This is a genomic window from Haloferax namakaokahaiae, assembly GCF_042663225.1.
In the GTDB taxonomy this organism is placed as follows: domain Archaea; phylum Halobacteriota; class Halobacteria; order Halobacteriales; family Haloferacaceae; genus Haloferax; species Haloferax namakaokahaiae.
In genome coordinates, this window is record NZ_JBHTAA010000001.1 from 885180 (window position 1) to 933517 (window position 48338).

Sequence of the window (48338 nt, forward strand, 5' to 3'; positions counted from 1 at the left end):
CCCCATCGGGTGATCGGAGATGACGGACGGACCACCGGCGCTCTCGGCGCGACACGTCTCACACGGATTCGGCAACGGTGCCATTCTCGAAGACGTGTCGCTGTCGGTCGAACCGGGTGAAATCCTGGCCGTCGTCGGTCCCTCGGGGACCGGAAAGACGACGCTCTTTCGACTCCTGGCGCTGTTCGAACGGCCAGACAGTGGCACAATCGAACTCGCCGGGGACGACGTGTGGTCGATGCCGGACGACCGACGACTCGCCGTCCGCCGGAAAATCGGGATGGGGTTCCAGAATCGGAGTCTGTTTTCGACCACCGTCGCCGACAACGTCGCGTACGGCCTTCACGTCCGCGAGACGTGGCAGACGCGACTTCGCGGTGCCGTCTCGAAACTCGTCGGCGACGGAGAACTGCCAGCGCCGGTCAGCGAGGCGCTCGAAACCGTCGGGATGGCGGACAAGGCGTTCCGCGACGCGCGCTCGCTCTCGGCGGGTGAAGCCCAGCGCGTGGCAATCGCGCGAGCGCTCGCCCCCGAACCCGACATCCTCCTTCTCGACGAACCGACCTCGAATCTCGACCCGCGCAACACCGCGGTCATCGAGGCGACGATGCGCGCGGCACGAGACCGAGGTATCGCCGTCGCGCTGGCGACACACGACATGCAACAGGCCCAGCGCGTCTCCGACCGGACGGCGGTGCTCTTAGAGGGGACGTGCATCGAATCTGGTCGCACGGAGCGGGTGTTCGAATCGCCCGCCGACGAGCGGGTCAGACAGTTCGTCAACGGCGAACTCGTCTACTGACCAGTTCGGTTCACTGGCAGTCTGTTTCGAAGGAAGTACAAGAGTGTTCGTTGGTGAACAGACCCACCTCAATCGGCCCGTGACGTGTTGCAGATAGCAGACAATCGTCTGACACAGATTTATGATTCAGTATGTGCATCCGTCGCTTGGGCGCGTACTCTCGGCCTCAGTTCCCATCTCCACTCGCGCGCCCGGCACACCACCACAACCGTTCTGGTTTCCCCCGGCACGGCAACTCGACGATTGGGCGCCTCCCCCGGCGCCACTCACGTCCCCGTTTTTCTCAGCCGAGGAGTTGCTCGTGAACGCGTTCGAGAGCGTTGCGCTCGGTGAGCAACGCGAGTCGGTCGCCGGGTTCGACGATCGTTCCGGGAAGCGGAATCGTCATCGGTTCGCGGCGGCGGCCGTGCGCGTAGATTCGCCCGTCGCCGTCGAGGTCGATTGCGGCGACGTGCTTGCCGACGATAGGGGCGTTCTCGGGCACGCTCACCGTCGCCAGTCGAAGGTGGTCGGTCAGGTCGCCGATGGCGTTGAAGTTGCCGCCGAGGAGCGCCGTCTTCGCACCGGCGGCACCGAGGCGTTCGGGGTAGATAATCTCGTCAACGTCGTCGGCGTAGCGCTCGTAAATCTCCTGTCTGTAGTCCTCGCTGATGCGCATGACCGTCCGACAGCCGTACTCTTTGCCGAGCATACACGCCGCGAAGTTCGTGTTCGGGTCGCCAGTCAGGCCGCCGACCGCCGACGCGTGCTCGACGCCGGCCTGTCTGAGGACGCTCTCGGTCCCGCCGTCGCCGAGGTACGCTTCGAACCCCTCTTCGGAGGCGCGTTCGACCTTCTTCTCGTCGTTATCGACCACGGTCACCGTATGACCCTCTTCTCGAAGCACCCGCGCGGTCCGTGCACCGACTCGTCCGTACCCAACGATAACGAAGTCCATGGTACTACCATACACACCGGGTAGCTAAAAGGTGGCCCTCGATTCAAGGGCGGGCCTGTTCGAGTCGTTCGGTCAGCGACTCGATGGTCTCGGAGAGCGTCGGCGTGCCGAAGAGGGCGACGAGCATCGCACCGACGGTGTCGAACACGAGGTCCACGATAGTGTCGCCGAGTCCGTACTGGACGAGCACCTCCTCGACGCCGAGTGCTTCGGCAGCGAGGCGGGCACTGAATTCGAGCACCTCCCAGAAGACGCCCGCCGCGAGCGTGAACAGCAGGATGAAGACGAACAAGAATCGCGGCGGGAAGTGGACCGCATCGGAGTACTCGTCGAAGACGCGCGCCGAGACGTAGCCGACGGCCGCGACGACGGACGCAGAGAGCGTGTGGGTGACGTGGTCCCACCAATTGATGTAGTTGTACGGCCCGAGCATCCCAATCGCATGAAGCAAGACGGCCGCGGTGAGCCACAAGCCGAGTAAGGGGTTGAGTCGAATCTCCCAGTCACGCTGGAGAATCGCCGGGAGGAACGTCACGCCGATTGCGAGCAGGGAGTTGACGACGACGCTCAGGTTTCGCGTGTACGCCCCCGCGAGAAAGACGAGACAGATGGCTCCTTGCATCACCTGACTCGCCCGGTACTCGATGCCTCGCGGATACATACCTCCCGATAGGACCCCCACCGGCTAAATGTAGGTTGTTAATTGGTAACACATGTACCGACACCGTTTTTCTCTCCGATTACATACGACCACCGATGATGGCCACCACGCACGCCCTGGCCGGTGTCTTTATCGGCACCATCGTCTGGGCGTTGTTCCCCGAGGCCGGGACGCTCCCGGTTCTCGCGGCCGCAATCGGCGGTCTGTTCCCCGATTTTGACCTCTATGCAGGACACAGAAAGACGCTTCACTTCCCCGTGTACTTCAGCGTACTCGCGGTGCCCGCGCTCGCGGTTGCCGTCTGGAACCCGACGCCAATCACGCTCTCGGTGGCACTGTTCCTCGCCGCCGCAGGGTTGCACTCGGCCTCGGACGTCCTCGGCGGCGGACTCGAACTCAAGCCGTGGCTCGCAACGTCCGAGCGCGCGGTCTACGACCACTGGAACGGCCGATGGCTCGCACCGAAGCGCCTGATTCGCTACGACGGCGCGCCCGAAGACCTCATCTTGGCGACGTCGCTGGCGGTGCCGCCAGTCATCGTCTTCGACGGGACGATTCAACTGCTCGTCATCGGTGCTGTCGCCATTTCGGCCGTCTACGTGCTCCTTCGCAAGCCCATGGTGGCCGCAGCGGAGTACGTCGTCGCGGCGGTGCCCGACCACATCATCGACTACGTCCCCGAACGGTTCGTCCGCGACCTGCAGTAGGAACAACGCACTGCGCACGCTTACGACGGGTTTTTCCCTGCGCCGCTCACATCCGCGAGTGAAGCGAGAGGTTTGCGACGTAGGATACCGGGAATCTCTCTCTTCATTTGCTGTATGTACTCGCCGAGCGAAGCGGAAACCCCGTCACCCCCTCTTAGTCTGTCGTCTCGGCAGTCGCCGTCGAAGCCGCATCGAGTGCCGATTCACGCCGATGGAGGGCGTAGGCACAGGCCACGGCGACGATACCAGACACCGTCGCAATGGCGAACGCCACGCGATAACCTGCGGCCGTGTAGACGCGCGCTCCGGCGAGCGTCTCGCCCGTCCAGTAGGTGTCGAGCGCGTAGCCCATCACCGCCGGCAGGATGGCCGCACCGAAGTAGCCGACGCTGTTTATCGCACCCGTCGCAGTCGCACTGGCCTCGGCGTCGTGACGCTCCTTGATGACGGTGAACGCGATAATCGTCCCACCCATGACGAAGAGCGCGACGAAGAGCAAGCCAGCGGCGACGAACAGCGGCGGCGTCACGGTGACGAGCAACAGGCCGTAGGCGAGCGTGAAGAGCGTACACGAGACGACGATGAGTTCCGTCCGGTAGCCCAGACGGTCCGAGAGCGTCCCCATGAGGGGCGACCCGAGGAGGAAGCCGACGTTGCCGGCGAAGACGACCAGCGACGCCGTCTGGACGGAGACCTCGTAGAGGTTGGCGATGTACGGGACACCCCACAGGCCGAGGAAGCTGAAGTTCACGCCCAAGACGAGAAACAGCATCGTCCCGAGTAACCACGTCTCGCGCTCGCGGAGGACGAGTTTCGTGTTCTCGATGACCGCCGAAAGCTCGACGCTCGACGTCGGCGATTCGACGCCCGAGAGCGGCGTGAATCCGGCGTCTTGGGGGCGGTCACGAATCAACAGGAACGTCAGGACGGCGAGTCCGACACCGGCGACGCCGATAGCGAGAAGGACCGACCGCCAGTCGGCGGCGTCGATAGCGAGTGCCAGCGGCGTGCTTGCGAGCACGCCACCCATGCCGGCGGCCGCGACGGTCCAGCCGGTCATCGTCGCAAACTCGTCCGGACGGTACCAGTTGGCGAGGAAGCGAAGCGTCGCCGTGTAGAGGACGCTCCCGCCGAGACCCAACAGCGCCCGCGACGCGAACGAAATCGCGTAGGTCGGCGCGAGCGCGAAGCCGAAGACCCCGAGTGCCATGACGAGGAGTCCGCCGGCCGCGACGCGGCGTGACCCCGCTCGGTCAACCAAGATACCCGCCGGTAACTGCAGTCCGGCATAGATGTAGAAGAACGACGCGTGAAGCAGTCCGAGTTCCGCACCCGTCGTCTCGAACGCCCGCGAGAGGTCCTCGGCGAGGACCGCGGTCGTCACTCGGTGAAAACTAACGAGGAGAAATCCGACGGCGAGCAGCGCCCACAACACCCATCGCCAGCGCGTTGGACTCGCCCGAATCGAGAACCGTGCCATGGTCACGAGTCAAAGCCTGCGTGTAAATGTCTGTCGTGGAGTGCCGAATTCCGGACGTTCACACTCGCGCGTCAGTACGAGTGAAAGTATAACTCCAGAATCACGTCGAGACTGACCTTGCGAGATAATAACACATTACACGCGAGCGTTGTGATTTCCTCAGTGATGGCCGTCTCAAACACCGGAACGGTGGCACGCAGATGCCGTCGTCCACCAGTATCGTGCGTCTCGTTAGCGTCTGAGAGATTCGAGGGAGACTGCAAGTGAGGATTGGTAATAGTCTCGTATTCAGCGGGTTAAGCGATTGTTCAGGCTGATTAGGAAGTCCATTGCTAATTCACTTTCAGACAAATACCGCACTATGTCGGTGCGAAAAGTATTGGAGGACGAAGCAGGCAGCGACGACGCCTACGAGATTCGGTGGTACCAGCCCCGAGATAGAGCGGCGTTCATGGACCTGTACGAACTCGCCTTCAATCAACGCAGCGAAGCGTGGTTCTCGTGGAAGTACGAACAGAACCCCTACGCGGAACGAGTTCCGATTATCCTCGCCGACAAAGACGGTGAAATCGCCGGACTCAGGCCCTTCATTCCACTCCCCCTACGCGTCGGAGACCAGACGTACACCGCCCACCAACTCGTCGATCTCGTCGTCCACCCCGACCACCGCCGACAGGGGTTGATGACGCGGATGTCTCGATGGATGAACGCCGCCATCTGGGACGATTCGGCGGCGACGTTCACCTACGCCAATCCCCCCGCCCACCGCGGCTTGATGAAGATGACGAGCGACCACTGGACGAACCACGACCTCGGCACGTTCGTCCGCTACGAGCGACTCAACGACATCTCGGCGTTTCTGACCGCCGACCACCCGCTGTCAGTTCGCCTCGGCGCGGCAGCGATAGAGCCGTACTATAAAGTCAAACACCGCGTCCAAGACCGCCTCGCCGACGACGGGGCCGAACTCACGGTCACACGCACCGAGACGGTTCCAATTTCGACGCTGACGCAACTCTACGAACGCGCACCGCCGACGGCGGCGCACATCCTCCGCGACGAGACGTTCTACCAGTGGCGCTTTTCGGAACCGGACCGCCAGTTCGTCACCTACGTCGCAGAACGCGATTCGACCCCCGTGGCCGCCATCGTCGTCGGGACGAGCGAACACGGCGGGTCGCCATCGACGGCTGAACTCGTCGAAGTCCTCCCACTGAACGGCGGCGACGACGCTGCTGGTGCCTTCTCGGCGCTCCTCTCGGAGATTACCGACGACTTCGCCTCGAACGACCACATCTGTGCGTCGTGTCTCAGCATCCCCCACGAGGTGTTCGCCGCCCACGGGTTCACCAGAACCGACGAGTTCCCCCTCTCGAAGTTCGTCGATGAGACGACGTTCATCGTCTGTCCGCTCGGTGGGCTGTCGGACGAGGCGACGAAAGCGCAGTTGACAGAGGACGGGTCGTGGACGATGTCGTACTGCGTGCGATTGTTAGGCTGAGACTGCGTGCGGTTGCTTGGGTGTGACCACGAGCAGTTGATGGAGTACGGAGCGAGTGATTATCCGAACGTAGTGACTCTATACAGAGACCATGACGACCAGACGGTGTCCAGACTGCGGTGTGACGATGGAGGAGATGGAGCTACGGACCGAAGACGGATTCACGCTCAATCTCGTGACGAACGAGCCGAAACCGGGCGTGCTCGGCGGGCTTGGACTGAAAGAGAAGCTCAAGCCGGTGACCGTGGTGTGTCCGGAGTGTGGGTTGATTCGGCAGTACGCGGAGGAGTAGCGATGGTACAGGGTTTCTTCTAGGGTTCGACACTCACGTCTCAGGTCGAGTGAAACTGAACCACGTGAGTCGGGCTAGTTGTTAAATATCCTGAATTTCAAGAAATGTGTATGCCGGATGCAACCAGGCGGAGGTTTCTGCAGAGAGCAGGTATCGCGTCAGCAGTTACTGGTGCCGGCTTGCTCAGCACCGTTGGAAACGCAACGGCGACCTGGGGTGGTGACGTGAAAATTCGGGGGTTCGACGTGAGTGACACGCAGGTCTATCCGGACCGAGGGGAAGAACTCGAACTTTCGATTAAACTGAGAAACACCTACGACGAGGAGAAAGTCGCCTTCGTGATTCCGTACATGGATGGCGAGACGAACTACTCCTACTACGAGCGGATGTACCTGAATCCGGAGACGATGGGTGGAAACGCCGTCGTCCTCTCGCCGCACGAAGAGACGTGGGAGGACTTTCGTTGGGTCCCGCCGCTCAAGCTCAAACCGGGGATTTACAACATCAAATTGAACGTGTGTGAAGACAACCACGTGGGGTTCTGGAACACGTACGATTCGTGGATGATTTCGAACGCCATCGCCGCGGGCCTCGACGTTGACCCCGGTTGTTACGGTGCGGTCAAAGACTACCAGAGCGAAATTCGGTCGTCCGGTGGACCGGGACAACCCCCCGTCGCGGGACCGATGGCCATCCCGGGGCTCATCTCGCTGATTTACAGCCAGAGCCAGGTCGCCAGCCAGTGTTCTGACTAGACTGCGGTGCCCGGTCTACAGCAGTGACTTTCTTCGGCCGGGATTAGAACTCACTCGCAACGCTGAGCGTTGCTCGCTGTACACACCCATGGCTGATGGCTTTTTGCTCAGAACTCGTCACGCCGAGACGAAATGCACCGCTCAGGAGTCTAATTTCGTAAGAAGCCTAGGCCGGGAAGAACCGCGGGCACTCGTCCGCCGGGCGTTTTCACGCCCACGTACCCGGTGTGCCGTTTAGGGGTGTACCCGGAGAACACCAATGGCACTCAAAGCCACACCGCCACACGAAGCGAAGAACCGATTTCTGAAGGACAAGGAGCCGGGCGTGACCCGGAAGACTCTGAAGAACTACCGAACCAGTCTGCGGCAGTTCTGCAACTGGCTGGACGAACAGGGAGTCCAGACCCTCAACAACCTCGACAGCGAACTCATCCAGCGGTACAAGGAGTACCGCCTGTCCAACGTGAAGGTCATCACAGCCCGGCAGGATATGATGACCATCAAGCAGTTCATCGAGTTCTGCGAACACATTGCGGCAGTCCCACGCGGGATGGCCGATATGGTTCGGATTCCCCAAGTCAGCGAGAACGACGAGATTTGTGACGACCTCCTCACTCGGGAGGAGGCCGTGGGGGTACTCGACTTCCTCAGCAAGTACCAGTACGCCAGCAACCGGCACGTCACGCTCTTGATTCTGTGGAAGACTGGGATGCGAATCAGCGGTCTTCGGGCGCTCGACCTCGGCGACTTCGATGATGGTCGTCCGGCGTTCCAACTCCGTCACCGACCCCAGACAGGAACGCCACTCAAGAACAAGGAGAAGGCCGAACGGGACGTTCTCATCACGCCCGATATGGCCGAGGTCATCACGGACTACATCGACCAGAACCGCCCCGACGTGAAGGACGAACACGGCAGGAAGCCGCTCCTCGCATCGAAGAACGGTCGGGTTGTGGAGACCACCATCCAGCGGTACGTCTACACGGCGACCCGTCCGTGCATCTACAACGGCGGGAACTGCCCGTTCGACCGGGAACTCGACACCTGCGAGGCCCTATCGTGGAACGCTTCGTCCAAGTGCCCCGGCTCGGTCAGCCCGCACGCGCTCCGCCGTGGGTACGTGACTGCGGCTCGGAACGCGGGCCAGCCGAAGGACGTGACTGGCGAGCGAGTCAATATGAGCGGGAAGGTGCTGGATAAGCACTACGACAAGGGGACGAGTGCAGAGAAGGCCGAGAGGCGGAGGGACTACATAAGAGATATTTAATCCGTTTAGCCCATCTCAAACGCTTCCCGGATTACTCTTTCACGATACGCCCGGTTACGAACGGCCTCGAAAACGACTGGTTCGTGATAGCGTCGATACGGTGATTTCTCTGCTCGTTGCAACTCGTTGCTCACGGCGCTAAGCCAAGCGTCTCTGAACTCCGTTCCTGCCACTTGGCTCGGTATCCCATCGAACCCAACGAACCACGGTGTCTCATTTCTTTCTTCTCCGTATAGGGGGTCAAACCGCCCTGTGTAATCTGCCTGTTTGAAGTATGAGTCCGACTGGTCGGTATCGGCTGGTAGGATGAACTCGGCTCTGGAACGGTTGTCTCGAAATGCCACCACTGCATACCGATTGTTCACACTTACTGGAAGTGTCCCATTTTGTGGGAGGGACATCACTAAACGTGGGTCATCGTTTGTGAGTCCGGTTCTGGAGAGCAATTCACCGACCAATTTGAAATACGAATACGCCCACTCAGGACTGGGTGCCTTACCGACTCTTGTTACGAGTCTTTGGTGCGCGTCCTCATCCTCTACAACCGAACCATCACTTGTTGGCTCAGAGAGAGATGCGGTGCCCGGCGATTCGCTTGATGAAAACGCAACGCTGGACTGCTCGTATTTTGGACTCGGGGACGACGCTTCTATGTACGACTCAACACGGTCGATTTCAGGGGAGTCGTATATCGCCCACAGCGTCTCGAACCATTCTCTTAGTTCGCTAACGGTCTCGTCTCCATCAAGCAGGACAGACATTTCCGTCCGCCCTGTGAGTCCTTTCTTCGTGAAGTTCGCAGACCCGACCAACGCTCGGCCATCTCCCACCACGACCTTTGCGTGTATGTCTGGAACGTGCCGAACGTGGTCGTGATGATTGACGATGAAATCTCGAACTGCCTCGCGGTCTGTTTGTCCGTGTATCCTCAACCACTCGCCCACATCCGTCAACAGGAACCATTCTTCGGTCTTCTCGATAACCGTGGAAAGGTAGTCTGGAGAGATATAGGGGCAGACCAGTAACACCTCTTCACCATCGGTGATGTCGCGTATCGCTCTGTCAAACGGCGATAGCCCCGTTCGGTCTGTCGGGTCGTGGTAAATCAATTCGGGCACATTACAGATGTTGGTTCTGGTTGACAAAATGGTGCGGGTCAACCTAATCGAGCGACTGGCCATATCCGAGAAGGTACTCTCGTACTATCCCGGTAGAAACAATCCTTTTCGTGAACCGCAATACGGCAGGAACGCCCTGCGCTCACGGGTGTCCTTCTCGCCGCATTTAGCCAGCGAAACTTGCCAGTAAACGGGTGGGACTGTTGGCAGAAAGTCGGCCTAAGATTAATTAGAACGCCGCGCCGTTGGCGCATTACACCTCAGGGCCGAATTAGAAGCCTAGGCCGGGATTCTAGCCTGAACCTTACAAGCCCAACGTTCGTGGACGTAGTATGGCCGACGATCCCGCCGGAGACATCGAGACGCTCCGCGAGCGAATCCAGAACGGCGAGCGCGACGTCCACTGCGACGACTGTCGAGAGAAACTCATCCAGTACTCGGACAACGTTTATCTCATCCCGAGCAAGGTCGGCGACTACCGCCACCGAACTGTCCTCCGGAAGTGCACGCGACTGAGCGAGCACGCTGGTTGCCTCGCTGCCGCCCTCGATGACGAGCAAGAGGCACGGAAGATCGTCCGCTGGATTCACCAGAACTACGAGAAGGAATACACCAACCAGACCTACCGGTCGGTCTTCCGAAGCTTCGGCAAGCACGTCACTCCCGGAAGCGACGAACCCGAGACCATGGCGTGGATCAGCTACTCGACGAGTAACGACCACGACCCGACGCCCTCCGAACGCGACCTCCTCAAATGGGAATCCGACGTCCAGCCCATGCTCGAAGCCTGCCAGAACCCCCGTGACCGGGCGCTCATTGCAGTCCAGTTCGAAGCGGGGTGTCGCCCCTACGAACTCGAAGCGCTCACTGTCGGCGATATCTTCGACGGCGAGCACGCCACAGGCATCCACGTTGACGGGAAGACTGGCGAGCGCGCCGTCCATCTCATCATCTCGGTCCCGTACCTCCAGGCGTGGCTCAACGAACACCCCGCCCCGACCGACGCCGATGCGCCGTTGTGGTCGAAGCTTGACGTCGCCGAGTCGCCGAGTTACAACACTTTCCTCGACTACTTCAAGAGCGTCGCCAAGCGCGCCGGCGTCTCGAAACCCGTCACGCCCCGGAACTTCCGGAAGTCGAACACGCGATGGCTTGTCATCCGTGGGATGAAGCAATCGCGCATCGAGGAACGACAGGGGCGAAAGCAGGGAAGCGAACACACGCGAAACTACCTCGCCCGATTCGGCGACGAATCCAACGAGAAGGCGTACGCCCGGCTCCACGGCGTCGATGTCGGCGAGACCGAGGAAGACGTCGAGGTCGGTCCCGTCGAGTGCCACCGATGCCACCGGGAGACGCCCCGTGAGCGGGACTTCTGTATGTGGTGTCACGCGGCGCTCTCGTACGACGCGGACAAGAAGCTCGCCGACGTTGACGACGACGCTGCTCACTCGATTGCAGATTCGGCGAGTCCCGACACCGATCTCACCCCCGAGGAGGCGCTCGAACTCCGAGACGCTATCGAGGAAAACCCCGTGTTGAAGCGTCTCTTCGCGTCGCTGCAGTAGGCTATTCATCGTCGATCTCACCTCCGTTGTCGGCATAGTCGAGCGCACGCTGGACGCGATCCGAGATGGTCACGTCCGCAGCGGCGACGCGCTCGAACAACTCCCGGTTCTCTTCGATAATCTCGACCGGGTCGTCGGGCGACGGTGCTTCGTCGTTCGGGTTGATTGAGGGTGCTTTGCTCATGATTGCATCTCTCTGGCTTCTTTTCGAATCTGTGCTTGCTCGTGATCGGGGCGCTCCCAGAGTGGAATAACCGTCTGGAGGCAACCGTAGTGCGCAATCAGCAGGAGGTCGGACTCTTCGTGATATCGGTAGATTCGACCGTGGTCTTCCTTCGACCGAATCGGGACACCCTCGCGCCACAATGCGCGGATGTTCGCATCCGACCATCCCCGACCACGCTGGCGCAGTCGAAACTCTGGGTGCGAAAGGCTCTTCGGCCTCGTCCGCCAGAGGACGACGCCGTCCTGGTGGCGGAACTGTCCGCCTTGCTGTCGGGCAGCCATCATCCCATCACCACCGTGTAAGCGAACACGACACCCGCGAACACGCCCACCGATGCGAGGAACATCAGCGCTTGACGCGCCGATCTATTCATCGACATCACGGGCGACTGCCCGGAGGATGGGGATTCGCGAGTGGAGTTCGGTGTCATCGCGCAGGTCTCGGTCACCAGTGGTGGTCACCCCAAGCTCGGAGAGCAGCTCTTTCGTCACCGAGAAGGAGCCACTCGCAAGGCGCTGGTGGACCTGCATGATGTTGTCTTTGCGCTCGATGGCATCGATGACCTCGCTCGTCGAGCGCGTGATGCTGGAGTCTTCGACGATGTCAGTCGGGTTGCGTTCGAGCCACTCGGGGAGTTCTGGCTCTTCGTCCGGTTCGCTCGCTTCGACTTCGTCGCCGGCGTCGGCCTCCTGGTCATCATCGCCGACGTCTTCATCGGCGTCTTGCTGTTCAGGCTCGCCGACAAGTTCGTCCTCGGTGGGTTCGTGGTCGAGCGTCACCGGTTCGAGGCCCTTGTGACTCCGGGCGTGGTGAATCCCAATCTTGGTGAACGGACCAGCGCCGCAGCGGCCGCACCATTCGTCGTCTTCGGAGCCGTCCTCGTCGTCGTCTTCGTCAGCGTCGGCTTCGACGCCTTCGTCGTCGCCGTCCGGAGCGTCGTCCTCGACCAGCTGGCTGAGTGCGCCGACGTCCACGTCGAATCCTCGGGTGCGGAGTTCGTCGATACTGGCGGCGACCGCTTCGAACGACTCGCGCGGGAGCGTAGTCCCTTCGAGGTGGTTGACGGTCTCGATGGTCGCAACGTCTTCGGTGACGGTCGCGGTGACCGAGACTTCAACGTCATCGACGGCGACACGGACCTGGAGTTCACGGCCGTCCTCAACGAGGTCCTCGTGGTAGCGAGTCAGGGTGCTCATGGTCGCACCTCCCGACGCTCGCCCAGCGGAGACAACCCGGCGTCTTCGGGTACCGACATCATGAGTTGCTTCTGGTGCGAGGCTCGCCCGATGTGTTCGAGCTTGGTAATCCGACCCAACAGGTCGGCATCCGATTCGTGGAGCCGTGCGAGCGTCACATCACCGTCGTCGGTCGCATCGAGGCGGCACGTCGTTTCGCCGCTTTCGACGATGACCGAGTCGCCCTCGTCGAATGTACGGGCGACGAACATCGGCCCGAGCCACGATTCGTCGAGGGTGTCGAACCGAACCTTGTCGAAGCGTTCGAGCGAGCGGAGAGTTTCGAGAGGCGTCACCGGCGGTCACCTCGCGGGTCGGCGTTGAGTATCTCACCGAGCGTCTCGTACAACGCCTCCGCGCCTTCGCGGTCGAGCGTCACGAGCTGTGCGCAGTCATACCCTGCATACTCGAAGCGGGCATCGATTTCAATGCCAAAACGACCGCCAGGGACTTGCTTAATCCGGTAAGTCACCTTGTCGTCATCGAACAGCTCCATATCGACTTTCGCCGTGCCGATCTGCGTGAACAGGAAGTCTGGAACTGGGAGTTCGGTTTCGATGAGGTCGCTCATTGGTCCTTACACCCCATGACGACGTTGTCGATGAACGGGAGCGCTTCGACGTACGCCCGTTCGCGGTCGCCAGCTTGCGGGAGGCCGATGACACGGTGTGGTTCGTACACCGCGGTCGCCCCTTCGACGCGGAACTCCCCACGTCGGGTTTGGTTCTGCGCGAGTCGAATCAGGCGCGGTTCGCCATTATGGTCGCGGTCCACACGGGCGTACAGTTCGCCGTCTTTCTTGTACTGTGGTGCGTTCTCTGACCAAATCTCTTCGTCGCTCATCGCACGTCCTCCAGTCGCGTCTGTGGTGATTCGTCCACACTACAGAACGGGAGAATCTCCTCGCCGAGCCACCGGGCGAATACCTCCGGCGTGTCGATGTTGAATTCAGCGACGTAGCCGCTTTGGGCGACCGTTCCGCGCATGAAGACGCCGTCCCACAGGTAGGAATAGCCGAACTGGTTGTACTGGCCACTCCCAGTCCCGAAGTGGGCGTCTCGGTGGAACACTGTGCCGGCCTTCGACTGCCCATCTTCATCGTCGTCGTCGAGGTCGTCTTTGTAGCCGACCTGCCAGCACTTGCCCTCGCGTTGGTTGGTGACGTGGTCGGCGAACGCCGTCACGTCGATATTACACCGGTGGATGGAGGTGCCCCAGACGCCCATGAGCGTGTGGTAGAACCAATCGCCATTCGAGGAATCCACGCCCACCCATCCGTTCGAGGGATCGGCGATGAACTCCGTGAGCTGTGGTTCGCGCTCTTCGAGGCGCTCGGTGACGATGCCCTTCTCGGTGACCGAGACGTCTTCGATGACGGTGTCGATGTGCGAGTAGGCCTTGCCGTGGTAGAGTGACGCGCCGTCGAGGTACGTCACTTCGCTGCACTCGATAGCCGGGCGCTTCGCAGGGTCGAGTTGCTCGGGGACGTGCTGGCGGTCGTCGGCGACGTCGTCGTTTGCGAGACCGAGGATGACGCGCTGCATCACCGCACCTCCGAGAGCGAGACGACGACATCGGCGTCGGCGGCCATGAACTCACGCGTCTCCATGTAGCCGTCTTCGTGGTACCCCTCCGCGGTCTCTTGAGAGACAACGAGGAGGTTCCCGAGTGGCGTCTCGACAGCGCCGAGATACGGATCGTCTTCCGGCCCTTCGAACGCGTGGTCTACACGAACGTCCAGGGGGCTTCGGAGGACGCTGGGGAGTCGATCGCGGAGGCTCATTGGCGAACCTCCACTGGGCGGCCACAGCTGACCCACTCGCCGTCTGGACCTTCGAGGAGCACGCCGCCCGACGGGGTTGGGAGCATCACATCTTCGTCGGTGTACTCCGTCCAGTCGATCTCTTCGCGGGCGCTCATTCCTCGTCCTCCTCCTGTTCGTCCAGGTCAGCGTCGATGTCGGCCATGAGCGTCTCGTGGTCGTCGTCGAACCGGTCCATGAGTTCGCAGTCGCGGCACTTTCGGCCCTTGCAGGGCGACCCGCATGAGGCGCAGCTCATGTCAGTGCCTCCCATTTCTGGGCGGCCGATTCGAGTTCCGACGAGAGTGCGCGGAGGTCCTCAGCGTCGAGCGTCATTGTGCACCTCGCCGTTCGAGTTCGCTGTAGAGTGCGTCCTTGAGGTCTTCGAGCGCCTGATCTGAGAGCATCGACAGCGCGTCCGTTCGCGCCGTTCGCGTGCGCTCGATACACTCGATGTCATGATAGCGAAGGATGCGCGAGTGAATCGCATCGACGCCGAGACAGTGACCGATGAACGTCTCAGAATCGACATCCTCGACGAATCGCCAGCGAGATTTCCCGCGGGGGTAGTCCACGTTCATCTGGATGTCATCGCCGGGTTCGAGGATGGCCCGCAGGTGTCGCGGACGGATGCCTCGCACCTTTTGGGATTCGTCGAACGCGATGGACGTGTTCGCGGTTGACGACGAGTCGGAAACGAGAGGTGGGGCTTCGCCATCGACGTCGAAGTTCTCGCCCGACATCACTCCTCGCCTCCATCGGTGACCGCGCGTTGCGCGGGCGCGTGCTCATCGACGAGCTTCGAGACGCTCGTGGCGCGCTCACGGTCGGTGACGAACTTTGCGACCATCCACTCGAAGTGGCCGAGAACGACCTGCAGGCCAGCGGTGGTCAGTTCGTATTGGTTGGTGCGCTTGTCGAGTTCGCTCTTTTCGACGAAGCCGTACTCGACGAGGTCGTCAAGGTTGGGGTACAGTCGCCCGTGGTTGACCTCGGTCCCGTAGTAGGCTTCGAGTCGGCGTTTGATAGCGAGGCCGTACATCGGCTCCTCGGCGAGGATGACGAGGATGTTCTGTTGGAACGCGGTAAGGTCCGCGGCGTCAACGCCGCCGTCGGTGACGAGTTCGGGGTCGTATTCACGGATGTAGGCGTTGCGAGGAATTCCGATGCAGTCGCACGGGAGGTATTCCTCACAGTCGGGACAGTAGAGAACTTCTTCGCCCGGCTCGAACTCGTCCTCGCCACCGTCGGTGACGATCTTGCGATCCGAGAACTTACTCTGCAGTCCCGCCGTCTCGATGTGCGCCTCAGGGATGACCTGGCCGCCGCACTGGCAGCCGGTGTGCGCGTTCTCGACTTCGTGGCGAGCGCCGCAGTCGGCGCACCAGCCGAAAAAGGTGCCCTCGATGAGCGTGTAGGTCGTCGCTTCGATGCGATCGTCGTCGTTGAGAGGACCGGTCACCGCGAGCGCGTCGCCAAGGGCGATTTCGTGGTCCGACTGGATTCCAACGACGACTGTGCCGGGAACGACCGATTGGGTGTTCTCGCCGTCGTCGAGGATGATGAGGTCGTCGCCGCCGCCCGTCTGGACGACCGTCCCGACGAAGGTCTCGTACTGGTTGGTCTCGTCGGCGGGCTGTCCACCGTCGCAAATGAGCTGTGCTGGCCGATTCGTGACCAACGAATTAAGTTGGTCCTGTGATTCTCTTAGCATGGCTTTCGTTCGGTTCCGCTGGCGATCACCAGCGGACTGGATGTAGACGGAAGCCACGTGGGGGGTGTTCCAGCACCCGTCACACTTCGCAGAGCGTGTCCTGTGGCTTCCAACCTACCGTTACGTTCCCCTTTACTTAGGTGTTACTGTGGTCTTCACAGTTATGAGTACGATAACCTAATCAGATTTATAGCGAACCGTTCCGTATATCGCATTACCGACAATACTATGAGTTCCACAGTAGCACCGTCGGACGTGAGACAACGCGCCGAGTGGATGCGGCCTATCGATGAGCAAATCCTTGAGGTCATGGAGAAGGAGGGAAACATGACTCCCGACGCTCTCGACAAACTCGACGTGACGGTCGCAAACTACGCGAGCAACCGACTTTCGCTCATGGCGAAGTACGGGTTGGTCGAGCGGATCGTCAAGGGCCTTTACCGCATCACTGATGACGGGATCGGCTTTCTCGACGGCCGCGTAGATGCATCGAAACTTGAGCGCGTTGACAAAGACGCCGACAACTGATTTCATTCTCGCACCTCTGAGACGTGCAGTCCGACGAACTCCAAGACACCCGTGAGCCACTGCGGTGGCTCTTCGACGACCTCACGAGCGCCACCAGAGAGGGGCGACCGCGTGAGCTGTCCATTGCGAACAGCCCAGCGGTGGGTGGCGTCACGCACATCGACGCCGTCGCGGTGGCGATCGACGGCGACGACTCGCTGTCGAATCGGCACGTCGTAGCCCAGCTCGTAGCGATTCACGCGGAAGGTACGCGAACCTCGACGGGGCTGGCCACCGGGACTTTCGGGAATGGTCGTGGACTGCACACCTAACACGATAGCCGACAGTCACGATAAGGCGAGTGGGGTCGTTTCCGACGCTTCCGGCGAGAATTCGATACTACTGATTTCGGCCGTCTCGACACCGTGAACGTCCTGTAACTGGCGTATTTCCGACGGTTCCGATTGCGTTTCCGGCTGAGTCGTCGTCGAGTACGCGTGGGTCTCAAACCATGGTACTCGAACTTCGCCACCGAGGAAAATCACTGGACAATATACCCCATAGATACATGAACAATCTGGGTCACCTGACACTATGCAATTCAAAGCTCGCACCCATCGCTTACTCGAAGTGGGTGGCGACACCCGGGAGGAGTTGATTTTCGATTGGGGAATTATGGCGCTCATCGCTGCAAACGTCGTTGCAGTGATTCTGAGCACCGTCGATGCACTGTATCTCCAGTACCAAGCGCTTTTCCAACTATTCGAACTCGTGTCTGTTTCCATATTCACTCTGGAATATCTCGGCCGAATTTGGGCAGTCACCGTAAACGAGGGATACAGCGGACCAGTGACGGGGCGAATTCGTTATGCCCTCAAGCCGATGCTTATCATCGACCTATTGGCCATCCTCCCGTTCTACGTGGGATTCTTCTTCGTAGACCTGCGGTTCCTTCGGGCACTCCGCCTCTTTCGGTTTTTCCGACTCCTCAAACTGGCGCGTTACTCACAATCGATTCGGTCGTTCAAACGGGTGCTCCAGGACAAACGCGAGGACCTCGTCGTCTCGATTTCTGCGACACTCATTTTACTCGTCCTCGCAGCGAGCATGATGTACTTCTTCGAGCGGACTGCACAACCCGACGTCTTTTCGAGCATTCCGGCAGCGTTCTGGTGGGCGGTCGTGACGTTGACGACGGTCGGCTACGGCGACGTCTATCCCGTCACGTTCGGTGGAAGGCTTTTCGCGGCAATCGTCGCGTTCCTCGGGATCGGTCTGTTCGCGCTCCCTGCAAGTATTCTCTCCTCGGGATTCGTCGAACAATCGAGTACGGCCGACTCACCAACCTACTGTCCGCACTGTGGCGAATCGCTTCGGGAGGAACACTAATCACACTGTGAAATAATCCTCAGTCAACATGTACCGAACTGGTCATCAAGGTGCAGCGTTTCTTTTCGCAGCACCGCTCGCATTGGTAATTGGACTCTTTGGCGACCCTGTCGCGCTCGGACTCGGGGCAGTCGTTGTCTCAGGCCTTGCATCCGCTCCCGACCTCGACCTTCGGATGCCGTTCATCAAACACCGTGGGATTACACACACCGTTTGGGCAGCGCTCGCAGTCGGGATCGTCGGTGCAGTGGGTGGGGCGATTCTCGGCCTCTATCTCGGAAGTATCGTGGTGGCGCTTGTGTACTCGGTGCTGTTTGGACTTCTCGCGGCCGTCACGGTTCTTTCCCACATCGCTGCCGATGCGCTCACACCGATGGGTGTCAAGCCGTTCGAGCCAGTCAGCTCGAAAAAGTACACGTGGTCATTCGTCCGAGCTGCGAACCCGATTGCGAACTATGCGCTTGCAGGAATCGGAGCAGTTGTATGCGGGGGTGCTGCTTTCGCGGGGTTGTGGCTCCACGCCACCGTCTCGAATCTACTCTAACGAAAAGAAGACGCCGTCAGTCGCTGAGGAAGTTGCGCTGCCACCACCGGCTCTCGACGAATCGTTGGTCGCACCACGGCTTATGCGGGAGTTCGTCGATGCCGGGCGACGGCTCGGGCGTCAGCATCACACTCGCCCCGCAACAATCGCATTCGAGCTTCATCGGCTCGCCCTTTCGGTAGCCGTCGTTCGAGACCGACGTCTCCGAGGCGATGATGCGGAAGTGCGTATCGGGCGCAGAGAAAGACTTGGGCATCAGTCGTCACCCCACGGCGTCCACGTGTTCGTCTTGAGCTTCTCATCGACCAGGAGCAACGCTACGGAGATGAGACCGAGCACTGCGGCAACATCGAGCGACCCGGTGAAGCCCGCGAGCATGGCCAGTCCACCAGCGCCGAGGGCGACACGGAGGAGGTGGCGTCGAGCGCGGTCAAACATGCTCGGACCCCCCGAGTTCGAGTGCAACATCGTGAACGTTCTCGGAACCGGTTGGTCTCCAAGCACACCCAGTCCACTCTTTTTCGACGAGCGTCCACCCACCACGACCGCGGTCGAGGTCGAGCCGCCGGCCACTCCCACGAGACTGCCGCATCGTGAGCGTCAGCCCGCGTGGATTCTCTAAGGACTCACGAACGACGCGAGCGGCCTGTCGGTAGGCCCACATCCGCGCATCGAGCACTTCGAGGCGGACGAGCGGAACTGGACCGGCGGCGTCGCGGTAGGCGTTCGCAAGCGATTCGGCCTCGCGTGCTCGGCGTTCGAGAAGTGCGACAGAGTTAGTCATCGTCCGCACGCTCCTCGATAGTTCGAAGCAGCAGCGGGTCGATACGCGAGCGGTCGGCCCACTCGGGGATCGGCCGCCCCTCACGGAACAGCACCCGGTAGACGTGCTTGCAGTGCATCTCGCGGTGCTGCGAGCATCGGTACTGGTGGTCTCGGCAGGTGCACGAACGCGTCCGCAGGTCAACGATGTGGTACTGGCCCTCCTCGTTGTAGACCGCGTAGAGGTCATCCGCACCGTCAACCTCGGGCGTGTTATCCGACGCGAAGAGACACTCGGTGAGTGCTCGGGCCTCGCGTGCGGACATGCTGGTCATGGTCTGTTGAGTTCGAGAAACCGCCATCACGAATCAGCCTCCAGCGCGTCGATGTCGGGAGTGCTGTCGCCCCACAGGCGCTCGCAGACGTCGGGGTGTTCGAGCAACCAGTTTGAGGCTTCCCGCTTGGCCTCGGCGACCGCGTCGGCCTCTTCGTATCCTTCCTCGACCCACTCGTCGCCGTCGAGGAGCACGATGCGACAGCGCTCGGCGCATATCTCCTGCACCCGGTGACTGACGATGTCGTGCAGAGTCACAACTGAACTTGCGACTTCCGCTCCCTGGCTCGCGTCGTACTCGTCGTCACCACCGAGTTCTCGCCGGCGTTCATCGCGGACGTCTTCGAGCGTCGCAATCGCGTCTTCGAGCTGGGCGAGTTGGCCGTCCTCGACGATGTCGTCGTGGACGCCATCGCGGAGGATTCGGTGCTCGAACTCGTCGGTTGCGGTCGTCCGATGGTCGTTGCGGATTCGCTTCGAGGCACGCGAGTGGATTCGATTCCCTCGCATCACGCACGCACCTCCGCGAACACGGGGTGCAACGACGTCCATCCACGGCGATTCTCGACGTGGTCGAGGTACAACACGACGTCCAGCCTCGGTTCGTCGTCGAAGTCGAAGACGTACTCGAGAGCACCGGCGGCGTTGACGACGTAGACGACGTTGTCCCAGACGTTCCAGATGTGCGTTGCGCCCTCGGCATCGACGCCGAGTTCGAGCCACGCTTCGTCGAAGACGTGCGGCGCACCGGAGACCCACAGGGCTTCGACGGTCCCGCGGTCCGATGCGACCAGGTGGCGCTCCTCGGCCGGTCCAAGGAGAAGTTCTGGGTGCGAGATCGTGACGACTTGCAGCGTCTCTCCGTCGGCGCGGTAGAGCGCCCGGACGGGGAGGTCGTCTTCGTCAAAATCGCGCCTGTTCAGCGCCGAGTCCGTGTCAGTACCGTTTTCAACGGTTGGGATTGTAGTTGACATTGCTGGTTTCTCCAGCACGGTCAGGGCGTTCCAGCGCCCGGCCGACCATTCATTCTGTGGCCGACCTCCCGTGCTCAACTGTACATACGGAGTGGTCTATCTTATAGCTTTGCATTGCAAAGTGGGTAACAAAATGCGTCACAAAGTATAATGCAAATGGTTGCGTACTTGCGTATGCAGATGAGTGTACTGAACAGCAACATGGTAAACGAGAACTACGAGCCGTCGGCGAACGACGAAAAGGTTCTTGATGCGCTGAAAAACGGTCGCGATGAGGGCAACCCATGGGGGCGAGCAAACCCACGGTATCTTGTCGATAAGACCTCGCTCGACAAAGGAAACGTCGAGTTTTCACTCCGTAGTCTCCGAAACGCGGGGTGGATTCAGCGTGTAGCACGCGGCCTTTACGAGTTCGTTGACGACCCGAGAGAAGGAGACCCCGATGAGTCTTAACTGGCCACCGAACTTCCCGCGAACGCCCGACCGAGACCGCACTCGAAACAACAACCTCGACGTGACGATGTCGCGGGCGTTCTCGGACCTGGAGAAGACGCTCGACCGCCTCGGTGCAGACGATTACGACTACGAGTTCGACGCTCAACAGCGCAAGAAAGACAAGCGACCGTACGCGAACGCTCGGCCCGACGACCCGTCGTTCGTGGTCCGCTGGTCGATGGATGGCGAACAGTTCGCCGTCGCGTGCGACCGCTACTCTCGACTGCGAGACAACGTCCGCACGGTCGGGATGTACCTCGAAGAAAAGCGCAAGATGGAGAGCCGCCCCGTCGCCACGGGCGAGAGCGAGTTCTCGAACGCTCGCTTGCCTCCGGCCGACGAAGAAGCGGTCGTCGCAGCGCCGGCGTCACAAGAGCCGCACGAAGTACTCGATGTAGAACCGGACGCCCACCGTGAAGAAGTGAAAACTGCCTACTACGCACTCGTCCAGGGGCGTCACTCAGACAAAGGCGGGAGTCGCCGCGAGTTCGACGAACTGCAGGAGGCGAAGGAGGCGATGCTCGAATGAACGACGACGTTCTCACCGTCGCGAGAGTGCTCGAACGCCTTCGGGCGATCGAGGAGCTGGAATCCAAGATGTACGGCCCGATCACGGAGGTTGACGATGAGTAACGACACGTCCGTCGTCCACCGAAAGGGCTTCACGAAGATTCGGGGCACGCGATACGAGTCGGTCTCGGGCGAGCGCGTCCGCATCGAGCGCCAAGAACGGATGCACAAATTCGGGTCGGGGTATCAAAACACCGGCCCGGCGGTCCCGATCTTCACGGGGACCGTTGAGGATGCGCGCCACGTCTACGAGGTTCTCCAGGAGTGGTTCGACGAATGAGCCGGGCCATCGGCATGCACGACCCCGCCCGCGAGTGGACGAGCGTCGACGACCTCGACGGCATCAACCTTCGCGATGGAAAGGGCTGTCCGCATTGCGGTGGCCCGGCGTCGAAACTCCGCGAAGGTCCACCAGCGGGCTACTTCGAGTGCGAGACATGCTTCGCGGTCTGGTCGGGCGATATCGAGAACGCGTCGCTTTACAAGAAACCAATCTACGGACCCGTGGGGACGAAAGATGAGTGACGCTGGCTCTGAGCCCGCGAGTTATCGATTCCCACACATCCATTTTGAAGACCGAGTTTACCTTCAACATCTTGAAGACACGCATGGTCGTGACAGGGTACTCGGCTGGCTTCGTGGAAAGGTCGCGGTGCCCCTTCGACATCAGTTCGAAGATGGTTTTGACGAAAATGCCTACTATGAGGCGATGCGTCGGGAACTCGTCGAAACACGAGGTGAGCAAAGTGACTAACGCTGAAACATGCGAGACACCCATCCAGTCCGTCGACGACGTCCCCATCTGTCCCGGCTGCGGTCTCATGGCCCACATCACTCACGGCGACGTCTGCGTCGAGTGCTTCGACCGTCGAGAAGGGTGGCTCGGTGGTGGCGGAATTCGCGTGGTTGCCCACGATGGCGACGTCCACGAGACGCCACTGTGCCCGGTGTTCGGGGGCGGGACGTGGTATCTCTGGCGTGACGAAGACGCACTGTACGATACACTCTCGCCGACAACAGAGCGAGAATACTGCGAGGTGTGTCGACATCATCGACTCCGGGGCTTCGAGACGGAGACTGCAGATGTCTGAGAAAGACGAGTGCTGGCGCTGCGACGCGAAGACGACACGCACCCGCCTCGACGGGCGTCACGAGTGCGCCAAGTGCGGTCGCGCTGTCTCGAAACAACGGAAGAATGAGACACGGTCGGCAGACCAGCACGGTCTGGAGGCGTTCGACGAATGAGTGACTGGGGACTTCGAATGTCGAACTCGCCGCCTCAGGACTCACGGGAGATTGTCCTGTTCGTCGGGATTCTGGTCGGTATGTGCCTCGCGTCTGCCCTCTTCGCGATGATTCTGTATTTGCACTGAAAAACTTCGTTTCTCGGAATCTATATTCCCAAAATAGAGAGTCATCCCTCGCCAGCGAGAGCGTTCGTCAGTAACACAATCTGTGCTCCGAAGAGACAGATAGCGACGAGTGCGCGGACTGGAACGAGGTCGATGCCTTCGTTGAGGACGCCCGCGCCGAGCGAAACGGATGCAAGCGAGATGAGGAGCAGCACGGCGAGCGTGCTATCCGAAACCTCGCGCTCGTAGAAGTGCCGGAGGACGGGATAGGCAAGAAAGCCCAGTGCGCCCCCGAAGGCCATGAGCACGTTGATGATGACCATTGGGTCAGTCATCATTGGACTCCTGTTGGTCTTGCTTCGCAGCGATCGCCCCCGAGAGCGCGCCGGAGAGAATCGTCGAGAGATTCCCCCAGCGTGACTGTGCCATCTCGATTCCGAAGAGCGCGAAGAGGACGGTCGCGTACGCGGTGATGTGTGTTTTTGTCAGTTCGACTGTCGCTGGGAAGACGGCGTCGGCGGTCAACGCGCTGGCGAAGGCCAACGCGAATATCAACCCCGCCCATCCCCGTGCTTGGTTCAGCTTCATTCATGTGTTCTGAGGGTTGTCGGTTATCGCGACGGCCCCTCTCGGCGTCGCGGATGCCCGGTATGGAAGGAAGGTGCTCGCTCGTACGACTCGTCGAGGCGCAGCGGAGGTCATCACGAAAAGCGTAATCGGGGCCTCAGTGGGGGAGAAAGTCTATATGCGCTCTATGGGAGCCAATAGACATGATTCAATCACTGAAATTCTATGTTTTAACGGGAGCAGCAGGCGTCTTTTTCATCGCCATGGGGTTGGCATGGAATATTGGGCTATATCTTGGAACGTGATACCTCTCACTCGACGAGTCCTTCCTCAACGAACACCTCGTGCGCTCGTCGAACGCCCTCTTTCGCGTCCCATCCCTCGCCGTGGTAGTGCCGCCAGCCCGCTCGGAGCGCGGCGATCAATCCGTCGGCGAGGCCGCCGATCGGCGACAGTTCGTGATGTGCCGAGTAGACAGCCCGGTCACCGGGACCGGGGGAGAGCCGGATGTGCGTCTGCCACGTGCCAAACAAGCCGTTCTTGCGAACAGCGTAGCTTCCGACTTCTCGCCGGCCATCCCACGATTTTACCCCAGCGAGGTTCACAGGATAAGCATCATCGCGTGCGTTGAGCGCCGCGCGAACTTCCTCAGGCGAGGCGTCGGTAATCCCGCCCCACTCCGAGTCGTGCAGTGGTATCTCGAACTTCACGATGGGGAAGCGCTGTTCGAGTTTTGGGAACCACCGGCGACGATAGCGCCACAGGTCGGGCCACGCCTCTCCGAGCAATGCCTCGACGTGCGGGTCGTCGAGCGCGTCTCGATAGATGGCCCACCCGAGGATGGTGAGCGTCACGAACAGGGCGACGAGCGATGCGACTGTTTCTGGTCGATGTTGAGCATGAAAGTGAGTCTCCTGTAGTGGGAAGGAAGGCGCTCGCCCCGGTGGGTCATCGCGACGTGATTAGAGTGCCCGTTTCGTCGTTTGGACGTCCGTGTCAATCGAGCGGAGCGCTCGAACGAAATTGTCGCGCCCCTCGAAGTCGAGCCGCATGGTCCCCCACGAGAATTTCGAGCTTTGGAGGACGTAACGTGGATTTGCGACGACATCAATTTCCTCGAATTCGGAGACTTCGTATGCGTAGCCGGGTTGCAGGATTTGACTCTCGATTTCGATTTGCCCGGTGACGGTATCGTTCGCCAACTTCTGTGACAGCTCCGTCCGTGCAATCGATTCGAGTTCGGCCGTCGAGTTCGCGTCCGGTCGGAACAGCGCGGGGGCTTCGATTTTCCCGATTGCATCGACCGAGGTTTGCGAGACAGCCTCGACTTCGAGGCGGTTGCCCTGTTCGTCTTCAGGACCGAAGACCGTCACCGAATTGGCAAACCCGTCGGTCGTATCGACGGGCTGTGGAACGTCGACGACCTTCCAATCGACGCTCTTGGTCACGTCACCAGGTGCGAAGGCGTTGAGGACAAGCGACGATTCATCGTAATCGGGGACGACCAGCATCCCCGAGTCATCGGCGATCGAGGTGAGGATGTCGAACGGGGATCCCGAGTAAGTCTGGTCGTCGATAACGCGAAGTGAGTTCGTAGTCACCGACAAGTCCCACCCAGACAGAACGTCGGGCTGGTATCCCGTCCGCGGAATTGCACTGTCTCTCGTGCCGTGCCCACCGAGCGTGATACGGCCTTTCACATCGGTTCCGAGCGACCCTTCGGCAGCGAAATCGACCGTGACGCTGGATGTATCGTCTTCCGACCCATCAGTTGGGAACCAATCTGTGCCGTTGTTTTGGAGTTGGAGGCGTTCGGCGGCTGGCGTGTCGTCGGTCGTCGGTGTGAGTGTCGCTGCTTTAATGTTGAACGTGCTGTCGAACGCAGACCCTTCGATTGTCACACCGGGGTAGTCAACCGGGGCGTCGAGCTTCCCGTTCGTCAGCGACGACGGGAGGGTGTAGTTCGCGCGACCATCGACGGGAGCGACCGCGTCGATGAGGAAGTTCTCAGAGCCCTCGCTCGAAACTTCGGCGGTTAAGGTGTACGTTCCTGCAGGCACACCACCTGGGTCGGTCCAAAACGCAGAGTCAGAAAGCGTTTCGAATGAGATAATGTCGTTTGTCGAGAAAACAGTGTCCAATAGTTCAGTACTGTCAAGCGACCATTTAACCTGGGAGGAGTTGTTCGTTCCCCGAATTCGAACAAAGAGTTCCAACTCGCCCGCTGGGATGTCGTAGTCAAGCGTAAAAGTCCACGAGGCAGATTGCCCAGCAGTATCGAGGTTTATCGCCTCGCCATCGGAAAAGTCCGAATCGAAGAACGGGTCGTACGACCCACTCGCCGATTCGCCTTCCATCAAGAACGACCGCTGGAGCGGTTCGATCGTCGCTGAGGCTCCACTGCCAACACGCTTCCATGCATCACTCGAATCGGGGTCACCGAAGAGATCTTCGAACGAGAGGTCCTCGGGCGACTCCTGGACGAGCCGGTCTTCATCGACGGTCGTCTCATCGGGCGTGGTGACGTTCGCCGTGAAAGGTGTGTAGTTGTCGATGTAGTCCTCCAACGCCGCATCTCCCCGCATTGATTGATAGGTGACGACATCGCCACCGTGGCGGAGTTTATCAACAACGTCGTAGCCTTCGAGGCGGTCGGCTGTTTTGTTATTGGAGCCGTTGAGCCGGTACGCGACGAACGGCCCTCGGAATTCTACCTCGCCGTTGAGATAGATTCGGACTTCCGACCGCGTCCAGTCGCGAAGACTTCGTTCGGGGCGGATGTCGATGTGCCACGCACCGACTGCCGATTTCTCGGGCTGGAGCGTGGGGTAGCCCTCCATGCTGGATTCGAAGAGTCGGGCGACTTCTCCCGCACTGTCGGTGAACGTCGCGAACCAGCCGTCCGTGGGAATGGAGAACGTCGTCGTGAAGATACTCGAATCAGACCGAGAGAACACGTGCTCGGTGTAGGTCTCGATGGTAACGCGATACTTGCGGTTTTGCGCCAGTCCCGAGAGCGTATCGCTGGTGACGTTCGGCGCGAGGTCGGCAAACTCGACTTCCGGGCCGAAGCCGGTGTCTGCAATCTCGTCCAGCTCTTCCTCGACGAGAATGCGGTGGCCGTCCTCGTTGTCTGCGAAGTCACCGAACGAGACGTCGGCCGACGTATCGCCAATGTTGGTGAATGATGGAACGCCGGGTTTCGGAAGGAGCGTGACTGGCGAGATTTCGGTCCACGCTCCCGAGCCATGCTCGGTTTCGTGCCTGATGCGAAGAGCATATTTCTCACCGTCGAGCAGATTCGGAATTGTGAGTTCGGTCACCGATTCAGCAACGGTCCCGTTGTCAGTGTAGGCGTCACCAGAGCCGTAAACGCGGTGCTGGACGCGGTAATCGCCGTAGTTTGCCGTGTCGTCCCACATCGGCGTGAGTTCGTCCTCGACCGACGCGTCGGCCATCAGGCCCGTGATAGCCGCGAAGTCCGTCGTGACGGTCGCACTTGTCGGCGTCGAGGGCGTCGTGTGTTCGGAGTAGGGACGAATCTCGACGTCGTACTCCTCGCCGGTCAGAAGCCCGGTGATGGTGTGACTCTCGGCCGTCGCCGAAAGCGTCGCGTCAACGGTCCAACTCCCCGCTGAACTCCGCTTGAACGCGACGTCGATACCGTCCACGGCTCCCTGCTCGTGGTTGTTCGTCCACGAGAGGCCGATGCTCGTGGTAGTGGGCGTCGTCGAAAGCCCCGAAACGTTCGGGATGGGGACTGTGGCCGAGTCTTCGTTCGAGAGGTTGCCTTTGTCTCCGTTCGATTGCTCAGATTGGACGCGGTAAAAGTACTGCTCGCCGTCCAACACGGCAGTATCGGTATATTTCGTGGTCCCCGACGGTACCGTATCGATGAGCGTGTAATCGCCTTCGGAGGCACCCGACGACGTTGCTCGATAGATGTTTGCATGGTCGTAGTCGGTGTCTGCCTCGCTCCACGAGAGGTCAACATCACCGCCCGATGGCGTCGCGCTGAGGCTGGTGAGCGCGGTCGATGTTTGGATGAGCGTGACGCTGGTTATCGATGCAGCCGCCGACCGGTCGGTGTTCGCGAACGTAGCATCGATGCGGTGGACGTTCGACTGCGTGTACGACAGTGCCTGCGACGAAAACGATTCGTTGCCGCCCGACAGAACGAACGAATCAGATGCATCGACGGTCCCGTCACTCGTTTGGTCCTCCTCGATGACGAGCGTCACTGACGTGTTCGCGGGGAGCGTGGATGTGACTTCGATTTCCATCTATTTCCACCCCGTGACGAGGTTCGCCTGACTCCCGACATCGTAGATGTTCTGCCGCTCGGTGGGTATCAGCGACCGATTGTAGACGACAACCTCGCCAATGCCGCCCTCAAGATAGAGGTCCAAATCTTCCCAGAGGCCGATTACTAAATCGGAATTCGAACCGCTTGCTATCAGTTGACTAAAATTAGTGTTGACGCCGATGTTTGTTCCATCAATATCTAAGAAGAAATTCCCATTCGGCTCCTGGCCAGCGATAATATGCGTGAGTCCGGTATCGACAGACCCGCCAGTAATTGTTCGGCCGGTATCATTTATCGTCATGAAGAACTCGTATTCACCACCAGACGTTCGCAGAATGAAGTAATCGTCAAGTGCAGAATTTTGCGTTTTGGAGACGATGTCGTTGCGAACACCAGAGTCAACGACGTAGAACCACGCCGAGATTGTCCACCCACCGGAGGGAATTGTGTCTAACACACCGGGAACCCGGACGTAGTCGTCGCTGCCGTCAAATCCGGCGTACCCGTCCGAGAGGAACTGCCAGTCGTTGAGCGTGGGGGTGCCATTGTACGTTCCGTCGTTGCCGTTGCCCGAGATGTCGGTCGCAGTGGAGAGACTGTTGTCGTTGAGCGGCAGGTACGTCAGGATATCCGATGAGAGATATGGATTCGCGTGGTTGTATTGGTGCTGGATGGTGCCGTCGTGGTCGCCGACCGAGTCGCCAGTGACACCGTCGGCTGTCGACGCGCCCGCAACGTCAGTTCCGTCGAACGTCTTCGGCATTATCGGTTCACCTCCGTGCGTTCACGAAGCCCGAGTGACTCGCCGGGCGACTGTGCTTGACTACTCGCTATACAAAACACGGTGGCAGGCCCTTTGTGACAATTTTTCATTAAGTTACAACACCACCTCTTCCAGTGCCGCTTCAGCACTCGTTCGGTCGGCATACTCATCGAACGATGCAAGCACTACGATTTCGAGCTCCCAGCGCAGCGCCGTCCGAACGCTATTCGAGCGGTCACGACCACCGACGATGACCCCCCACACACTTGCGAAATTCAGGTCGTTCGGCGCTTCGATGGAGACGAGGAAGGAATCAACGTCGGCCAGGTTGGTGGTATTCTCGCGATAGTATGCAGTGCCATCCGACCCCTGGCTTGTCCGAAGCCGTTTTTCGGATGTATTAGAAACGTACGGGAGGAGTTCTTCAAATCGACTTTCTGGTGTCGCAAGTGCTTGATTCGGCGAAAACCGAAAGGTGGGTGCTATTTCTTCCGAAATTCGAGGAGTGTAAAGTTCGCCGACGAGATGATCTGCGACCACATCCCCGCCAGCTGTGCCGATGGTCCACGTCATGGGCCAGCACCTCTTCGGAAGCGATCAGCATCTTGGCGCAGCTCCTCACGAGCGATTTGGCGTTGTTGAATCTCGAATTCATCCGAAGCAGTCACCCGCCACTCAGTTCCTTGGAGGTCCTGGACGGCACGCTTGAACGCCTCGACGTGGTCGCCAAATGAGCTGACGTGCTGTTGCATCGACGATGCGACCGCGGGCGTGCTGCCGCCCAACGACGGCGTTCGAGAGCCACTCCCAGTACCGGACGTGAATCCCGATCCATACACCAGATTCGACACTCGTGCGAACTCTTCTTCGGAGAGGCCCGCTCTCGCGGCCGTAACGCCACCTTGCTGATTCCCGAGTGCTCTGAAGAGTTCCGGCGTCATTTTCATCGACACCTCCTCGATCTTCGCCGGGTCAGATTCGTAGCCAGGAACGCCCGATTCCAGCGCTCGTCGAATTGCGGGTGTGAACTCGGCAGTCGGCATGGAAGACATGCCGCCGGCCGCTGGATTACTGAGCCATTGCGCGTACTGTGCCGCTGCCCCCTGAGACGTGGTTTGTGCGTACTGGTTCGCCGCTGGCGAGTCGGAGTTGGTCGTCGTTGAAGACGATTGGGCGGTTTCCGGACGATACTGTGGGACCGAAAAGGGGTCGTTGTCCTCGCCGGGCAACGACAGTTTCTCCATGGCGAAGTCTTCGGATATCGTGACGTTCGTGCCGGTCGCCGCCGAGACGATGTTTAAGACATCCCGGTTCTCCTTCACGAACGATTCGATGGCTTCGAGCCCTTTGTTGAGGCTATCGAGGTACGCAGACACGAATTCATCGCCCATGTCGCCGCCGATATTCGAGACGGAATCCAGTAGCCCCACAAACGTCCGCACAGTAAATCCTTGAACAGTGTCGAGTGCGTTGTCCCAATCGGCAGTGAAGACACTCAGCGAAAGGCGATTCGCACTCAGCATCGCGTCGAGTTGAGTGATGACCAACCCCGAGATAGATTGGACGCCGACGTCAACGACACCTTCGCCTTTCTCCATCGCTTCGGCCCAGATGGAGTTGTTTTTCGCGAGTTCGCGCTCGGTGATGTCGTTCATCTCCGAGAGATGCGACTCGGTGAGTTCCGTCGCGCGGGCGAGCGACGTATCGACCGTGGTTTGGATATCTGCGAAGTTCGTTTGGTAACTTATTGCGGCGAGTTGGGCGGCGGTGACTGCGAGACCAAGTGGCCCCGATACGAAGCGTGCGATTGCGCCACCGGCACTCGTGAAGAAGACGCTTGTCAGCCCCACTTGGCCCAGCAGGCCGTCTGTCGCGTTGTTGGCGTCGTTCAGTTGGTCAGTGAGGTCGCCAAGCCCGCCAACGGTCGCTTTCACCGCTGGTAGCATTTGGTCGCCGGTCGTTACTGCGAACTCAAACGCACCGTTTTGGAGTTCTTGAAGTTCGGCGTTCAGCGTGTCCGCCTGTGCGGCGTACTCTTCTTGAACAGAGGTCGCCTCACGGTAGGCCTGTTCAGAGGACTGGACTGAGCGCTCCAACGAGTCGAAGTTGGTTGCGAGTGCCAAAACCGCCTTGCCGCCAGACCGTCCGAATAATTCGTTCGCTTCCGTGACCTGTTGCGTCGTAGATTCGATAGAGCGCAGGTGTTCGAGGTACTTGAACAGAGCTTGCGTTGGGTCATCTTCGACGAGTCGCTGAAACTCCGACGCCGTCATACCCGTTGCTTGTGCGACCTCTGCAGAACGTTCCGAGAGTCGCGAGAACACTTCGTTCAGCCGCGTCCCCGACCGCTCTACTTGCATCCCAGATGCGACAAGTGTTGCGGCCATCGCCGCAACGTCTTCGAATTTAGCTCCGAGTGCCCCGGCCGCTGGAGCCGCCCGCGACATTGAACCGACAATCTCTGAGGCGGATGAAGCTGTGTCGTTGCTGAGGGTGTTCACAGCCGAACTCATGTTCTCGATTTCTTCGATGGGGACATTCATCGCGTTTGCCAGCCGGGCGAAATCAGATGCCGCTTGGTCGGCGGCAAGGTCGGTACTTACTGAAATCATACCAACTGTTTCTGCAAATTTTTCTATACTTTCTGAGCCCTCTACCCCCAACCGACCTGCCGCTTCCGCGATTCCCGACAATTGACGTGTTGGGATGGCGAGGTCGCTTCCGAGTTCGAGCAGGCTATCGTGCAGTTCGTCTGCGGTGGCTTCCGACGTGACGCGTTCTACGTCAGCGAGCGCGGCCTCCCATTTGCGGGCTGAATCAACTGCCTCCCCAGCCATTACGGCCGACACTGCCGCGATAGCCCCGCCAGCCACGCCCGCAGCGTCCGCCATCGACGCGAGTGAGCCTTCGACCGATGTGAGTTCGGATACGAGGCCATCGCCGTCGCCGTTTATTTCGACACGGAGCCGTTCAACTGTGTCTGAGCCTGTGAATACCATGTGGTGTATGATTTATTACAGCTTGTTGCTTACTGCGCGATATGGCCGAATTTGTATGTGAAAAGTGCCGAGAGCCGATTCGAGAAGACGCGGTCAAATGTCCGAACTGCAGTTACGAACCAGAGAAGACGCACCGACGAAAAAGCAAATGGTACATCGGGATTGGCGCGCTTATCTCGCTCACCTTTGTCGGTGCAATCATCGGCTTGCCATTGATGCTTGTTGGCTTTATCCACCAACGAAAGGAAAGTAAGGTCTCGCCCGCCGTCGAAGTACCTGAATAGCGACCGCCGTCTGAATCAGTCAGTCTAAGCCGAGACTAATTCGCAGTGCACGGTCGATGTTGTCCATCTTCGCGCGTGGAACCGAGCCAACATTTTTGTTTATTCGCGCACTCACGTCAACGACCCGCAATTGGCTGAGATTCGCTACAGAATCGCTGTCGAGCGGGGATTCGGACGCGAGGACTTCAACCTCGAACGGGTAGGTTCGGTCCCCATACTTCGTGGTGAACGGGGCGACGATTGTCGTCGGCGATGCGGCGTTTCCAGTATCGTTCTGGACCACGACACACGGACGGCTTTCGCCCTGCTGTTCGCTGCCTTTTGTCGGATTCAACTCAACGAGAACAATATCTCCGCGGCGGACCTGCACGCTTATTCCTCTGTCTCCGAGATACCGGGAGCCTCACCAAGTCGGTCGGTTGCTTCCGCAGAGGCGTGCTCCATCTCTGCTGCCAACTGCTTCGACTGCTCGGCGCGTACGCGGTAGCCCTCGGCCAATTCGTCTTCATCGACCGGCCGTCTGACGACCAGTTCGCCGTCTTTGACATCGACTGTGACCTCGTCGCCACCGTGGATGCCAAGCTCGCGGCGGTAGGCCTTCGGGATGGTGAACTGTCCGCGCTCGTTTATTCGTCGCTTGTAGGTTCCACCCATATCGATTCATACTTTTTTCATACTCTTAAGCATTACTATGGTGGGTGCATGTCACTATATCCGAGTGATATCGTCGTCCTCGCTGACCTGTTCTTCTAACTCGCGCATCGCCTGCATCCGGCGCTCCTCGCGCTCGCGCTCGTACGCTGGCTTCGCCGATGGCGAATCTGGCGTAGTTCTGTCATTTCCGTTCTTGAGTTCGTGGAAAATGCGCCTACCCTCAAACCATCTCTTCTCCTCGGAGATAGTTAGGTTCCTGAACGAATTCTCACCGACGTAGTCCCACGGCCCTTCCGTCGTTAAGATGTATTCGCGGAGGGCTGCTGTTTCGTATCGTCCGAGTTGTCGGCTTCGACCCCCATGGATTCCTGCATCCCGCGAGCCACCTGAACCAGCTTTGCCTGATTCTCCCGGTAGCCCAAAAAAGACTGGAACCCCGCGGCGTTGAGAATTGCCTGTCGTAGTGGGAGCGGGCCGTAGCCAATCATGCCCTCATGTCCGTCGAGGTCGCCCTCGACCATCTCTGGTGTAACTTCGAAATCCAACTGCGGCAGGCAGATGTTGAACATCTCCGCGAGGTCTTTCGGGTCAGGGTCGTCGCTCGTGAGACTGCCGCTCCACGCTTCCAAGTGGCCGGATAGGGGCGGGCGGACCAAGATTGCTTGCTCGGTTCCGGGAATCTGTTGCTTAACAGGTTCCGGAAGGCTGTCGCCGTCTTTTCGTCGAACGAACCAGTCACTCGGGTCGGCAAGTTCCAACTCCTCGCCATCATTGATTGTCGATGCGTCTGTCTTGTCGGTAGTACGGTTGCTCATGAATATCGTCTCGCTGGTAGTGTTCTGCTACTGGTCTGCTATCGATTTCGCGCAATCCACGCTTTGAATCGCGTGAAGTCTTTCATCCCGGCCTGCTCGCCGATGGACTTCAGCGTCCCCGTGTCGAGTTCGCCGTGACGCGGGACGACGACCGTTCGCGGGTCGGTGTCGTGGTCGTCGGGCGGGTAGCACTTCAGGATGTAGTGGTCGCCGACAGTACTACCCAACAGTCGCGGTTGGTGCTCTGGAACCCGTCGATTCGCTGGTCGAGTGACGTGCACGAGGGATTCGACAGTGGTGAGTGACGACCCGTTCGCCCGAATGTCGCTCATGGGTGTGCGCTCTATTCGCATCGACCTCGAAGACGCGCTGTATGAAATCGAAGACTCGCTCGAAAAGGGCGAAGTCCCCGACGCAACGCAGTTACGTGACCTTCGATGGGCTATCAACCTCGCGTTGCACTTCACCGAAGACCACCTCGCTGACGCCGTCGAAGGCGCAGAACCGTGGGAACACCCGCCGGACCTGCCGTACGGAACGCTTCGGCGACTCACGCGCGGCGAGTAATTCACGCTGTTCGGACTCCTTTTTTTAGATTACGACGATGAAATCGAAATGTCCGAGAATTCTATCGTCGGAGAGATAGTCGCCCGGCCTTGGTTGGCTTCTTTGTTGACCTCGCCAGACGACGTTCGTGTTCCGTTTAAGAAATCTACTGTGAACGAGTCAGCCACCCACTGCACGTCGATGCCTTTGTTCTGGAGATAGGCTTCGATTTCTCTCGCGTTCGATTCCGGGCCGAAGACCTCCACTCCCGGAAGTTCGAGCGTCTGCTCGTTCATGTAGATATCGCGGAACCGTCCTCCGACGGTGTCGCCGTCGGTGTTGTTGTCGAAGGAGAACGACGAAGAGACGATGCGGGCGTTCGTCCCGCCGAGCGACCCGGTCGTCGCGGTGAGCGTGTCGTCGATGAAGTGCTCGAACGTCGACCCGACGGTGCTCGCATGCGACCCACTACCGAGTGCCGGAATGCCGAGGTCTCCCTCGCCCTGGTCGTACGAGTCCGACCCGGCGATGCGTGCGAGCGTGTTTCCACTCCCGTCTTTGACGATGATGTCACCGACAGCCTCGCTATCGAGTGAGAGCGCGTCGATGTTGTCGAACGACTCGGTCGTCGTCTCAGTCGTCGTGCCGTTAAGCGAGACGTCTTCGGTCGTCGCAGCCCCCTCGTCTTCGATAGTGAGCGTTTGGGAGGTGTCGTTGGAATCCGTCGATTCAACGTCGAGTGTGGTACTCCCAGATGGTTGGTCGACGACGTAGACGGTGAAGCGCTCGAAGTCGTACGACAGGCTGTTCTCGATGGGGAGTGCCGTATCGGTCGCGAACGGAATCTCGCCACTCGCGGCGAGACCACCGTGGCCGACGTAGTAGATGCGCTTGCCCCCATCGGCCGCCCCGCCAGCGTTGTGCTCTTCGCGACCGACGAACGTGTGGGTGTTTTTTGCGCGATTATCCGCGTCGCGAAGGATGCCGTCGGCGATGGCGTCGACGGGATCTCCGCTGCCGTCGACGAGCGCTCGCTGCAGGTGATATCCGATCGTGATACCAGTGTGCTCCTCGGGACCGGCGTAGAAGTCCTCGGGGCGATAGGTCCCAACGCCTCGCTGGGCTTCGATATTCGCTTCGGGTTCCCACCCAGGATACATCATGATTGTGTCGCTGTACGCCTCGAAACTTGGATCGGAAGGACACTCGCCGCGAACGGTTTCGCGGACGAACTCGCCTCGCTGGAGGCGCATCCCCCCTTCGTCTGGTTCTGTTGCCATTGTGGTTACTCAGTGTGACTTTCTCGTTTGGTCGGGTGGACGCGAATGCCGTCGAACTCCTCGACGAGCCGTTCGCCCACGTCTCGCGAACAGCGCCCAGTCCCGTCCTCGCTGAACGAAATCGGTTCGTCCATCCACGGGGTTTTGAGCGACCGTGTCGCAGTGTTGTCGTTCTGCAGGTACATCTCAGGCTTCGTATTCGTAGGTCGCAAACAGTTGCTCGGCGTGCTCGGGTGGTTCGCGTTCGGTCTTTCGGACTTCTTGGGGCCCCGTGGGCTCGAAAACTCGCAGGTCGCCCTCGGTAGACGTCTCTCGCAGGACGCGACTCGTTTCTTGGGCGAGTTCGTACGCGACCGTCTGGGCGACGCCCACCGTCTCGCGGTGGCCGCCGTTGCACTCGATGAGACACGTCCCGAGCATGACTTGCACCGCCCCTGAGCCATCGGCAGCCATACCCGTGGCGTTCGTGTCGCCGCCTGAGATGACGCTCTCGTTTTTGTTCGAGACCGACACGTACGGTGGTTGATCCGCCCCGCTATCGTTCGCGGGACCGATGTCGTCGGCAGGCGTGATCGGGACGGAGACGGCGGCCGCTTCGAATTCACTACGCAGGAGTTTCACGATCGTGTCCAGTGGGTTTTCACTCGGCATTCGCGCCCTCCACGGCCTCGATTCGGACCCACGAGTTGTCTTCGTCGTGATAGTCGAGTGGGACGAACGTCTTGTCCGTCCGTTCGTCGGTGATGGTCATGTTTTGATCGCCAGTGCGGTCTCGTGGGATGACGTCGACCTCGTCTGGAAGCCAAATCTCGACATCCATCTCGACATCGGCCCCGCCGTTGTCGCCCATCCAGTTAGACTGGGTTGACGTTTCAAGGCGGCCTTGATAGGTGGTCTCCGATTCGACGAACGTGCTTCCGTCCGGGCGGCCGAGGTCGTCCTCCCCGGGCATCGAAACCGTGACGGTGAGCTGGCGGCCGAGTGTCTCGCCGAGGCGTCGGAACGCCCGCGACGTTTGGTTATCGAAGGTCATCTGATGCGCCTCGCGGTGATTGACGCCCGAAGGTTGCCGAGTTGCACTTGCGGGTGCTCGTCGTCGGTCCCAGGGCTGCGGTCGGTTGCCTCACCAGCGTTGACGTTCTTTTTCATCTGATTCATCATCGCCTTCGCGAGTTCTTCGACCAACTCTCCGGCGCTGTCGACGCGACCGGCAATGTCATCGCCCTGTGCTCGGACGACGTGGATAATCGCTGGTCGAAACCACGGATAGGCAGGCATGTCGTTCGTCCCCGTTTCGAGATAGATGGCGTACTCGACGCCGCTCGAACCGACGACCCACGTGTGCGTGCCGCCCCAGGTGTCACGAAGCCCGTCGAACCGTTCGCGAAGTCGATTCAGGCCGATGATGCGTGCGCCAGCGTTCGGCATGATTAGTCCACCGTTGTGTTGACTGACCGCGAGGAGTCTCGAATCACGCTGGTCGCGAGCGTTCCGCTGGGGTCGCGCTTGGACACCTCTTTGCGGAGTTCGGACAGCGACGAGCCTTCGAAGACGACCGACCCGCTCTCCTGGGAGCCTTCTTTGACGCCGCGGTCGACCGTCGACCGAATCTTCAGCGCCGCGAGGTACTTTTCGAGCTGCGTTTTGTGCGCGTCGGTCCAGTCGCTCGTGTCGTTCGCTCGCTCATTTTCCCATTCGGCATCGTCGAGTTTCGCCGTGATGTCCGAATCGGAGAGTGCGAACGGATCGTTTGCAGGGTCGGCCAGCCCGAGCACTGCGCGGACGTCGTCGGGAGTGGCCGTCGGCATGGGTTACTCCCGCCGTGCCTCGATGGCTTCGTTGACGCCGTCACGGTCGCGGCCGTCCGACTCAGCATCGGCGATGGCGTCGAGGTGGTCGTCGAACGCCCCGGAGTCGAGGTCGTCAGTGACTTTGGACATGGGCGTCCGGTCGACGAACGCCTCGGCGTCGAAGGCTTCCGCGCTGTCTTTTGGCTCGGCCTCGTCGGGGGGCGTCTCTCCGTCAGTGTCGCGGGCACGGCGGCCAAGAGTGACGTGACGATGCATCGCCGAAAGCGTCTGTGCGGTGTCGTCGTCGACAGGACCACCGACGCCTTCCTCGTCGAATTCGAGCGGGGAGTCGTCACCCAGCACTTGCTGATTGCGGAGCATCGCAGATTCCTCGCTGTCGTGGTGGAGATAGCGCATGAATTGCTCCGGTTAGGACTGGATGCCGATGTTCGCCGTTGCCTGCGTTGCGACGAAGTCGACGCGCTGGTCGATTTGCCAGACGTCCTGTTCCTGTTTCTCTTCGCGGTACTGCGTGACGTCCACGGCGCGGCGGGTCGACTCCCAGCCGAAGTTCGTCGGGTCGACGAGATACGCTTCGCCATCGGAGTAGTCGCCCGTGTTCGAGAGGTAGACTGGAATGTCGCTGACTGTCCCGAGGAACGCCTGCTGGCCGACCATGTTGCCACCGGGCAGGATGCCTTGCTGGATGACTTGGTCGCCGAGTTCGGATGCCTGCGTGAACTCGTCCATGTTGAGGAAGTCCTGCATGTTCATCCCGCCAGAGATGAGCATCAGTTCGCCAAGGTCGAGCTCGTCGAGGAACGCCCGCTGGCGTGCCGCGACCACGTCGGCGTACTCAATGACCCCGTTGGAGTTGCTGTTGGCGTCGATTGGCCCTGCGGAGTTCGTGTTCCCCGAGAGAACGCCGTACGCAATCCCGTCGACACGGGTTTCCTCGGCACGAATCAGGTCCTCTTCTTGGTCCATCGTGATCGGGATGACGCTGTCCTCGACGTCTTCGTCGGGGATGGCGATTTCCAGACCGTACTTCGTGTGAACGGCCGAGACCTTGGAGTAGGACTTGGTGGAGCGGGGGTACTCGCTTCCGGGCGGGACCTCCGCGACATCGCCGTCGAAGTCACCGTCGGAAACGGGGAAGGTGACCGAGTTGGAGTCGTTGTTCGTGGCGTCGTACTGTCTGAACGCCCGGCGGTTCTGGTACTTCTTGTTTCGGATTTTGTCGACTATCGCGCGAACGTCGTCGTCGTCGATGATTTCAGATGCTGTTTGTGCCATTCAGATTACCTCACAGAAGGACCCACGCGTAGCCTGCGGGCGCGGTTTGTCCACGCCACGTGCCGTTCTCGTCCGTGAGGGCGTGGGCTGGCCCTCCGGCCGTCGTTTCGAGTTCGCCATCAGCGCCGGTCGTGCCGAGGTCGAGGTTGTCTCCCTCGCTGACCGTGCCTTCGACCGCGGCCACACACGGGCCGCTGACGTGAATCGGAGCGATTCCAGAGTCCGCTGTGGCTCGGCCGCGGGCTCGAACGCCGAGGAGGTTCTCGGTGTCCGTTCCCGGTTCGACCTCGCCACCAGTGATGCCGACCGCGTCGCCGGGCGACGTCGTGTCGCTGGCGTCACTGTACCCGAGCGTTTCTGTGCTTCCGCCACCCGTCTGTCCCGGATTGGTTGCCATTTAGAGCACCTCCAGCGCTTCGTCGTAATCGTCCGTGCCAGCGAGATCGGCTGCTTCGTTCTGGAGCCCTTCGACACGAGATTCGGGCAGCATGTTGCCGACCGAACTGAGTTTCTCGTTGATGTCTTCGATTCGCTGGCGGTCCTCGTCGCTCGGACCGTTGTCGCCGCCGTTGCCGGATGGCGACGTGCTCCCCGATTCGGGGTTTTGCGTCAGCGCCTCAACGTCGAGGTCGCCGTCGTCAGTCTCGAATTCCGACGCTTTTGCTTCGAAGCTCATGGCTTCGACAGTCGTTTCGCGCAGCCCGCGCTGGGCGGTCAGTGCTTCGTCGAACATCGACTCGACGGTGTCGAGTCGGTTTCGCATCGCTTCGAGTTCGGTCGCGGATTCGACAGTTGCGTCGTCGATGTCCGTTGCGGCCTCGATCAGTTCCTCGTTGTCGTCGAGCGTGTCGAGCCGCTCCAGGTCGGCAGCTTCGGCGATGACGGGGTCATCTGCCTGTGCTGCGACTGCGAGGAGCTCGCGCTCTTTGTCAGTAAGATCGTCCTTTGTCATGGATGCCCTCCATCCGCGGGGCCGGGTGCTCTGGCCGTTACCGTCTTGTTGGCCGTCATCGCCCCCGGTGTTCGTCACCTCCATACCACCGTCCGCCAGCGCCTCGACCCGAACGTCGAAGTTCGAGCTGAGCGCCGCGGCCGTTGCGGTCATGTCCGCCGACGGGCCGGGCGCGATGTCGTTCGACGGCGCTGCACCATCGGCGACGATTGCGAGATCGCGCACGGCCGATACCTCGGTCGGCTCGTACAGTGCGTCATCCTCGCCAGCCTCGCCTTCGACGAGTTCGATGTCACGGACGATGACCGGAGACACTTGTGCCAGCCCGCGCTCGACGACGTCTTCGGCTTCCCAGTCGGAGAGAAAACCCTCGAAAAGGAGGCCGACGCCGTCTTCGTACGCTGCGGCGGTGATTTCGCCGACTTTCTCGTCCAGCGTGACCGCGCCGGTCATCCGGGCGCCGTCTTCGGTCTTCTCGACACCGACGTGTTGTTCGGGGTCGAGCGAATCGGCCATGGTGAACGGCTTGCCTTCGAGCAAGTCGACCATCGATTCGAGGATGGCCGCGGGCCAGCGCGTTTGCTTGCCCGAGAGTCCGTTCGTGACGTCACCCTCGCCGAGCAGGACGCCATGGACGCGCAGTGCGTCCTCAGGGTCGTGGGCAAGGGCTGCGATACCGCTATTGAACAGTTCGTGAACAGTCATTGGGTTATTCCTCAGTATGAATCGAGAGGGCGCACTTGCACTGGGGATGCAGCGGAAGGAGTCCCGGCGCCTCGTCGATAGAATACGGCCCGCCCGCTGCGAGCGCCTGACACTCCGGGCACGCGCCGGGAGCCAGCATGATATCGACTTGCTTGATGCCAGCACGGCTCCACTCGGTCGCTCGCGCTCGATTGTGCGAGTGCATCACCTCGGTTCGGGCGATGAGGTTCGACCGGTACTTGCCGACGTGGTCGACGCGGTCGGCGAGGTCGCGGGCGATGCGTTCTGGACCGTGGCTACTCGCCAGTCCCTCGGTCAGGACCCGCCGCATCTGATTGGCGGTGGCGTCCGTCATCCCCTGCAGGGCACCATAGTTCCGTGTGTAGAGCGCCTGCAGTTGTTCGCGATGGACGGGGAGTTGGAGTGCCGATGCGCTCACCTCACCGACCGGGCCGAGGTTGAGCGTCCGGAGCTCAGTCCGAGCTGCCCCGACACCGCGCTCGTACGCCTGTTCGACGAACTGATTGTCGCTCCCGTACTGGCGGAGTATCTCGCGCTCGGTCTGGCGTTGGAGCCACTGGTCGAACGCCGTGACTTGCTGTGCCTCGGTCTCGAAGGCGAAGCCTCGTGGTGGGTCGACGAGCGCCTCGGTCTGCAGGCCGAACGCATCGAAGTCGACGATGCCCTGCCGGAGTGCGGCCATGATGGCCGCCCATCGCCCCCGGAGGCGTTGGCCGTAATTCGCCCGAAGCGTGCGCGTTCGCGACGGTTCGTCGCGCTCTTGGGCCTTTTTAACGTAGCGCTCGTGGGACGCCGTCGACGTGGGCGTCGTAGTCGGCGGTGTACTGGTGGCGCTCATCAGTCGTCACCCTCCGTCGGTTGCGACCCAGTCAGCTCCTCGGCCATCGCCTGCACTTCGGGGTCCGACTCGTCGACGTCGACGTCGGCCTCGCTGGGGAGTGCCTCTTCGGGGAGCTGCAGTACCATCTGCAGGAGCACGCCCGGATCGGCGAACATGTCGGTCGGCTGGTCGCCCCGGACCTTGTCGAAGGCGTTCGCAAAGCGTTCGAGGCGCTCGATGTCATCGTCGTCGAGCGACATGACGGGCGAGGCTTCCTCTTCGGGTTCGACGAGGACTTTGACGCCGGACGGGTCGAGTTCCGGGTGTCGCTCGGCGACTGCACGGAACGCTTGGGTCCACGACCGAGACTGGTACTTGCGCTCTTCCTCGATCGTGTCCTGATACGAGTTCTCCTGGCGGTCAGAAACGTGATTCGCGATGGACTCGCCGAACGCCGTCGCATACTTCGGCGCTGGAAGTGGGGCGAGGATGTCCGAAACGTAGTGTTTGAGCGTATCGTCGAGGTCCGGGACGCTCGGCTCCCACTGGTCGAGTTCGATAGAGCCGTCGTGACCGATGATGTCACCCGGGCCGAGCCCTTCGACGCCGTCAAGCCATTCGTCCTGGTCGTCATCCGACCACTCGGTCAGGATGACCTCATCTGGTGTTTCAGTGGTTTCGGTGTTGAACTGCGCGTCCCACACACCGTACGCTTTCGTCTTGACCGCCACCGCCCGGTCACGTTTGATCTCCTGATACTCTTCGGCGTCCGTCGCGACGGATTCGATGATGGATGTGCCAAAGACACCGTCTTCGGTCGCGTCGTCGCCACCGATGTCAGGGTTGAGGACCTGCTTCAGGATGTCGTTCTGCGAGAACGCGATTTCGTCGTTGTCGAGGCCGCCGTTGCGCCGCCCGACGATGGAGTTGTCGTCGTACTGGACGTACGCCGCCGCCTCGCCACGCTTCGTGACCTCGTCGGCGATGTCGGTGTCGTCGGGGTCGAGCAGGATGTTCGTGTTCGCGTAGGTTCGGGCCGACACCGTCTCCGGTGGGATGTGCTTGAACCCGGTGATCGGGCCGTCGGCCTCCTCCTCCGACCCATCCTGTTTGAGATATTCGATGAGATTCGTGCCACGTGTCCAGCGCTGGGCGATAGTGACGCCGAGGAACGGGTAGAACGGCTTGCGCTTCTCGCCGCCAATGACCGCGCAGTTGTCGATGAACCCACCGGTTGGGGCGAACTCAGGAGCGTCCTCGCCGCCCATGAAGTACGCTTCGGTGGTGTCGTCGTCGGCCTCAATGCGGACGCCCGGCTTCGTCACGTCGCGGACGAACTGATCGATGTTCGCCCGGATGATGCCGACCTCTTTGTAGAGGTCGTGGTACTCGTCGATATCGTCCGGCGGGTTGAGGTCGTCGACGTCGCTGTTCTCGATGAAGATGCGAGAGTTGCGCGTGACCGACTCCACCTGTTGAGAGAGCCGCGTTGATAGTGCCTCGACGCCGCCGCGTAGTCTGCCGGTGAGTGAGTTGGTACTCATGTGTTATCTGATACTCCCTTTGGTTGGTGCGCTACCACGGCGTCGACGCGTGGTCTTTGTGTCGACGTAGCGGTCGCCCATGATGGCGTAGCGCAGTGCGTCGAGTGCGTGGTCCTGGGCTCGCGCGGTCCCGACGTCTTCCTCTTTGTAGGATTGGAATTCCTGAATCAGGTTGATGCAGTCGTCGACGATGACGAGCCCGGGCCGTCCATCGTCAGTTTCGAGGACGCTTTGCACTTCGTTGATTCCCTCGGCGAGGTCCTTCTGCGCCGCCTCGGACTCGAACCCTGCGCGTGCAAACTTCTCGATATGCTCAGGGTCGTGATCACAGAACACGCGGCCAGGGGTCTTGCCCTGTTCCTGAATCCATCCTTCACGGACGAGCGTGCGACCGTTCCATGCCCCGGCCAGTTTTTCGACGGGTTGCTTCGAGACGTAGTACTCGTCGAGAACGGCGTACTGCCCGGCCGTGGTCTCCCCGATTTCGAGCAACACGCGTGGGTCTTTGAATCCGTAGTCGTACCCGTAGAGACGCGCGTCCCGGAGCTCAAGTTCACCTCGTGAACAGATGTGCGTCTCCCGAGAAAACGACGGGTAAACAAGCCCGTTCGCAGATGAAAACCCGCCTTCAAGCGCTTGCTTCTCGCGCTCGGTCCCCTCGAACTGCGCCCGCATCTTTTCGAGTTCGTTGTGAAACGGGTTGTCGCGGGTGTCGCCGACGACGACCTTCATCCGGTCGGCCCACGGGAGTGGTTGCTCGCCGCCTTGACCATCGGGTTCGATCTGCCGCTCGGTGATGTCGTAGAACTGGTTGAAGCCGTTCCCCGTCGAGGTCCACAAGGTGACGTTCGGTCCCTGTTCGGTCCGCTGGCGGGTGACCAGCATCTCGTGGAGATCGTAAAGGTCGGTCGTGCCGTAGTGAGCGACCTCGTCGCACCAGATGATGTTGAACTCGGTACCAGCGAACCGGCTCCAGATGTCAGCGCCGCCCAGCTGGATGATGTGGCCGTTGATGAGGGTTAGGCGGTGTTTCGTCCCGTGGTAGCCAGCGACGATTGGCGAGTTCTCGGGGTCACCTTCGGCGTCGTTCGGGACTGTGTTATCGCCAGGGAGGCGTTCGAAGAAGCCCTTGTACGTTGCCGGACCGCCTTTCGTTTTGTCCGGTGCGAGGACGAGCGAGTGACCGTTCGGAATCTGCATCGCCCCGCCGAGGACGAAATCGCTTCCGAGGAGTGTCTTCCCCCCACCGTATCCGGCGCGGAACACGACGAGGTCGTAGTCACCAGATTCGAGTGCGTCGAACGTCTCCAGTTGGGCGCTCCAGTACTGCCCGCCGATCTGGATCGGCTCACTCGTCTGGCTCATAGCGTTCACGGCTGACTGTCACCTCGATTGGTTTGCCATCGGTCCCGGAGAGCTCGACGCGGTCCTTGTAGACGCCAAGAACGTCGCCTTTCGCCTGGAGGTGCTGGGACTGTTCCATGCGCGCCGCCCGCTCGCCGTCGAGATCGGACTGGTCGCGTTCGAGGCCACAGAACTCGGTCGTGTATTTCGGCGACCCGTCGAACGACTGTAGTGGATACTCGTCGCCGGGTTCGATGGTTCGATCTACGCCGATGAACCGGATGATGACGTCGCCCTCCTCGGCCCACTCGGGCCAGTCGTCGTCGCCTGGATCGACGAACTCCCACGCCTGCATCCGGAAGACGCCTTGTTCGCCCGAGCAGTATTTGGTCTGTGGAACGACGCGCTTGAGCGGGACGTCCTCGACGGCGTCGTCTTCGGCTTCACGGGCACGTTGCCACATCCGCTCTTCGCGCTCGGCGATTTGGAGTCGGGTGTTGGCGTGCTCCTGTTCGATCTGTTCGAGGACGGCCTCGGACGGTTCCTCGTTGAGGTACTTCCGGACGGTCGATGCCGCAAACGAGCCGTGACCCGTCTCTTCGAAGCGGTCTCGAATCTCGTCGACGTCGAGATTGTCGAGATAGTGCCACTTCAGGGCGAGTGTGACTCGTTGTTCGCGCTTACTCATCTGTGGGAAATCGTTCTGCGGTGTTCACGGGTGGCTTATACTTTAAATAGGGTCGAAGACGGGCAGATGCGTCGGTAGGGTACCCTCGCGGTTGTATGTCAGAATCGTCTAGAAATCGTGGTCGTTGATGCCGAGTTCAATCGCGCACATCACGCACACCGGTTCGTCGTCGCTCCCGTACGCCGCGTTGAACATGCCCTCGATGACGCAGTCGTCGTGGACTTGCTCGGTGCACGTAAACGTCATCGGTGTGTTCGGTGTGTGTTCAGCGTCGCGTCATGCGGTCTTCGACCATCTCTGCCGAGCGGCGGGCGATTTCGTCGACGTTCTCGACGGCGACCGTGTTCGGTTCGTGTTCGGTGTCGGTTGCAGTGCGCACGAGATAGTCGCTCCATGACTCGCCGTCCCGGCGTTCTTCATCAGCCGCGTTGAACGCGGTCTCGGTTACGGTGATGGTCTTGCGAGTCATGGGCCTGGGATATCGAGTTCGTCAGCGCACTCAGCACAGATGCACGCGCCGTCAGGGTCGCGGTGGGCGACGTCGTCGAGCGGGAGTGAGTGCTCACACTCGTCGGCGACCCGGGCGGCGCAAAGCATCTCGCTCATCGGAGGTCACTTGCGAGAACACAGAGTTCGACGCCGTCGACGTCGACAGTGAGGCGCTCGTCGAGGTCGGAGATCGTCGCTATGAGTTCAGCGGAAACGACGTGTGCTTCGCGGGTGTGACCGCGGGGTGTCTCGACGAGGACCGAGTCACTCGGGGTGGAGGTGCTCATGCACGGTCACGCATGCTTGATGCCGAGTTTGGTCGCCCGTTCGAGGATTTCGCGGTCCATCCCTTGGATTCGGTCGTCGCTCTTGAGTTCCCACACGGTCCGACGCATTACACGGCGCGACACGCCGATGCCTTCCTCGTTGAGGCGATCGGCGATCGGGGCGACACGTCGGACGAGGTCGAGACGGCTTTGGGTCTCGTCAGGTGCACGTCCGGCGATGGAGCCGCAGTTGTTGCAGCACGTGTGCTCGGAGTGGGTTCGGTCGACGCCGTGTTCGCCGACGTGCTCGACGCCAGTGACGCGGCCATCCTCGTCGCGGACGGTTTGCTCGCCGAACTGGTCGTGGATGTGGACGTCGTGCCCGTGGACGCCATCGGCCCGGAGTCGGCCGTCACGGGACATCCGGGAATAGCATCGGTTGCAGATGCCGGGTTGGGTCCAGATGTAGCGCTCGAAGGCTCTCTCCGGTTGGATTTGCCGCTGGTCGCTCTGTGAGTTCTGCGTGAGTGACATCGAAAAGTGGGGCCGAGTGGGGTGCTGTCGCTACTGGCCGACGCCGGTCATCCCGGGTGGTGCGACGCCGTAGAATCGGTTCGATTCGGGTTAGAAGAATAGACAGTCGGCGAACGTGATAAGTCCGGCGCTATCGCTCACTGGTGAGCGACACATCCACCGCATGGACGTGTTTTCGAGCGTCACCAGAGACGTTTCGGCGACGACGGATAAGGCCTTGGGCACGGAGCACTTGGAGTGCGCGGCGGGTCGTGCTCGATGCGAGGGCAGTTGCACGCTCGATCTCGGCCGTCGTCAGTGGGCGGTCGGCCTCTTGGATGACGAGCCACACCATCCGGACGGTGACCGACTCGTCGGCGAGGTCGTCGCGAACCGCGTCGTCGACGGCGAGAGTCATCCGAAATCCTCCATGGACGAACTCGTGCGCCTGTCGACTGCGACGATGAAGTCTCGCGATATGGGGCCACGGGTAAATAGCGTGGTCTCGACGCGTTCGAATGCGGGGAATGACTTCATCCCCCACGAATTCCACCCGAACGAGACGACGGTCCCGCCCGTGCGGACGAGCGTATTGAACGCCTCAAGCGCCGCCCACACGTCTTTCGCGTGCAATCTGTCGTACATATTTTCCGCCTTGTCCTCGTCGAACGGTGGGTCAAACACGATGGTGTCGAACGACTGCGGTTCGAAGTGGTCACCGAGGGTGGCCACGTCGACGTGCGTATCAGCGTCCATTTCTGGGTTCAGGTCGTTCCGGATGATTTCGCCGTCGTGGGTGAGTTTCGTCTTTCCGGCGCAGGCATTGAGAACCCGGCCGTCAAGATAACCCTCCACAAATTCGCGGGCAGGAGAGTATTCGAATGTCCATCGCGAAAGCATCCGGGGAGATCCGTCCCGGTTTCGGCCACCATTCGCGACGATATCATCAATCGGCTGTTCAATCATCGCGACCACCTGTGGTTGCAGTCCCGACAGCGAAGCACTTGTGTCGAACTCCACTGTCCGTTTCGAGAGCGCCCTTCGAGTGCGGGCCATCGAGCGTTGCATTCGGGGCATCGTGGCTGGCTCACGCCGACCACCTCGTGTCGCAGTGGACACACACCCAGTCGTGGTGATTTGACTTCGATTTTTGGACGAAGACGTCCGTCCCGTACTCGGGGCACATCGGGCAGTCGTACGTCATCCGAGTCACTCTTCGTCACCTCCGATAAATCGGCCGTGTTGGCGTCGGATGCGGCACGCCCCGCAGTGCCGCGGTGGCAGGGCGTGTTGGTCGATGACGATGACGCGGTCGTCGCACCCTCGGCAGGTGATGAACGTTCGCGTCCGGTTGCCGCGGCCCATCACCGCACCTCCATGAGTCGTGCGTTCACGTGGCCGATTTTGGTCATGTCTTGGTCGCTTACCTCGCCGTCGGTGAGTCGCGAGAGGATATCCAAGAGGTGGGACTCGTCGTCGACGGCGGCGACGTAGTCCTCGACCGTCTCTGGGTCGCATCCCGGCCACGAGAGTTGTGTCGCCCACCCTTCGCGGACGGGTTGGGACATGTCGGTGGTGCTCATCGGAACGCCCTCACTGTTCCCGCGCCACCTGGACGCCACAGGTCTCCGTTATCGGCGAGGTCCTTCACCTCGTCTTTGACCGTTCGCTTGTCCAAGCCGAACTCTTCTTCGGCGACATCACAGAGCTTGCCGACCATCAGCGACCCTTCGTCGGGTTGCAGTTCCCGGATGAGGTCGATGAGATTGTCGCGCCGCTCTTTCTGCGTCATCGATGTCCCCGACTCGATCACGTCGACGTCGAGGTCTCCATCGGCATTCGTCCCGAACTGTCGGAGTGAGTCGCCGATCTCTTTCTGGGCGCGCTCGACGTCCTGTTCCTCGATGACGTTCGAGAGGCGTGCTCGTGCAGACGCTTCGGCGAGGCGAAGCACGTCTTCGAGTTTCCGCGTCGAGATCGGGATGGCGGAGTTCTCGTCATAGCCGTTAGCAGACCGCAGGGTGACGTACGCATCTCGCATCTTCTTGCGGACCGATTCGTCGCGGAACACCGGGTTGTAGTTTGAGCGAGCGTACGCGATGTATTTTCGAAGGAATTCGACTGAGAGGGCAGGTTCGACCTCGTCGAGTTCCTCTTCGGTCACAGTGTGGGAATCCGAATTGTATCGCTTGGCGGTGTCCTTCGAGATGAGGATTGTGTCGGCGACCATGCTGTCGTGCTCAGCGTCCGGCTGGTCGGTGAACTTGAAGATCAGGCCGAAGCGAGAGATGAGCGCCGACTCCATCTCGATTTGTTCGTGGTCCTCTTGGTTCCGGTTCCAGCGCGAATACTTCGGGTTCGCCGCTGCGAGGACCGCCGTCTCAGCGGGGAGTGTCGTGTTGATGCCCGCTTTCGAGATGGGGATGCGCTGTTGTTCGAGCGCTTTGTGCATCGACTTCACCGCGTCGGGCTTGATCTTGTCCAGTTCGTCGATGCAAGCGAGTCCTTTGTGCCCGTGGACGAGCGCGCCGGCTTCGAGCGTCCACTGGCCAGAGTCGTTAAAGTCGTCGCGAACGGCTGCAGCAGTGAGACCGCTCGCACTCGCACCATGGCCTGAGACCGAGACGGCCCGAGGGGCGATGCGCTCGGCGGCGTCCATCAGTGTGGATTTGCCGGTCGATGGGTCGCCAATCAGGAGGATGTGC

At 60.5% G+C, this 48338-nt stretch carries 77 protein-coding genes (2 of these 77 cut by a window edge); 19 read left to right on the forward strand and 58 right to left on the reverse strand.

The annotated features are described in order from the left end of the window. Together ACFQJC_RS04720 and ACFQJC_RS04725 are read left to right on the forward strand one after the other, a co-directional pair. Positions 1-23, forward strand: the final stretch of a protein-coding gene (locus tag ACFQJC_RS04720) for an ABC transporter permease (RefSeq protein ID WP_390222097.1). The gene continues 670 nt to the left of window position 1, outside the view; 23 of the gene's 693 nt are visible here — the last part of the coding sequence; its start codon lies off the left edge, out of view; the stop codon is at positions 21-23. Continuing rightward, on the forward strand, positions 20-802 hold the full coding sequence (locus ACFQJC_RS04725) for an ABC transporter ATP-binding protein (protein WP_390222098.1): 783 nt from the start codon (positions 20-22) through the stop codon (positions 800-802). Before ACFQJC_RS04720 ends, ACFQJC_RS04725 begins: the two co-directional genes overlap by 4 nt. 283 nt (positions 803-1085) lie before the next feature. Here the strand turns inward: ACFQJC_RS04725 and ACFQJC_RS04730 are convergent, their stop codons facing one another. Next, positions 1086-1739 (reverse strand): potassium channel family protein, encoded by a 654-nt coding sequence (locus ACFQJC_RS04730; protein WP_390222099.1) that lies wholly within the window; start codon positions 1737-1739, stop codon positions 1086-1088. A gap of 43 nt (positions 1740-1782) precedes the next feature. Beyond that, entirely contained in the window at positions 1783-2400 is a 618-nt protein-coding gene (locus tag ACFQJC_RS04735; protein ID WP_390222100.1) for a DUF2238 domain-containing protein, read from the reverse strand. A 95-nt stretch (positions 2401-2495) separates the two neighbouring features. On the opposite strand from ACFQJC_RS04735, the gene ACFQJC_RS04740 reads away from it, so the two are divergent. Continuing rightward, a complete protein-coding gene (locus ACFQJC_RS04740) occupies positions 2496-3107 on the forward strand; it encodes a metal-dependent hydrolase (RefSeq protein ID WP_390222101.1) in 612 nt (203 codons plus the stop codon). A gap of 154 nt (positions 3108-3261) precedes the next feature. On the opposite strand, the gene ACFQJC_RS04745 is transcribed toward ACFQJC_RS04740, so the two are convergent. Next, positions 3262-4587, reverse strand: a complete 1326-nt coding sequence (locus ACFQJC_RS04745; protein ID WP_390222102.1) for an MFS transporter — start codon at positions 4585-4587, stop codon at positions 3262-3264. 361 nt (positions 4588-4948) lie between these two features. Between ACFQJC_RS04745 and ACFQJC_RS04750 the strand changes: the two genes are divergently transcribed. The 4 genes from ACFQJC_RS04750 to ACFQJC_RS04765 all read left to right on the forward strand — a co-directional run bounded on the left by ACFQJC_RS04750 (position 4949) and on the right by ACFQJC_RS04765 (position 8402). Beyond that, positions 4949-6088 carry a GNAT family N-acetyltransferase gene (locus tag ACFQJC_RS04750; RefSeq protein ID WP_390222103.1) on the forward strand — a complete coding sequence of 380 codons (1140 nt, stop codon included), beginning with the start codon at positions 4949-4951 and terminating at the stop codon, positions 6086-6088. 91 nt (positions 6089-6179) lie between these two features. After that, positions 6180-6380, forward strand: coding sequence for a hypothetical protein (locus tag ACFQJC_RS04755; protein WP_390222104.1), 201 nt, complete (start codon positions 6180-6182; stop codon positions 6378-6380). A 224-nt stretch (positions 6381-6604) separates the two neighbouring features. Beyond that, positions 6605-7135: a hypothetical protein gene (locus tag ACFQJC_RS04760; RefSeq protein ID WP_390222105.1), complete on the forward strand. Its 531-nt coding sequence runs from the start codon at positions 6605-6607 to the stop codon at positions 7133-7135. A gap of 259 nt (positions 7136-7394) precedes the next feature. Next, on the forward strand, positions 7395-8402 hold the full coding sequence (locus ACFQJC_RS04765; protein WP_390222106.1) for a tyrosine-type recombinase/integrase: 1008 nt from the start codon (positions 7395-7397) through the stop codon (positions 8400-8402). Between the two features lie 5 nt (positions 8403-8407). On the opposite strand, the gene ACFQJC_RS04770 is transcribed toward ACFQJC_RS04765, so the two are convergent. Then, entirely contained in the window at positions 8408-9520 is a 1113-nt protein-coding gene (locus tag ACFQJC_RS04770) for a phospholipase D-like domain-containing protein (RefSeq protein ID WP_390222107.1), read from the reverse strand. A 332-nt stretch (positions 9521-9852) separates the two neighbouring features. Here ACFQJC_RS04770 and ACFQJC_RS04775 point away from each other — a divergent pair, with 332 nt between their 5' ends. Further along, entirely contained in the window at positions 9853-11088 is a 1236-nt protein-coding gene (locus tag ACFQJC_RS04775) for a tyrosine-type recombinase/integrase (RefSeq protein WP_390222108.1), read from the forward strand. 1 nt (position 11089) lies between these two features. Here the strand turns inward: ACFQJC_RS04775 and ACFQJC_RS04780 are convergent, their stop codons facing one another. The 12 genes from ACFQJC_RS04780 to ACFQJC_RS04835 all read right to left on the reverse strand — a co-directional run bounded on the left by ACFQJC_RS04780 (position 11090) and on the right by ACFQJC_RS04835 (position 15494). Continuing rightward, positions 11090-11272, reverse strand: coding sequence for a hypothetical protein (locus ACFQJC_RS04780; protein ID WP_390222109.1), 183 nt, complete (start codon positions 11270-11272; stop codon positions 11090-11092). Further along, complete coding sequence (locus tag ACFQJC_RS04785; protein WP_390222110.1) at positions 11269-11598, reverse strand: hypothetical protein; 330 nt, start codon at positions 11596-11598, stop codon at positions 11269-11271. Before ACFQJC_RS04785 ends, ACFQJC_RS04780 begins: the two co-directional genes overlap by 4 nt. Before the next feature lie 81 nt (positions 11599-11679). Further along, complete coding sequence (locus tag ACFQJC_RS04790; RefSeq protein ID WP_390222111.1) at positions 11680-12510, reverse strand: hypothetical protein; 831 nt, start codon at positions 12508-12510, stop codon at positions 11680-11682. Then, on the reverse strand, positions 12507-12845 hold the full coding sequence (locus ACFQJC_RS04795) for a hypothetical protein (RefSeq protein ID WP_390222112.1): 339 nt from the start codon (positions 12843-12845) through the stop codon (positions 12507-12509). Before ACFQJC_RS04795 ends, ACFQJC_RS04790 begins: the two co-directional genes overlap by 4 nt. Continuing rightward, the gene (locus ACFQJC_RS04800) at positions 12842-13120 is read right to left on the reverse strand and encodes a hypothetical protein (protein ID WP_390222113.1); all 279 of its coding nucleotides are present in this window, start codon (positions 13118-13120) and stop codon (positions 12842-12844) included. The genes ACFQJC_RS04795 and ACFQJC_RS04800 overlap by 4 nt, the downstream gene beginning before the upstream one ends. Continuing rightward, on the reverse strand, positions 13117-13392 hold the full coding sequence (locus ACFQJC_RS04805; RefSeq protein WP_390222114.1) for a hypothetical protein: 276 nt from the start codon (positions 13390-13392) through the stop codon (positions 13117-13119). Before ACFQJC_RS04805 ends, ACFQJC_RS04800 begins: the two co-directional genes overlap by 4 nt. After that, a complete protein-coding gene (locus ACFQJC_RS04810; protein ID WP_390222115.1) occupies positions 13389-14093 on the reverse strand; it encodes a hypothetical protein in 705 nt (234 codons plus the stop codon). The genes ACFQJC_RS04805 and ACFQJC_RS04810 overlap by 4 nt, the downstream gene beginning before the upstream one ends. Further along, entirely contained in the window at positions 14093-14332 is a 240-nt protein-coding gene (locus ACFQJC_RS04815) for a hypothetical protein (RefSeq protein ID WP_390222116.1), read from the reverse strand. Before ACFQJC_RS04815 ends, ACFQJC_RS04810 begins: the two co-directional genes overlap by 1 nt. Next, a complete protein-coding gene (locus ACFQJC_RS04820) occupies positions 14329-14469 on the reverse strand; it encodes a hypothetical protein (protein WP_390222117.1) in 141 nt (46 codons plus the stop codon). Before ACFQJC_RS04820 ends, ACFQJC_RS04815 begins: the two co-directional genes overlap by 4 nt. Beyond that, positions 14466-14609 (reverse strand): hypothetical protein, encoded by a 144-nt coding sequence (locus ACFQJC_RS04825; RefSeq protein WP_390222118.1) that lies wholly within the window; start codon positions 14607-14609, stop codon positions 14466-14468. Before ACFQJC_RS04825 ends, ACFQJC_RS04820 begins: the two co-directional genes overlap by 4 nt. 73 nt (positions 14610-14682) lie before the next feature. Then, positions 14683-15093, reverse strand: coding sequence for a hypothetical protein (locus ACFQJC_RS04830; protein ID WP_390222119.1), 411 nt, complete (start codon positions 15091-15093; stop codon positions 14683-14685). Further along, on the reverse strand, positions 15093-15494 hold the full coding sequence (locus ACFQJC_RS04835; RefSeq protein WP_390222337.1) for a PadR family transcriptional regulator: 402 nt from the start codon (positions 15492-15494) through the stop codon (positions 15093-15095). Before ACFQJC_RS04835 ends, ACFQJC_RS04830 begins: the two co-directional genes overlap by 1 nt. An 846-nt stretch (positions 15495-16340) precedes the next feature. On the opposite strand from ACFQJC_RS04835, the gene ACFQJC_RS04840 reads away from it, so the two are divergent. Next, the gene (locus tag ACFQJC_RS04840; protein WP_390222338.1) at positions 16341-16592 is read left to right on the forward strand and encodes an ArsR family transcriptional regulator; all 252 of its coding nucleotides are present in this window, start codon (positions 16341-16343) and stop codon (positions 16590-16592) included. Between the two features lie 2 nt (positions 16593-16594). On the opposite strand, the gene ACFQJC_RS04845 is transcribed toward ACFQJC_RS04840, so the two are convergent. Beyond that, entirely contained in the window at positions 16595-16831 is a 237-nt protein-coding gene (locus tag ACFQJC_RS04845) for a hypothetical protein (RefSeq protein ID WP_390222120.1), read from the reverse strand. 334 nt (positions 16832-17165) lie between these two features. On the opposite strand from ACFQJC_RS04845, the gene ACFQJC_RS04850 reads away from it, so the two are divergent. Beyond that, a complete protein-coding gene (locus ACFQJC_RS04850) occupies positions 17166-17960 on the forward strand; it encodes an ion transporter (protein WP_390222121.1) in 795 nt (264 codons plus the stop codon). A 28-nt stretch (positions 17961-17988) separates the two neighbouring features. Continuing rightward, positions 17989-18504: a metal-dependent hydrolase gene (locus ACFQJC_RS04855; RefSeq protein ID WP_390222122.1), complete on the forward strand. Its 516-nt coding sequence runs from the start codon at positions 17989-17991 to the stop codon at positions 18502-18504. 16 nt (positions 18505-18520) lie between these two features. Here ACFQJC_RS04855 and ACFQJC_RS04860 read toward each other — a convergent pair whose 3' ends face one another. From ACFQJC_RS04860 to ACFQJC_RS04885, 6 genes are read right to left on the reverse strand one after another with little or no spacing between them, the layout of a single operon-like run. Continuing rightward, positions 18521-18760, reverse strand: a complete 240-nt coding sequence (locus ACFQJC_RS04860; protein ID WP_390222123.1) for a hypothetical protein — start codon at positions 18758-18760, stop codon at positions 18521-18523. Beyond that, positions 18760-18942 carry a hypothetical protein gene (locus ACFQJC_RS04865; RefSeq protein WP_390222124.1) on the reverse strand — a complete coding sequence of 61 codons (183 nt, stop codon included), beginning with the start codon at positions 18940-18942 and terminating at the stop codon, positions 18760-18762. Before ACFQJC_RS04865 ends, ACFQJC_RS04860 begins: the two co-directional genes overlap by 1 nt. Beyond that, a complete protein-coding gene (locus tag ACFQJC_RS04870) occupies positions 18935-19288 on the reverse strand; it encodes a hypothetical protein (protein ID WP_390222125.1) in 354 nt (117 codons plus the stop codon). The genes ACFQJC_RS04865 and ACFQJC_RS04870 overlap by 8 nt, the downstream gene beginning before the upstream one ends. Continuing rightward, a complete protein-coding gene (locus tag ACFQJC_RS04875; RefSeq protein WP_390222126.1) occupies positions 19281-19592 on the reverse strand; it encodes a hypothetical protein in 312 nt (103 codons plus the stop codon). Before ACFQJC_RS04875 ends, ACFQJC_RS04870 begins: the two co-directional genes overlap by 8 nt. A 35-nt stretch (positions 19593-19627) precedes the next feature. Then, a complete protein-coding gene (locus ACFQJC_RS04880; RefSeq protein WP_390222127.1) occupies positions 19628-20110 on the reverse strand; it encodes a hypothetical protein in 483 nt (160 codons plus the stop codon). Beyond that, positions 20110-20574: a hypothetical protein gene (locus ACFQJC_RS04885; RefSeq protein WP_390222128.1), complete on the reverse strand. Its 465-nt coding sequence runs from the start codon at positions 20572-20574 to the stop codon at positions 20110-20112. Before ACFQJC_RS04885 ends, ACFQJC_RS04880 begins: the two co-directional genes overlap by 1 nt. Before the next feature lie 201 nt (positions 20575-20775). Here ACFQJC_RS04885 and ACFQJC_RS04890 point away from each other — a divergent pair, with 201 nt between their 5' ends. The 6 genes from ACFQJC_RS04890 (at position 20776) to ACFQJC_RS04915 (ending at position 22884) form a co-directional block, all read left to right on the forward strand. Continuing rightward, the gene (locus ACFQJC_RS04890) at positions 20776-21027 is read left to right on the forward strand and encodes an ArsR family transcriptional regulator (protein WP_390222129.1); all 252 of its coding nucleotides are present in this window, start codon (positions 20776-20778) and stop codon (positions 21025-21027) included. After that, entirely contained in the window at positions 21017-21598 is a 582-nt protein-coding gene (locus ACFQJC_RS04895) for a J domain-containing protein (protein WP_390222130.1), read from the forward strand. The genes ACFQJC_RS04890 and ACFQJC_RS04895 overlap by 11 nt, the downstream gene beginning before the upstream one ends. Before the next feature lie 96 nt (positions 21599-21694). Next, complete coding sequence (locus ACFQJC_RS04900) at positions 21695-21919, forward strand: hypothetical protein (protein WP_390222131.1); 225 nt, start codon at positions 21695-21697, stop codon at positions 21917-21919. After that, positions 21916-22164, forward strand: a complete 249-nt coding sequence (locus ACFQJC_RS04905) for a hypothetical protein (RefSeq protein WP_390222132.1) — start codon at positions 21916-21918, stop codon at positions 22162-22164. Before ACFQJC_RS04900 ends, ACFQJC_RS04905 begins: the two co-directional genes overlap by 4 nt. After that, entirely contained in the window at positions 22161-22730 is a 570-nt protein-coding gene (locus ACFQJC_RS04910) for a hypothetical protein (RefSeq protein ID WP_390222133.1), read from the forward strand. Before ACFQJC_RS04905 ends, ACFQJC_RS04910 begins: the two co-directional genes overlap by 4 nt. Then, positions 22723-22884 (forward strand): hypothetical protein, encoded by a 162-nt coding sequence (locus tag ACFQJC_RS04915; RefSeq protein ID WP_390222134.1) that lies wholly within the window; start codon positions 22723-22725, stop codon positions 22882-22884. Before ACFQJC_RS04910 ends, ACFQJC_RS04915 begins: the two co-directional genes overlap by 8 nt. A 169-nt stretch (positions 22885-23053) precedes the next feature. Here ACFQJC_RS04915 and ACFQJC_RS04920 read toward each other — a convergent pair whose 3' ends face one another. The 7 genes from ACFQJC_RS04920 to ACFQJC_RS04950 form a co-directional block, all read right to left on the reverse strand. Beyond that, positions 23054-23326, reverse strand: a complete 273-nt coding sequence (locus ACFQJC_RS04920; protein WP_390222135.1) for an acyl-CoA oxidase — start codon at positions 23324-23326, stop codon at positions 23054-23056. Then, positions 23319-23579, reverse strand: a complete 261-nt coding sequence (locus ACFQJC_RS04925; RefSeq protein WP_390222136.1) for a hypothetical protein — start codon at positions 23577-23579, stop codon at positions 23319-23321. The genes ACFQJC_RS04920 and ACFQJC_RS04925 overlap by 8 nt, the downstream gene beginning before the upstream one ends. A gap of 290 nt (positions 23580-23869) precedes the next feature. Continuing rightward, positions 23870-24412: a hypothetical protein gene (locus ACFQJC_RS04930; RefSeq protein WP_390222137.1), complete on the reverse strand. Its 543-nt coding sequence runs from the start codon at positions 24410-24412 to the stop codon at positions 23870-23872. Positions 24413-24520: 108 nt separating this feature from the next. Beyond that, positions 24521-27841, reverse strand: coding sequence for a fibronectin type III domain-containing protein (locus ACFQJC_RS04935; RefSeq protein WP_390222138.1), 3321 nt, complete (start codon positions 27839-27841; stop codon positions 24521-24523). Then, positions 27842-28627, reverse strand: coding sequence for a LamG-like jellyroll fold domain-containing protein (locus ACFQJC_RS04940; protein ID WP_390222139.1), 786 nt, complete (start codon positions 28625-28627; stop codon positions 27842-27844). Between the two features lie 114 nt (positions 28628-28741). Beyond that, a complete protein-coding gene (locus ACFQJC_RS04945) occupies positions 28742-29200 on the reverse strand; it encodes a hypothetical protein (RefSeq protein ID WP_390222140.1) in 459 nt (152 codons plus the stop codon). Continuing rightward, a complete protein-coding gene (locus ACFQJC_RS04950; RefSeq protein WP_390222141.1) occupies positions 29197-31626 on the reverse strand; it encodes a phage tail tape measure protein in 2430 nt (809 codons plus the stop codon). The genes ACFQJC_RS04945 and ACFQJC_RS04950 overlap by 4 nt, the downstream gene beginning before the upstream one ends. Before the next feature lie 41 nt (positions 31627-31667). On the opposite strand from ACFQJC_RS04950, the gene ACFQJC_RS04955 reads away from it, so the two are divergent. Continuing rightward, positions 31668-31910 (forward strand): hypothetical protein, encoded by a 243-nt coding sequence (locus tag ACFQJC_RS04955; protein WP_390222142.1) that lies wholly within the window; start codon positions 31668-31670, stop codon positions 31908-31910. Between the two features lie 19 nt (positions 31911-31929). Here ACFQJC_RS04955 and ACFQJC_RS04960 read toward each other — a convergent pair whose 3' ends face one another. From ACFQJC_RS04960 to ACFQJC_RS04975, 4 genes are all read right to left on the reverse strand, one after another. Next, complete coding sequence (locus tag ACFQJC_RS04960) at positions 31930-32280, reverse strand: type II toxin-antitoxin system PemK/MazF family toxin (protein WP_390222143.1); 351 nt, start codon at positions 32278-32280, stop codon at positions 31930-31932. Between the two features lie 2 nt (positions 32281-32282). After that, positions 32283-32564 carry an AbrB/MazE/SpoVT family DNA-binding domain-containing protein gene (locus tag ACFQJC_RS04965; protein ID WP_390222144.1) on the reverse strand — a complete coding sequence of 94 codons (282 nt, stop codon included), beginning with the start codon at positions 32562-32564 and terminating at the stop codon, positions 32283-32285. Between the two features lie 299 nt (positions 32565-32863). Continuing rightward, positions 32864-33379 (reverse strand): hypothetical protein, encoded by a 516-nt coding sequence (locus ACFQJC_RS04970; protein WP_390222145.1) that lies wholly within the window; start codon positions 33377-33379, stop codon positions 32864-32866. Positions 33380-33417: 38 nt separating this feature from the next. Then, entirely contained in the window at positions 33418-33711 is a 294-nt protein-coding gene (locus tag ACFQJC_RS04975; RefSeq protein ID WP_390222146.1) for a type II toxin-antitoxin system HicA family toxin, read from the reverse strand. On the opposite strand from ACFQJC_RS04975, the gene ACFQJC_RS04980 reads away from it, so the two are divergent. Continuing rightward, positions 33710-33946 carry a hypothetical protein gene (locus tag ACFQJC_RS04980; RefSeq protein WP_390222147.1) on the forward strand — a complete coding sequence of 79 codons (237 nt, stop codon included), beginning with the start codon at positions 33710-33712 and terminating at the stop codon, positions 33944-33946. The genes ACFQJC_RS04975 and ACFQJC_RS04980 overlap by 2 nt on opposite strands. 29 nt (positions 33947-33975) lie before the next feature. Here the strand turns inward: ACFQJC_RS04980 and ACFQJC_RS04985 are convergent, their stop codons facing one another. From ACFQJC_RS04985 to ACFQJC_RS05100, 24 genes are all read right to left on the reverse strand, one after another. Further along, on the reverse strand, positions 33976-35205 hold the full coding sequence (locus ACFQJC_RS04985) for a hypothetical protein (protein ID WP_390222148.1): 1230 nt from the start codon (positions 35203-35205) through the stop codon (positions 33976-33978). A 5-nt stretch (positions 35206-35210) separates the two neighbouring features. After that, positions 35211-35390, reverse strand: coding sequence for a hypothetical protein (locus ACFQJC_RS04990; RefSeq protein WP_390222149.1), 180 nt, complete (start codon positions 35388-35390; stop codon positions 35211-35213). A gap of 1 nt (position 35391) precedes the next feature. Next, a complete protein-coding gene (locus ACFQJC_RS04995; RefSeq protein WP_390222150.1) occupies positions 35392-35856 on the reverse strand; it encodes a hypothetical protein in 465 nt (154 codons plus the stop codon). After that, positions 35846-36238: a hypothetical protein gene (locus tag ACFQJC_RS05000; protein ID WP_390222151.1), complete on the reverse strand. Its 393-nt coding sequence runs from the start codon at positions 36236-36238 to the stop codon at positions 35846-35848. The genes ACFQJC_RS04995 and ACFQJC_RS05000 overlap by 11 nt, the downstream gene beginning before the upstream one ends. Continuing rightward, complete coding sequence (locus ACFQJC_RS05005; protein ID WP_390222152.1) at positions 36235-36633, reverse strand: hypothetical protein; 399 nt, start codon at positions 36631-36633, stop codon at positions 36235-36237. The genes ACFQJC_RS05000 and ACFQJC_RS05005 overlap by 4 nt, the downstream gene beginning before the upstream one ends. Positions 36634-36635: 2 nt before the next feature. Further along, entirely contained in the window at positions 36636-37013 is a 378-nt protein-coding gene (locus ACFQJC_RS05010; protein WP_390222153.1) for a hypothetical protein, read from the reverse strand. A gap of 3 nt (positions 37014-37016) precedes the next feature. Next, positions 37017-37412: a hypothetical protein gene (locus ACFQJC_RS05015; protein WP_390222154.1), complete on the reverse strand. Its 396-nt coding sequence runs from the start codon at positions 37410-37412 to the stop codon at positions 37017-37019. A 12-nt stretch (positions 37413-37424) separates the two neighbouring features. Further along, on the reverse strand, positions 37425-38291 hold the full coding sequence (locus ACFQJC_RS05020) for a hypothetical protein (protein ID WP_390222155.1): 867 nt from the start codon (positions 38289-38291) through the stop codon (positions 37425-37427). Positions 38292-38301: 10 nt separating this feature from the next. Beyond that, a complete protein-coding gene (locus tag ACFQJC_RS05025; protein ID WP_390222156.1) occupies positions 38302-38688 on the reverse strand; it encodes a hypothetical protein in 387 nt (128 codons plus the stop codon). Continuing rightward, complete coding sequence (locus ACFQJC_RS05030; RefSeq protein ID WP_390222157.1) at positions 38689-39948, reverse strand: hypothetical protein; 1260 nt, start codon at positions 39946-39948, stop codon at positions 38689-38691. It abuts the gene before it with no gap. A gap of 4 nt (positions 39949-39952) precedes the next feature. Then, positions 39953-40807: a phage minor head protein gene (locus ACFQJC_RS05035; protein ID WP_390222158.1), complete on the reverse strand. Its 855-nt coding sequence runs from the start codon at positions 40805-40807 to the stop codon at positions 39953-39955. Further along, positions 40807-42333 (reverse strand): hypothetical protein, encoded by a 1527-nt coding sequence (locus tag ACFQJC_RS05040; RefSeq protein ID WP_390222159.1) that lies wholly within the window; start codon positions 42331-42333, stop codon positions 40807-40809. Before ACFQJC_RS05040 ends, ACFQJC_RS05035 begins: the two co-directional genes overlap by 1 nt. A 3-nt stretch (positions 42334-42336) precedes the next feature. Then, positions 42337-43698 (reverse strand): terminase large subunit domain-containing protein, encoded by a 1362-nt coding sequence (locus ACFQJC_RS05045; RefSeq protein WP_390222160.1) that lies wholly within the window; start codon positions 43696-43698, stop codon positions 42337-42339. Further along, entirely contained in the window at positions 43682-44365 is a 684-nt protein-coding gene (locus ACFQJC_RS05050) for a hypothetical protein (protein ID WP_390222161.1), read from the reverse strand. The genes ACFQJC_RS05045 and ACFQJC_RS05050 overlap by 17 nt, the downstream gene beginning before the upstream one ends. 108 nt (positions 44366-44473) lie before the next feature. Continuing rightward, complete coding sequence (locus ACFQJC_RS05055) at positions 44474-44611, reverse strand: hypothetical protein (protein WP_390222162.1); 138 nt, start codon at positions 44609-44611, stop codon at positions 44474-44476. 19 nt (positions 44612-44630) lie between these two features. Continuing rightward, a complete protein-coding gene (locus ACFQJC_RS05060; RefSeq protein ID WP_390222163.1) occupies positions 44631-44834 on the reverse strand; it encodes a hypothetical protein in 204 nt (67 codons plus the stop codon). Next, a complete protein-coding gene (locus ACFQJC_RS05065; protein WP_390222164.1) occupies positions 44831-44971 on the reverse strand; it encodes a hypothetical protein in 141 nt (46 codons plus the stop codon). Before ACFQJC_RS05065 ends, ACFQJC_RS05060 begins: the two co-directional genes overlap by 4 nt. Then, positions 44968-45141, reverse strand: coding sequence for a hypothetical protein (locus ACFQJC_RS05070; RefSeq protein WP_390222165.1), 174 nt, complete (start codon positions 45139-45141; stop codon positions 44968-44970). The genes ACFQJC_RS05065 and ACFQJC_RS05070 overlap by 4 nt, the downstream gene beginning before the upstream one ends. Positions 45142-45147: 6 nt before the next feature. Next, positions 45148-45654, reverse strand: coding sequence for a hypothetical protein (locus ACFQJC_RS05075; RefSeq protein ID WP_390222166.1), 507 nt, complete (start codon positions 45652-45654; stop codon positions 45148-45150). A gap of 130 nt (positions 45655-45784) precedes the next feature. Then, positions 45785-46051: a MarR family transcriptional regulator gene (locus ACFQJC_RS05080; RefSeq protein ID WP_390222167.1), complete on the reverse strand. Its 267-nt coding sequence runs from the start codon at positions 46049-46051 to the stop codon at positions 45785-45787. Next, the gene (locus ACFQJC_RS05085; protein WP_390222168.1) at positions 46048-46599 is read right to left on the reverse strand and encodes an RsmD family RNA methyltransferase; all 552 of its coding nucleotides are present in this window, start codon (positions 46597-46599) and stop codon (positions 46048-46050) included. The genes ACFQJC_RS05080 and ACFQJC_RS05085 overlap by 4 nt, the downstream gene beginning before the upstream one ends. Positions 46600-46842: 243 nt before the next feature. Then, positions 46843-46998, reverse strand: coding sequence for a hypothetical protein (locus tag ACFQJC_RS05090; RefSeq protein ID WP_390222169.1), 156 nt, complete (start codon positions 46996-46998; stop codon positions 46843-46845). Next, entirely contained in the window at positions 46998-47216 is a 219-nt protein-coding gene (locus tag ACFQJC_RS05095; protein ID WP_390222170.1) for a hypothetical protein, read from the reverse strand. Before ACFQJC_RS05095 ends, ACFQJC_RS05090 begins: the two co-directional genes overlap by 1 nt. Beyond that, on the reverse strand, positions 47213-48338 hold the 3' portion of the coding sequence (locus ACFQJC_RS05100; RefSeq protein ID WP_390222171.1) for a minichromosome maintenance protein MCM. 974 nt of this gene lie beyond the right edge of the window; the window shows 1126 of its 2100 coding nt (coding positions 975-2100); its start codon lies off the right edge, out of view; it ends in the stop codon at positions 47213-47215. The genes ACFQJC_RS05095 and ACFQJC_RS05100 overlap by 4 nt, the downstream gene beginning before the upstream one ends.

What these genes read in the sequence shown, in the direction of transcription:
- ACFQJC_RS04725 (WP_390222098.1), top strand. Translation starts at nt 20, where the DNA reads ATGACGGACGGACCACCGGCGCTCTCGGCGCGACACGTCTCACACGGA.
- ACFQJC_RS04730 (WP_390222099.1), bottom strand. Translation starts at nt 1,739, where the DNA reads ATGGACTTCGTTATCGTTGGGTACGGACGAGTCGGTGCACGGACCGCG.
- ACFQJC_RS04735 (WP_390222100.1), bottom strand. Translation starts at nt 2,400, where the DNA reads ATGTATCCGCGAGGCATCGAGTACCGGGCGAGTCAGGTGATGCAAGGA.
- ACFQJC_RS04740 (WP_390222101.1), top strand. Translation starts at nt 2,496, where the DNA reads ATGATGGCCACCACGCACGCCCTGGCCGGTGTCTTTATCGGCACCATC.
- ACFQJC_RS04745 (WP_390222102.1), bottom strand. Translation starts at nt 4,587, where the DNA reads ATGGCACGGTTCTCGATTCGGGCGAGTCCAACGCGCTGGCGATGGGTG.
- ACFQJC_RS04750 (WP_390222103.1), top strand. Translation starts at nt 4,949, where the DNA reads ATGTCGGTGCGAAAAGTATTGGAGGACGAAGCAGGCAGCGACGACGCC.
- ACFQJC_RS04755 (WP_390222104.1), top strand. Translation starts at nt 6,180, where the DNA reads ATGACGACCAGACGGTGTCCAGACTGCGGTGTGACGATGGAGGAGATG.
- ACFQJC_RS04765 (WP_390222106.1), top strand. Translation starts at nt 7,395, where the DNA reads ATGGCACTCAAAGCCACACCGCCACACGAAGCGAAGAACCGATTTCTG.
- ACFQJC_RS04775 (WP_390222108.1), top strand. Translation starts at nt 9,853, where the DNA reads ATGGCCGACGATCCCGCCGGAGACATCGAGACGCTCCGCGAGCGAATC.
- ACFQJC_RS04780 (WP_390222109.1), bottom strand. Translation starts at nt 11,272, where the DNA reads ATGAGCAAAGCACCCTCAATCAACCCGAACGACGAAGCACCGTCGCCC.
- ACFQJC_RS04785 (WP_390222110.1), bottom strand. Translation starts at nt 11,598, where the DNA reads ATGATGGCTGCCCGACAGCAAGGCGGACAGTTCCGCCACCAGGACGGC.
- ACFQJC_RS04790 (WP_390222111.1), bottom strand. Translation starts at nt 12,510, where the DNA reads ATGAGCACCCTGACTCGCTACCACGAGGACCTCGTTGAGGACGGCCGT.
- ACFQJC_RS04800 (WP_390222113.1), bottom strand. Translation starts at nt 13,120, where the DNA reads ATGAGCGACCTCATCGAAACCGAACTCCCAGTTCCAGACTTCCTGTTC.
- ACFQJC_RS04805 (WP_390222114.1), bottom strand. Translation starts at nt 13,392, where the DNA reads ATGAGCGACGAAGAGATTTGGTCAGAGAACGCACCACAGTACAAGAAA.
- ACFQJC_RS04810 (WP_390222115.1), bottom strand. Translation starts at nt 14,093, where the DNA reads ATGCAGCGCGTCATCCTCGGTCTCGCAAACGACGACGTCGCCGACGAC.
- ACFQJC_RS04815 (WP_390222116.1), bottom strand. Translation starts at nt 14,332, where the DNA reads ATGAGCCTCCGCGATCGACTCCCCAGCGTCCTCCGAAGCCCCCTGGAC.
- ACFQJC_RS04820 (WP_390222117.1), bottom strand. Translation starts at nt 14,469, where the DNA reads ATGAGCGCCCGCGAAGAGATCGACTGGACGGAGTACACCGACGAAGAT.
- ACFQJC_RS04825 (WP_390222118.1), bottom strand. Translation starts at nt 14,609, where the DNA reads ATGAGCTGCGCCTCATGCGGGTCGCCCTGCAAGGGCCGAAAGTGCCGC.
- ACFQJC_RS04830 (WP_390222119.1), bottom strand. Translation starts at nt 15,093, where the DNA reads ATGTCGGGCGAGAACTTCGACGTCGATGGCGAAGCCCCACCTCTCGTT.
- ACFQJC_RS04840 (WP_390222338.1), top strand. Translation starts at nt 16,341, where the DNA reads ATGCGGCCTATCGATGAGCAAATCCTTGAGGTCATGGAGAAGGAGGGA.
- ACFQJC_RS04850 (WP_390222121.1), top strand. Translation starts at nt 17,166, where the DNA reads ATGCAATTCAAAGCTCGCACCCATCGCTTACTCGAAGTGGGTGGCGAC.
- ACFQJC_RS04855 (WP_390222122.1), top strand. Translation starts at nt 17,989, where the DNA reads ATGTACCGAACTGGTCATCAAGGTGCAGCGTTTCTTTTCGCAGCACCG.
- ACFQJC_RS04860 (WP_390222123.1), bottom strand. Translation starts at nt 18,760, where the DNA reads ATGCCCAAGTCTTTCTCTGCGCCCGATACGCACTTCCGCATCATCGCC.
- ACFQJC_RS04865 (WP_390222124.1), bottom strand. Translation starts at nt 18,942, where the DNA reads ATGTTTGACCGCGCTCGACGCCACCTCCTCCGTGTCGCCCTCGGCGCT.
- ACFQJC_RS04870 (WP_390222125.1), bottom strand. Translation starts at nt 19,288, where the DNA reads ATGACTAACTCTGTCGCACTTCTCGAACGCCGAGCACGCGAGGCCGAA.
- ACFQJC_RS04875 (WP_390222126.1), bottom strand. Translation starts at nt 19,592, where the DNA reads ATGTCCGCACGCGAGGCCCGAGCACTCACCGAGTGTCTCTTCGCGTCG.
- ACFQJC_RS04880 (WP_390222127.1), bottom strand. Translation starts at nt 20,110, where the DNA reads ATGCGAGGGAATCGAATCCACTCGCGTGCCTCGAAGCGAATCCGCAAC.
- ACFQJC_RS04885 (WP_390222128.1), bottom strand. Translation starts at nt 20,574, where the DNA reads ATGTCAACTACAATCCCAACCGTTGAAAACGGTACTGACACGGACTCG.
- ACFQJC_RS04890 (WP_390222129.1), top strand. Translation starts at nt 20,776, where the DNA reads ATGGTAAACGAGAACTACGAGCCGTCGGCGAACGACGAAAAGGTTCTT.
- ACFQJC_RS04895 (WP_390222130.1), top strand. Translation starts at nt 21,017, where the DNA reads ATGAGTCTTAACTGGCCACCGAACTTCCCGCGAACGCCCGACCGAGAC.
- ACFQJC_RS04900 (WP_390222131.1), top strand. Translation starts at nt 21,695, where the DNA reads ATGAGTAACGACACGTCCGTCGTCCACCGAAAGGGCTTCACGAAGATT.
- ACFQJC_RS04905 (WP_390222132.1), top strand. Translation starts at nt 21,916, where the DNA reads ATGAGCCGGGCCATCGGCATGCACGACCCCGCCCGCGAGTGGACGAGC.
- ACFQJC_RS04915 (WP_390222134.1), top strand. Translation starts at nt 22,723, where the DNA reads ATGTCTGAGAAAGACGAGTGCTGGCGCTGCGACGCGAAGACGACACGC.
- ACFQJC_RS04920 (WP_390222135.1), bottom strand. Translation starts at nt 23,326, where the DNA reads ATGACTGACCCAATGGTCATCATCAACGTGCTCATGGCCTTCGGGGGC.
- ACFQJC_RS04925 (WP_390222136.1), bottom strand. Translation starts at nt 23,579, where the DNA reads ATGAAGCTGAACCAAGCACGGGGATGGGCGGGGTTGATATTCGCGTTG.
- ACFQJC_RS04935 (WP_390222138.1), bottom strand. Translation starts at nt 27,841, where the DNA reads ATGGAAATCGAAGTCACATCCACGCTCCCCGCGAACACGTCAGTGACG.
- ACFQJC_RS04940 (WP_390222139.1), bottom strand. Translation starts at nt 28,627, where the DNA reads ATGCCGAAGACGTTCGACGGAACTGACGTTGCGGGCGCGTCGACAGCC.
- ACFQJC_RS04945 (WP_390222140.1), bottom strand. Translation starts at nt 29,200, where the DNA reads ATGACGTGGACCATCGGCACAGCTGGCGGGGATGTGGTCGCAGATCAT.
- ACFQJC_RS04950 (WP_390222141.1), bottom strand. Translation starts at nt 31,626, where the DNA reads ATGGTATTCACAGGCTCAGACACAGTTGAACGGCTCCGTGTCGAAATA.
- ACFQJC_RS04955 (WP_390222142.1), top strand. Translation starts at nt 31,668, where the DNA reads ATGGCCGAATTTGTATGTGAAAAGTGCCGAGAGCCGATTCGAGAAGAC.
- ACFQJC_RS04965 (WP_390222144.1), bottom strand. Translation starts at nt 32,564, where the DNA reads ATGGGTGGAACCTACAAGCGACGAATAAACGAGCGCGGACAGTTCACC.
- ACFQJC_RS04970 (WP_390222145.1), bottom strand. Translation starts at nt 33,379, where the DNA reads ATGAGCAACCGTACTACCGACAAGACAGACGCATCGACAATCAATGAT.
- ACFQJC_RS04980 (WP_390222147.1), top strand. Translation starts at nt 33,710, where the DNA reads ATGGGTGTGCGCTCTATTCGCATCGACCTCGAAGACGCGCTGTATGAA.
- ACFQJC_RS04975 (WP_390222146.1), bottom strand. Translation starts at nt 33,711, where the DNA reads ATGAGCGACATTCGGGCGAACGGGTCGTCACTCACCACTGTCGAATCC.
- ACFQJC_RS04985 (WP_390222148.1), bottom strand. Translation starts at nt 35,205, where the DNA reads ATGGCAACAGAACCAGACGAAGGGGGGATGCGCCTCCAGCGAGGCGAG.
- ACFQJC_RS04990 (WP_390222149.1), bottom strand. Translation starts at nt 35,390, where the DNA reads ATGTACCTGCAGAACGACAACACTGCGACACGGTCGCTCAAAACCCCG.
- ACFQJC_RS04995 (WP_390222150.1), bottom strand. Translation starts at nt 35,856, where the DNA reads ATGCCGAGTGAAAACCCACTGGACACGATCGTGAAACTCCTGCGTAGT.
- ACFQJC_RS05000 (WP_390222151.1), bottom strand. Translation starts at nt 36,238, where the DNA reads ATGACCTTCGATAACCAAACGTCGCGGGCGTTCCGACGCCTCGGCGAG.
- ACFQJC_RS05005 (WP_390222152.1), bottom strand. Translation starts at nt 36,633, where the DNA reads ATGCCGAACGCTGGCGCACGCATCATCGGCCTGAATCGACTTCGCGAA.
- ACFQJC_RS05010 (WP_390222153.1), bottom strand. Translation starts at nt 37,013, where the DNA reads ATGCCGACGGCCACTCCCGACGACGTCCGCGCAGTGCTCGGGCTGGCC.
- ACFQJC_RS05015 (WP_390222154.1), bottom strand. Translation starts at nt 37,412, where the DNA reads ATGCGCTATCTCCACCACGACAGCGAGGAATCTGCGATGCTCCGCAAT.
- ACFQJC_RS05020 (WP_390222155.1), bottom strand. Translation starts at nt 38,291, where the DNA reads ATGGCACAAACAGCATCTGAAATCATCGACGACGACGACGTTCGCGCG.
- ACFQJC_RS05025 (WP_390222156.1), bottom strand. Translation starts at nt 38,688, where the DNA reads ATGGCAACCAATCCGGGACAGACGGGTGGCGGAAGCACAGAAACGCTC.
- ACFQJC_RS05030 (WP_390222157.1), bottom strand. Translation starts at nt 39,948, where the DNA reads ATGACTGTTCACGAACTGTTCAATAGCGGTATCGCAGCCCTTGCCCAC.
- ACFQJC_RS05035 (WP_390222158.1), bottom strand. Translation starts at nt 40,807, where the DNA reads ATGAGCGCCACCAGTACACCGCCGACTACGACGCCCACGTCGACGGCG.
- ACFQJC_RS05040 (WP_390222159.1), bottom strand. Translation starts at nt 42,333, where the DNA reads ATGAGTACCAACTCACTCACCGGCAGACTACGCGGCGGCGTCGAGGCA.
- ACFQJC_RS05045 (WP_390222160.1), bottom strand. Translation starts at nt 43,698, where the DNA reads ATGAGCCAGACGAGTGAGCCGATCCAGATCGGCGGGCAGTACTGGAGC.
- ACFQJC_RS05050 (WP_390222161.1), bottom strand. Translation starts at nt 44,365, where the DNA reads ATGAGTAAGCGCGAACAACGAGTCACACTCGCCCTGAAGTGGCACTAT.
- ACFQJC_RS05055 (WP_390222162.1), bottom strand. Translation starts at nt 44,611, where the DNA reads ATGACGTTTACGTGCACCGAGCAAGTCCACGACGACTGCGTCATCGAG.
- ACFQJC_RS05060 (WP_390222163.1), bottom strand. Translation starts at nt 44,834, where the DNA reads ATGACTCGCAAGACCATCACCGTAACCGAGACCGCGTTCAACGCGGCT.
- ACFQJC_RS05065 (WP_390222164.1), bottom strand. Translation starts at nt 44,971, where the DNA reads ATGAGCGAGATGCTTTGCGCCGCCCGGGTCGCCGACGAGTGTGAGCAC.
- ACFQJC_RS05070 (WP_390222165.1), bottom strand. Translation starts at nt 45,141, where the DNA reads ATGAGCACCTCCACCCCGAGTGACTCGGTCCTCGTCGAGACACCCCGC.
- ACFQJC_RS05075 (WP_390222166.1), bottom strand. Translation starts at nt 45,654, where the DNA reads ATGTCACTCACGCAGAACTCACAGAGCGACCAGCGGCAAATCCAACCG.
- ACFQJC_RS05080 (WP_390222167.1), bottom strand. Translation starts at nt 46,051, where the DNA reads ATGACTCTCGCCGTCGACGACGCGGTTCGCGACGACCTCGCCGACGAG.
- ACFQJC_RS05085 (WP_390222168.1), bottom strand. Translation starts at nt 46,599, where the DNA reads ATGATTGAACAGCCGATTGATGATATCGTCGCGAATGGTGGCCGAAAC.
- ACFQJC_RS05090 (WP_390222169.1), bottom strand. Translation starts at nt 46,998, where the DNA reads ATGGGCCGCGGCAACCGGACGCGAACGTTCATCACCTGCCGAGGGTGC.
- ACFQJC_RS05095 (WP_390222170.1), bottom strand. Translation starts at nt 47,216, where the DNA reads ATGAGCACCACCGACATGTCCCAACCCGTCCGCGAAGGGTGGGCGACA.